Source organism: Mesobacillus sp., assembly GCF_047739415.1.
GTDB lineage: Bacteria > Bacillota > Bacilli > Bacillales > Cytobacillaceae > Mesobacillus.
Window position 1 is genome coordinate 1 of the sequence record NZ_JBIQOE010000311.1, and the last position, 42,620, is coordinate 42,620.

The 42,620-nt window shown below is 44.6% G+C and carries 39 protein-coding genes; 26 read left to right on the forward strand and 13 right to left on the reverse strand.

Going from position 1 to position 42,620, the window contains the following annotated elements; translation table 11 throughout:
- From ACH0QE_RS25365 to ACH0QE_RS25375, 3 genes are all read left to right on the forward strand, one after another.
- Positions 1–559 (forward strand): TetR/AcrR family transcriptional regulator (locus ACH0QE_RS25365; RefSeq protein ID WP_415803146.1); only part of this gene is annotated, 559 nt, incomplete at its 5' end.
- An 86-nt stretch (positions 560–645) separates the two neighbouring features.
- Positions 646–1,836, forward strand: a complete 1,191-nt coding sequence (locus tag ACH0QE_RS25370) for a M14 family metallopeptidase (RefSeq protein ID WP_415803147.1) — start codon at positions 646–648, stop codon at positions 1,834–1,836.
- Between the two features lie 90 nt (positions 1,837–1,926).
- On the forward strand, positions 1,927–2,355 hold the full coding sequence (locus tag ACH0QE_RS25375; RefSeq protein ID WP_415803148.1) for a hypothetical protein: 429 nt from the start codon (positions 1,927–1,929) through the stop codon (positions 2,353–2,355).
- Between the two features lie 40 nt (positions 2,356–2,395).
- Here the strand turns inward: ACH0QE_RS25375 and ACH0QE_RS25380 are convergent, their stop codons facing one another.
- The gene (locus tag ACH0QE_RS25380; protein ID WP_415803149.1) at positions 2,396–4,774 is read right to left on the reverse strand and encodes a M14 family zinc carboxypeptidase; all 2,379 of its coding nucleotides are present in this window, start codon (positions 4,772–4,774) and stop codon (positions 2,396–2,398) included.
- Between the two features lie 215 nt (positions 4,775–4,989).
- The gene (locus ACH0QE_RS25385) at positions 4,990–5,358 is read right to left on the reverse strand and encodes a DUF948 domain-containing protein (RefSeq protein ID WP_415803150.1); all 369 of its coding nucleotides are present in this window, start codon (positions 5,356–5,358) and stop codon (positions 4,990–4,992) included.
- A gap of 252 nt (positions 5,359–5,610) precedes the next feature.
- On the opposite strand from ACH0QE_RS25385, the gene nirB reads away from it, so the two are divergent.
- The 5 genes from nirB (at position 5,611) to ACH0QE_RS25410 (ending at position 11,381) form a co-directional block, all read left to right on the forward strand.
- A complete protein-coding gene (gene nirB, locus ACH0QE_RS25390; RefSeq protein ID WP_415803151.1) occupies positions 5,611–8,037 on the forward strand; it encodes a nitrite reductase large subunit NirB in 2,427 nt (808 codons plus the stop codon).
- A 15-nt stretch (positions 8,038–8,052) separates the two neighbouring features.
- Entirely contained in the window at positions 8,053–8,373 is a 321-nt protein-coding gene (locus tag ACH0QE_RS25395; protein WP_415803181.1) for a nitrite reductase (NAD(P)H) small subunit, read from the forward strand.
- Positions 8,374–8,420: 47 nt separating this feature from the next.
- Positions 8,421–9,881: a uroporphyrinogen-III C-methyltransferase gene (gene cobA / locus ACH0QE_RS25400; protein ID WP_415803152.1), complete on the forward strand. Its 1,461-nt coding sequence runs from the start codon at positions 8,421–8,423 to the stop codon at positions 9,879–9,881.
- A 30-nt stretch (positions 9,882–9,911) separates the two neighbouring features.
- On the forward strand, positions 9,912–10,640 hold the full coding sequence (locus ACH0QE_RS25405; protein ID WP_415803153.1) for a sirohydrochlorin chelatase: 729 nt from the start codon (positions 9,912–9,914) through the stop codon (positions 10,638–10,640).
- 114 nt (positions 10,641–10,754) lie between these two features.
- On the forward strand, positions 10,755–11,381 hold the full coding sequence (locus ACH0QE_RS25410; RefSeq protein ID WP_415803154.1) for an NAD(P)-binding protein: 627 nt from the start codon (positions 10,755–10,757) through the stop codon (positions 11,379–11,381).
- Between the two features lie 140 nt (positions 11,382–11,521).
- On the opposite strand, the gene ACH0QE_RS25415 is transcribed toward ACH0QE_RS25410, so the two are convergent.
- The gene (locus tag ACH0QE_RS25415; protein ID WP_415803155.1) at positions 11,522–13,462 is read right to left on the reverse strand and encodes a hypothetical protein; all 1,941 of its coding nucleotides are present in this window, start codon (positions 13,460–13,462) and stop codon (positions 11,522–11,524) included.
- 19 nt (positions 13,463–13,481) lie between these two features.
- A complete protein-coding gene (locus ACH0QE_RS25420; RefSeq protein ID WP_415803156.1) occupies positions 13,482–14,360 on the reverse strand; it encodes a hypothetical protein in 879 nt (292 codons plus the stop codon).
- Positions 14,361–14,618: 258 nt separating this feature from the next.
- On the opposite strand from ACH0QE_RS25420, the gene ACH0QE_RS25425 reads away from it, so the two are divergent.
- From ACH0QE_RS25425 to ACH0QE_RS25480, 12 genes are all read left to right on the forward strand, one after another.
- Positions 14,619–15,536, forward strand: coding sequence for a DMT family transporter (locus tag ACH0QE_RS25425; protein ID WP_415803157.1), 918 nt, complete (start codon positions 14,619–14,621; stop codon positions 15,534–15,536).
- Between the two features lie 383 nt (positions 15,537–15,919).
- The gene (locus ACH0QE_RS25430) at positions 15,920–16,687 is read left to right on the forward strand and encodes a 3-hydroxyacyl-CoA dehydrogenase (RefSeq protein WP_415803158.1); all 768 of its coding nucleotides are present in this window, start codon (positions 15,920–15,922) and stop codon (positions 16,685–16,687) included.
- Between the two features lie 155 nt (positions 16,688–16,842).
- A complete protein-coding gene (locus ACH0QE_RS25435) occupies positions 16,843–18,891 on the forward strand; it encodes a sigma 54-interacting transcriptional regulator (protein ID WP_415803159.1) in 2,049 nt (682 codons plus the stop codon).
- A gap of 457 nt (positions 18,892–19,348) precedes the next feature.
- Positions 19,349–20,872, forward strand: a complete 1,524-nt coding sequence (locus tag ACH0QE_RS25440; protein WP_415803160.1) for an acyl-CoA synthetase — start codon at positions 19,349–19,351, stop codon at positions 20,870–20,872.
- 29 nt (positions 20,873–20,901) lie between these two features.
- Positions 20,902–22,047 (forward strand): acyl-CoA dehydrogenase family protein, encoded by a 1,146-nt coding sequence (locus ACH0QE_RS25445; RefSeq protein WP_415803161.1) that lies wholly within the window; start codon positions 20,902–20,904, stop codon positions 22,045–22,047.
- Positions 22,048–22,081: 34 nt separating this feature from the next.
- Entirely contained in the window at positions 22,082–23,236 is a 1,155-nt protein-coding gene (locus ACH0QE_RS25450; RefSeq protein WP_415803162.1) for a thiolase family protein, read from the forward strand.
- Between the two features lie 176 nt (positions 23,237–23,412).
- Positions 23,413–24,984, forward strand: a complete 1,572-nt coding sequence (locus ACH0QE_RS25455) for a fatty acid--CoA ligase (RefSeq protein ID WP_415803163.1) — start codon at positions 23,413–23,415, stop codon at positions 24,982–24,984.
- A gap of 18 nt (positions 24,985–25,002) precedes the next feature.
- Positions 25,003–26,088 (forward strand): CaiB/BaiF CoA transferase family protein, encoded by a 1,086-nt coding sequence (locus ACH0QE_RS25460; RefSeq protein ID WP_415803164.1) that lies wholly within the window; start codon positions 25,003–25,005, stop codon positions 26,086–26,088.
- 47 nt (positions 26,089–26,135) lie between these two features.
- Positions 26,136–27,755 carry a long-chain fatty acid--CoA ligase gene (locus tag ACH0QE_RS25465; RefSeq protein WP_415803165.1) on the forward strand — a complete coding sequence of 540 codons (1,620 nt, stop codon included), beginning with the start codon at positions 26,136–26,138 and terminating at the stop codon, positions 27,753–27,755.
- A gap of 471 nt (positions 27,756–28,226) precedes the next feature.
- The gene (locus tag ACH0QE_RS25470) at positions 28,227–29,951 is read left to right on the forward strand and encodes an ABC transporter ATP-binding protein (RefSeq protein WP_415803166.1); all 1,725 of its coding nucleotides are present in this window, start codon (positions 28,227–28,229) and stop codon (positions 29,949–29,951) included.
- Entirely contained in the window at positions 29,945–31,738 is a 1,794-nt protein-coding gene (locus ACH0QE_RS25475) for an ABC transporter ATP-binding protein (RefSeq protein WP_415803167.1), read from the forward strand. Before ACH0QE_RS25470 ends, ACH0QE_RS25475 begins: the two co-directional genes overlap by 7 nt.
- Positions 31,739–31,921: 183 nt before the next feature.
- Positions 31,922–33,262 carry an ATP-binding protein gene (locus ACH0QE_RS25480; RefSeq protein WP_415803168.1) on the forward strand — a complete coding sequence of 447 codons (1,341 nt, stop codon included), beginning with the start codon at positions 31,922–31,924 and terminating at the stop codon, positions 33,260–33,262.
- A 343-nt stretch (positions 33,263–33,605) separates the two neighbouring features.
- On the opposite strand, the gene ACH0QE_RS25485 is transcribed toward ACH0QE_RS25480, so the two are convergent.
- The 4 genes from ACH0QE_RS25485 to ACH0QE_RS25500 all read right to left on the reverse strand — a co-directional run bounded on the left by ACH0QE_RS25485 (position 33,606) and on the right by ACH0QE_RS25500 (position 35,703).
- A complete protein-coding gene (locus tag ACH0QE_RS25485; RefSeq protein ID WP_415803169.1) occupies positions 33,606–33,857 on the reverse strand; it encodes a small, acid-soluble spore protein, alpha/beta type in 252 nt (83 codons plus the stop codon).
- A 495-nt stretch (positions 33,858–34,352) separates the two neighbouring features.
- Positions 34,353–34,538, reverse strand: coding sequence for a YfhD family protein (locus ACH0QE_RS25490; protein ID WP_041967972.1), 186 nt, complete (start codon positions 34,536–34,538; stop codon positions 34,353–34,355).
- Positions 34,539–34,617: 79 nt separating this feature from the next.
- Complete coding sequence (locus tag ACH0QE_RS25495) at positions 34,618–34,737, reverse strand: YfhE family protein (protein WP_023625568.1); 120 nt, start codon at positions 34,735–34,737, stop codon at positions 34,618–34,620.
- Positions 34,738–34,803: 66 nt separating this feature from the next.
- Positions 34,804–35,703, reverse strand: coding sequence for a TIGR01777 family oxidoreductase (locus tag ACH0QE_RS25500; protein WP_415803170.1), 900 nt, complete (start codon positions 35,701–35,703; stop codon positions 34,804–34,806).
- A gap of 101 nt (positions 35,704–35,804) precedes the next feature.
- On the opposite strand from ACH0QE_RS25500, the gene recX reads away from it, so the two are divergent.
- Complete coding sequence (gene recX / locus ACH0QE_RS25505; protein ID WP_415803171.1) at positions 35,805–36,617, forward strand: recombination regulator RecX; 813 nt, start codon at positions 35,805–35,807, stop codon at positions 36,615–36,617.
- Positions 36,618–36,633: 16 nt separating this feature from the next.
- Here the strand turns inward: recX and ACH0QE_RS25510 are convergent, their stop codons facing one another.
- Positions 36,634–37,311, reverse strand: a complete 678-nt coding sequence (locus ACH0QE_RS25510; RefSeq protein WP_415803172.1) for an SDR family NAD(P)-dependent oxidoreductase — start codon at positions 37,309–37,311, stop codon at positions 36,634–36,636.
- A gap of 136 nt (positions 37,312–37,447) precedes the next feature.
- On the opposite strand from ACH0QE_RS25510, the gene ACH0QE_RS25515 reads away from it, so the two are divergent.
- Positions 37,448–37,783, forward strand: a complete 336-nt coding sequence (locus tag ACH0QE_RS25515; protein WP_415803173.1) for a YfhH family protein — start codon at positions 37,448–37,450, stop codon at positions 37,781–37,783.
- Between the two features lie 45 nt (positions 37,784–37,828).
- On the opposite strand, the gene ACH0QE_RS25520 is transcribed toward ACH0QE_RS25515, so the two are convergent.
- On the reverse strand, positions 37,829–38,011 hold the full coding sequence (locus ACH0QE_RS25520; RefSeq protein ID WP_023625563.1) for a small, acid-soluble spore protein K: 183 nt from the start codon (positions 38,009–38,011) through the stop codon (positions 37,829–37,831).
- Between the two features lie 117 nt (positions 38,012–38,128).
- On the opposite strand from ACH0QE_RS25520, the gene ACH0QE_RS25525 reads away from it, so the two are divergent.
- Positions 38,129–38,398 carry a YfhJ family protein gene (locus ACH0QE_RS25525; RefSeq protein ID WP_415803175.1) on the forward strand — a complete coding sequence of 90 codons (270 nt, stop codon included), beginning with the start codon at positions 38,129–38,131 and terminating at the stop codon, positions 38,396–38,398.
- Positions 38,399–38,821: 423 nt separating this feature from the next.
- On the opposite strand, the gene ACH0QE_RS25530 is transcribed toward ACH0QE_RS25525, so the two are convergent.
- Positions 38,822–39,808, reverse strand: a complete 987-nt coding sequence (locus ACH0QE_RS25530; protein ID WP_415803176.1) for a metal-dependent hydrolase — start codon at positions 39,806–39,808, stop codon at positions 38,822–38,824.
- A 147-nt stretch (positions 39,809–39,955) separates the two neighbouring features.
- On the opposite strand from ACH0QE_RS25530, the gene ACH0QE_RS25535 reads away from it, so the two are divergent.
- Complete coding sequence (locus tag ACH0QE_RS25535; protein WP_415803178.1) at positions 39,956–40,252, forward strand: hypothetical protein; 297 nt, start codon at positions 39,956–39,958, stop codon at positions 40,250–40,252.
- Between the two features lie 81 nt (positions 40,253–40,333).
- Positions 40,334–41,407: an A/G-specific adenine glycosylase gene (gene mutY / locus ACH0QE_RS25540; RefSeq protein WP_415803182.1), complete on the forward strand. Its 1,074-nt coding sequence runs from the start codon at positions 40,334–40,336 to the stop codon at positions 41,405–41,407.
- 221 nt (positions 41,408–41,628) lie between these two features.
- On the opposite strand, the gene ACH0QE_RS25545 is transcribed toward mutY, so the two are convergent.
- Both ACH0QE_RS25545 and ACH0QE_RS25550 read right to left on the reverse strand, forming a co-directional pair.
- Entirely contained in the window at positions 41,629–41,853 is a 225-nt protein-coding gene (locus ACH0QE_RS25545; protein WP_041967588.1) for a hypothetical protein, read from the reverse strand.
- Positions 41,854–42,046: 193 nt separating this feature from the next.
- Positions 42,047–42,232, reverse strand: a complete 186-nt coding sequence (locus ACH0QE_RS25550; protein WP_415803179.1) for a hypothetical protein — start codon at positions 42,230–42,232, stop codon at positions 42,047–42,049.
- Positions 42,233–42,315: 83 nt separating this feature from the next.
- Between ACH0QE_RS25550 and ACH0QE_RS25555 the strand changes: the two genes are divergently transcribed.
- On the forward strand, positions 42,316–42,620 hold a 305-nt coding region (locus tag ACH0QE_RS25555; RefSeq protein ID WP_415803180.1), incomplete at its 3' end, for an SDR family NAD(P)-dependent oxidoreductase.

Genomic DNA, 42,620 nt, shown 5'->3' on the forward strand with positions numbered 1-42,620 from the left:
ACCGAAGATTGCGCTTGATAAAAATACGATTGTGTTAGCTGCTGCTGAACTTGCGAATGAGCATGGAAGTGAATATGTAACGCTTGCTTTGCTGGCAAAAAGGCTCAACATCAAACCGCCTTCTTTATACAACCACTTTGACGGCCTGCCGGGAATTAAAAGAGAGCTGGCCATTTTTTCACTTGAAAAACTGTACAACAGTTTGGCGGAGGAAGCGAAAGCCAAGTCACCAGGAGAGGAAGCAGTAATGGCATTAAGCCAGGCTTATTTGACCTTTGTAAGAAAGAATCCCGGACTGTACGATTTCGCCTTATCTGCCCCTGATCCTGCGGATGAGCATGTTCATGACGCCGGCAAAAAAATCGTTGAACTTGTAGTATCTGCGATTCGGCCTTTTGATTTGTCAGAAGTGGAAGCAATCCATGCTGTCCGCGGTTTGAGAAGCCTAATGCATGGGTTTGCATCGCTGGAACAAAGAAGAGGTTTCGGGATGCCGCTTGACTTGGATGAAAGTTACAAGCTTGCAGTCACCGCCTATATCCGCGGCTTGAAAAAATAAAGCTAATTTTCATCTTCTGAAATAGATTCCAAAGCTACTCATATACATATGTATAGATGCAACTTTGAAAGAACAGGAGGAGCACTATGGATATATATGTGAGAAGAGGAGATTCCTTTTGGTATTTCAGCAATATTTTCAACATCCCTCTCCAGTTGATCATAGATTCCAACCGGGATATTGACCCAAATTCACTGGATGTGGGGCAGACGGTGAGGATCCCTGGTTTTGCAGCGGTGGATTATCGAATCCGTGCTGGGGATACTCTTTGGAAGATTTCCCAAAGCAGGAATCTGCAGGTGGATGCTCTGCTGCTGGCCAATAAGAATATTAATCCGAATGGGCTGTACATCGGACAGATGATCAAGGTTCCGCTAAGAATCACCTGGCGAATTGTCCAGGGTAAAAAGAATTATGGATATGCCTCACTGATGAGTGATTTGAGACGGTTGGAAAATGTCTATCCTTTCATGAGGGTGCCCTCGATTGGCAACTCAGTTTTGGGTAAAAGCTTACCTGAAACACTGATTGGGAACGGCAATAAACGAGTACATTACAATGGGTCTTTTCATGCCAATGAATGGATCACCACTCCCATCATCATGACTTTCCTGAATGACTATCTGCTGGCACTGACAAATAAGTCCTCAATACGCGGTCTGTCCATGCAGAACTTCTATGGACAGACGACATTATCGATTGTGCCGATGGTCAATCCTGATGGTGTTGATCTTGTGCTTAATGGACCGCCTGAAGCAGAGCCATGGAATGAAAGAGTTGTAGAATTGAATCGAGGAAGCCTCGATTTCAGCGGTTGGAAGGCGAATATAAGAGGGGTGGACCTGAACGACCAATTCCCGGCAAAATGGGAGCTTGAAAAAGAACGTAACCCAAGTCAGCCGGGGCCGAGGGATTATGTTGGACCAAAGCCATTATCCGAGCCAGAAGCGATTGCGATGGCAGAAATGACAAGAAGACGTGATTTTGCCAGGGTCTTGGCTTTCCATACTCAGGGAGAAGTCATTTATTGGGGCTTTGAAAATCTTGAGCCGCCTGAATCGGAGGCAATGGTCAATGAATTTGCCCGGGTGAGCGGCTACCAGCCGGTAAAAACGATTGAGAGTTATGCAGGCTATAAGGACTGGTTCATCCAGGATTGGCGCCGGCCAGGTTTTACAGTCGAACTTGGTTTCGGGATAAATCCGCTGCCGCTGTCGCAATTCGATGAGATATATGAAGAGGCTCTGGGAATTTTCCTAGCTGGACTGTATCTATGAAAAATGCAGATCACCTGAAAAGGTGGTCTTTTTTCTATATTATTATTTGGATTTAACTGGTAAAATTGGTGTATGCAAGGGGGGAGTTAGTTGACTTATTCAGGAGAAATGTCCAAGAAAATCTTGTATGCGATGCTTTTCATAAGTGCGTTCATCCTGCCTAATTTTAACTGGTTCATCAAGATTCCATTCACTTTTGTCGTGCTGGTGATTATTTTACATCAAGTCCAATTAACGATTACCTCAGACCAGCTTGAATATAAAATTAAACTCTTTAAATTTACGATTTACCGCAAGCTGCTGACACCGGAGAAAATCAAAAAAATAAAGTTCGGCCGGATTGGCTGGGCGACGAAGAATGCCGTGGTGAAGGTAAGAAGAGGCTTCAATTTCGGTGTTGCACACTTTTACAGTGAACAGCTCATCCTGGAGCTTGAAGAATTCGCTTTAGCTAATAATATTGAGATTCAAAAAACGAAGGATTATTTGCTGCTGGAAAAATACTATTCTCATAACTAACAAAAAAGCATCGGGCAAGGGCCCGATGCTTTTATCATTTTTATTTTTCAAAGATGCTGTTGGAAAGAAGTCGGAATAGATAATCGGTATGGTCGCGGAAACCAGCCTCCAGGCCGATCATTGTCACGTCCTTATCCTGTTCTTTCACGATGACTGCCTTGCCCTGTGCTTCACTGTTGTTTTTCCAGTGTCCGGCGACAAAGAAGTCAGAGTTGTCGTCAAATGTTGCTGATACCTTATCGTTATCGGTGTTTTCATACCAGACAGGGCGGTAAACAAAACCAAGGTCGTCCTCGCCATATCCTCCCGTCACACCTTCGCCGCTGTAATCAACCTTTGCAATGCCGTTGCTGCTGTAGCCTGCAACGACAATATCGTCATCAGTTAGTCCCAATGTCTTTGTCGCGAGGGATGCACCAGCACCAACTGCGATATATTTGCCTCCATTATTTAAAAATTCTTCTACATTAGCTTTGAAACTATCAAACTGAGCTGGATTTTGGAACCCGAACTCTTTATTGCCCGCACGTGTCTGTGTTTTGGCGATCAAGCCTTCTGTCCCGCTGTAAACAAAGACGTCAAAGCTGGAAAGACCTTGTTCTGCCACGTCTGCAGGAGTTAATTCAGTAACGGCGAAGCCAAGTCGTTTTAGCGCCAATTTGGTTCCTGAATGAGACTGGGCCTTGTCCATGCCGCCATCCTTCAAAATTGCGACCTTCAAGTCCCCAACCTCAACTGCATCAGCCGGAACCTTTGTTGATTCAATGTGCAGTCCGGATTGCTTTACTGCTGCTGAAATTTCGTTAGCAGCTGCTTCTGTGTAAAAATTGCCTTCAGAATCACGCTTTACAGATACGCCTTGCTGAAGAAGAGTGTTTACAAGATTTACGGCTTTTACAGAACTGTTCGGAATCAAGAATGGCCCGTTGCCGCTAACAGATCCCTGTTCCTGGATTTGGTTCACTTTCGTCGCATTTACATCAAAATCACTTTGGACCGCAATCGCCTCGAATCCCCAGAGTTCCGGAAGGCTCCATGCAGAGATATCATACATGGCATCAACGTCTTCAGTGATGTCCTCGCCATCCCACAGCATCGTATTAGCTAGGCCAGCCTTTGCCTGGTCCATTTTTACTATATATGTGCCTTTTGGGTAAGACTTTCCGTCAGCAGTGAACGCCTTAGATGCCTGGACGATTTCGATGTCGTTTTTCTGCAGATGATTAACTGCCTTATGTGTTACGGTTGGATCTTCGGAATCAACAGGCAGCACATAGGCAGTCGGGAAGAAGCCTTCTTCATGGAATGGGTGATCAAAATTGATGCCGCGCTTGAACATCTCAATCTGGTCCTTGATCATTTCCTGCTTGTTATCCGTAGCATTTTTCAATGCGCCCATGATGGCGTCATACATCCAGCGAACGCCGTCTTCATCATTTGTTGGCGCTTCAAGTGTGTGGCCGTAAGCACCATGGTACATTGCGTACATCGGAGTGAAGATTGGCGGATAATCATCCCAGCCTTCTGCGTCATCACGCTGCGGAATGTAGGTTCCTTCCATTGATTGATAGAGGCTGCCTGAGAAGTTTTCCTTGTCGGACATGATTTCATTTTCCATTGCTTTTGCCTGGTTCATTGCCCATTTTTCATACAAATCATATTCGTAATTTGGATTGTGTGGAACCGTACATGGTTCAATAAGACCCTGTTTGTTCGGTGCATAATTTTTTACATAGCCATGTGTATCAAGGAAGATCATCGGATTCCATTCCTTGATCAGTGCGACGGTTTCCTGGGTTTCTGGCTGTGACTGGGTGATGAAATCACGGTTCAGGTCGATTCCTTCACCGTTGAAACGTGTTGCATCAATCCGGCCATCAGGATTCTGGACAACATTGAAAATCAGGATGTTATTTTCGAGGATTTCCTTTGTTGTATCGTCATTTTCAAGAGCAAAGCGCTCAATCAGCTGCATGACCGCATCACTGCCGATAAACTCGGTACCATGGATGGATCCATTGATCATGATCGGCACTTTGAAGTCTGGGTTATTTTCAATCCAGTCCTGTGCCTTGCCAGGGTTCTTGAACATTTGTTTTCTTAATGCCTGAATTTTGCCAAACTTGCCCTGAGAGTCAGGTGCAGCTATCGTAACGACATAAAGCGGCTGTCCTGTTGATGATTGGCCCTTTACTTCTACCTTCACACGATTGGATTGCTTCTCGATTTGTGCGAGCTTGTCGCCGATTTCCGAGAATTTCATAAAATCATAGTTTTCGCTGTTGAACAAGCTTCCGTCCTTTTCTTCATATGCATTTACATAGTTCCACTTCAAAGACTCAGCGAGCGCCGGAGTCCATGGCGAGGATGCCAGCAAGCTTGCGGCGACTACACCAGAGATAATCTTTTTATGCTTCATTTATGTATTCCTCCAAATTGTATTTTGTATATTTATTCATAATAAGTATTAAAAATTATTTCGGCAATCGTACAATATTCCTAAATTTTAGTGCCGGTATCTTACCCCTTGTTTCTGTTGAATTTTTGACTGGTTGGGAAATAAATCAGAATGAGGATATAGGAAGATAGTCACCAGGCAAAGGCAAATAAAAAAACAGGGCGAGTTGCCCTGTCTTACTGTGGCTGCATGGTTCGGTTGCGACGCTTGCGGTTCCACTGTCTTGCTTTATACTTCTGTTCAAGTTCAGCCACAGGTTTTGCAACAAGTGCATTCTTGAATTCAACCGGTGTCTGCTTTACTGAAAAAACAACAGTATTGACAGCTTTCTTTTTCTTTTCAAAATCAGCCATCAGCTTCTGCTGCTTAAACTTCAGTGAATCGGTCTCTTCTTTGATGGCATTCGTTTTGTTCTGTACCCGGGTCGCAGTCTCTTGAAGACTATCAATCGTAGGCTTGGCATCTTTATATGTTTTATAAACAACATAACCAAGATATCCCAGGGCTGCCACGATAACAGCGATACTTATATAAACAATGATCATGAAGCCTGCCTCCTTTTACATTAATTCCATTACAAGTACAATACCCATTTTAAGCTTTAACATAACTGCAATTACAAAGAAAGGTGGAAATTGTTAATTTTGAAAGATTTGTGAAATGATGCACATACTTAACCTAAAGTGTGACGAACTTCACAAACAGGAGACTGAAATCACAATACAATTTATACATAGAGGAAATATCATTAATGAAAACTCCGGAACAGATGCTTTAACTATGGGAGGACAAACGAGATGAAAAAGAAATTAGTCATGATAGGAAACGGAATGGCAGGAGTAAGGACAATCGAAGAGCTGCTTAAACTCCAGCCAGATGGATTTGAAATCACTATTTTTGGGAATGAACCACATCCTAACTACAATAGAATTATGTTATCCACAGTCCTTCAGGGAGATAAGTCAATCGAAGACATTATCATGAATGATTGGAATTGGTACAAGAGTCATGGAATCAAGCTTTTCGCAGGTGAAGCTGTTGTCGAGATTGACAAGCAAAAGAAGCAAGTTATTTCCGATCAAGGACGCAAGGTAGTTTATGATGAATTGATTATCGCGACAGGTTCGAGCTCGTTTATCCTCCCATTGCCGGGGTCTGATAAAAATGGGGTAGTCGGCTTTCGTGACATCCACGATTGTGAAACGATGATCAAAGATTCTAAGACGTATAAAAAAGCAGCTGTAATCGGAGGAGGCCTTTTAGGACTAGAAGCAGCAAGAGGCTTGCTGAATTTGGGCATGGAAGTCGATGTTGTTCATTTAATGCCGCACCTGATGGAGAGGCAGCTTGATGAAACAGCGTCTGGCATGCTTAAAAAAGAGCTAGAATCTCAGGGCATGAATTTCATGCTTGAAAAGCAGACATCGGAGATTTTAGGAGATGAAAGAGTAACCGGACTCAGATTCTCTGATGGTTCCGAAATCCAGACTGACCTTGTTGTCATGGCTGTCGGCATCCGCCCTAATGTCCAGCTGGCAAAAGACAGCGGCATTTATGTCAACAGAGGGATTGTCGTCAATGATTATATGAAGACGGATATACCAAATATTTATGCCGTTGGCGAATGTGCAGAACATAGAGAAATCGTCTATGGGCTTGTCGCACCACTATATGAGCAGGGAAAAGTTCTTGCAGCGAACCTCGCCGGTATCCCAACGAATCCTTATGAAGGGACGATTTGTGGCACCCAGCTGAAGGTATCTGGCTGCGACCTGTTCTCAGCGGGTGAAATCGGTGATGACGAAGGAACGAAATCAATCAAGGTCCACAATGAGTTTGATGGAATCTACAAGAAAATTGTCATTCGTGACAACCGGATTGCCGGAATTGTGCTTTATGGTGACACAAAGGACAGCAACCGCTTGTTCAGGATGCTGACGAAAAGGGAAGACATCAGCGGAATGACAAGTGTATCGATTCTTGAAGCAAGCGGATGCTGCGGCGGTGGTGGAGAAGCAGGCGATGTAGCGGCGATGGCCGACGACGAGCTTGTCTGCGGCTGCAATGGTGTCACAAAAGGAACGATTGTCGACGCAATCCGCACAAATGAGTTAACTACTGTTGATGAAGTAGGTGGCTGCACGAATGCAGGCCGTTCATGCGGAAGATGCAAATCGCTCATATCCGACATCCTCGCATACACGCTTGGTGACCAGTATGATATTGCAGCGAAAAAGGCAGGGATTTGCGGCTGTACGACTTTAAGCAAAGATGAGATTGTGTCAGAAATCAGGGAAAAAGGTTTGACCAATGTCAGGGAAGTCATGAATGTTCTCGGCTGGTCCCAGGAGGAAGGTTGTTCGAAATGCCGTCCGGCGATCAACTATTATCTTGGAATGGTCAATTATGACGGCTATAAGGATGAACGCGATTCAAGGTTGGTTAATGAAAAGATGCATGCCAATATTCAGAAGGATGGGACATATTCTGTTGTGCCAAGAATGTATGGCGGTGTGACGACTGCTGCAGATTTGAAGAAGATTGCAGAAGTTGCCGAGAAGTATGATGTGCCTTTGGTAAAACTGACGGGCGGACAGAGAATTGGCTTATTCGGTGTCAACAAAGAGGATCTTCCGGCAATGTGGGAAGACCTGGGAATGCCATCAGGTTATGCATACGGGAAGACTCTCCGTACAGTAAAGACCTGCGTTGGGGAAAAGTTTTGCCGGTTTGGCACACAGGATTCAATGGGGCTTGGAATCGAGCTCGAGAAAAAGTTTGAACGCCTCGATACACCACATAAGGTCAAAATGGGAGTTTCTGCTTGCCCAAGAAACTGTGCGGAATCAGGAATCAAGGATATTGGCTTTGTAGGAGTCGATGGCGGCTGGGAGATATATATCGGCGGTAATGGTGGAACCGATCTGCGTGCTGCCGACCTGCTTGAAACCGTTAAAACAAAAGAAGAGGCAATGATAATAACAGGAGCATACCTCCAATACTACCGTGAAACAGCTGCATATCTTGAAAGAACTGCACCTTGGCTTGAAAGAATGGGACTTGAACATGTCAAAGAAGTCCTCGCAGATGAGAATAGGAGAAAGCAGTTAAACGAAAGACTGGATAAGACATTGGAGCGATATAACGAGCCATGGCAGGAAGCAATCTCTGATAACGGAATTAAAGAAAAGTACTATCAAGTCCGCAGCGTGACGGTTGAATAGGGAGGATGGATGAAGATGCAAATGACAAAAGTGAGAATCAAAGTAGCTGATTATGATTCCCTGCCTGAACGGGCAGGGCAGGCAGTCACAGTAAATGGTGAGAACATCGTCTTGTTTCGAATATCCAGCGGAGACGTCAAGGCTGTGGAAAACCGCAGCCCTCACAGAAAAGGCGGAACTCTGGCAGATGCGCTCGTAAGCGGGAATTTTATCTACTGTCCAGTTTACGACCTGAAGATATCGCTGGATGACGGGAAAGTACAGGCGCCGGATACAGGGGAAGTAAAAACGTATCATGCTGAAGTAATCGAAAATGAAGTGTATATAACAATATGACCTAAGAGGGGGAACCTCCCTCTTATAATTGAAAGGGCGGGAACACAATGGAAAAAGGAAGAGCATTTTTAGTCGGAGCCGGGCCTGGAGACGTACAGCTGATAACAGTTAAGGGGATGGAAGCCATTAAAAAGGCACAGGTCATTCTATATGACCGCCTTGCCAATCCGAAACTGCTGGATTATGCTCCTGCAGATTGCGAGCTGATCTACTGCGGTAAGCTTCCGGACCGGCACGTCCTTCGCCAGGAAATGATCAACGACCTTCTGGTTGAAAAAGTGCTTGAAGGAAAAATCGTTGTCCGTCTCAAGGGTGGCGATCCTGGCGTATTTGGGCGCGTAGGCGAGGAAGCAGCTGCTTTGGCCGAAAATGGCCTTTCCTTTGAAATTGTACCGGGAATCACTTCAGGAATATCTGCACCGCTATATGCAGGAATTCCCGTCACACACCGTGAATTTGGCGAATCCTTCGCGGTTGTGACTGCCCATGATAAGTCTGAAAATGGCCAGCCGAAACTGGACTGGAAAGGGCTTGCCAAGGGCATTGACACAATTGCCTTTTATATGGGAATTTCAAATCTTCCCTATATCAGCGAAAATTTGATCAAGCACGGAAAGCCGGCGGACACCCCGGTCATTCTGATCCAATGGGGAACCTTCTCCCGGCAGCAAACTTTGGAGGGAACTCTGTCCAATATTGCCGCAAAGGCGAAGGAAGTTAATTTTACCAACCCTGCGATTACCCTTGTTGGCGATATCGTTTCACTTCGGAATAAGCTGAACTGGTTTGAAAAGAAACCTTTGTTTGGCAAACAAATATTACTTGCCCGAACAGGAACTGATGAGAGTGAACTGGCGAAGGAATTGATGGAGCAGGGAGCAGATGTGATTGAATTCCCGAAATGGAAAAAGATTTCCGTACCATCAGACCAGGCGGTGATCGAAAGAATTCCAGAATACGAAAAAATCCTTTTTACCTCTCCTGAAAGTGTCGGGGAATTCTTCGAAATCTTATTTTCAAAAGGAATCGATATCAGAAAGGTGAAAGCAGACTTTTACGGCTGTTCAACGAAGTCTATTAAAGCATTGAATGAAAGAGGGTTTTTTGCAGAATTGGAAGGGAAGATGCCTCTGGATGGAAAGCTGTTAATCGTAGGTGATAGTGATACAGTCTATAAGTATCCGCATGCAGAAATGTTCGTAACATCCAAAAAAGTCATCGACGAGCAATTCACGCCAATTTTTAAAAGAGTCCTTGAGGAAGCTTCGGTTAATACAATCGTTTTGCCAAGCAGCAGATCTGTAAAAACAATTATTGAAGAAGGGATCCTGAAGGAAATCATTCCTCAGCAGCTCGTGAAAACAGCAAAGGTTGTTTGTATGGGAGTTAGGACAGCAGAAACTGCAGTAGAATACGGTGTATGTCCGAATGAGATTTTGGAAGCACCTGATAAAACCGCCGTGATTGATTGTTTGTCCAGTAAAGAATCTGAACTGGCATTCGTTTAATGGACTTGTTTTTTTAAAGGAGAGAAATAAATGGAAGCAACCGTATTCATCAGCCATGGCAGCAGAAGTGAGCAAGGAAACAAGGTGTTTGTGTCATTCATTGAAAAGGTGATTTCAACAGGGGAGATTACGAATGCTTCCTATGGGTTCCTTGAAAATGCCTGGCCAAACATTTTTGAAGCGGTTGAATCATGCATTTTAAAGGGAGCAACATCGGTAACCATCGTTCCGGTATTGCTGCTTCCAGGAATCCATGCAAATGTGGACATACCAAAGGAGCTGGTAAGGGTCAAACAAAAGTACCCGGAAATAGAGATATTCTATGGCCAGCCGCTTGGTGTGAATGAATCGATACTGGAAATCGTTCTGGACCGTCTGAAGGAAAAAGGCTTTTCAGGTATGAAGTCCGAGACCATCCTGCTCGTCGGGCATGGCAGCAGAGATCCCCTTGCTGCTGAGGAATTTGAGAAAATGGCGGACAGGGTTCAGGAGAAAGTTTTAACTAAAGCTGACACTGGATATATAACAACACAGCCATTCTTTGGAGAAAAGCTATTGGAAAGCGACTCGTCCTCAAAGATTTACATTTTGCCATTTCTCCTGTATACGGGCGGTTTTACTGCTAAAATAGAGGAAACTGTTGAAAATATAATGATTCAATACCCGGCGAAAGAGATTGTCCTGTGCGAACCAGTTGGCTTCGATGACCGTCTTGGCGAGCTGCTTCTGCAAAGAGTTGATGAAGCAAGAGCAAGGTAAACATAAAAATAAGGTCTTCGCTAATAAAATTGTGAACATCGCCAATGAAGTTGTGAAAACCGCCAATAAAATATAATTTGCAATCAACATCGCCAATAAATGGAGAGTGGAAGCATGTTATACCCTATAAATGTAAGGATACGGGATCGGAATGTCGTGGTGATTGGCGGCGGCAAAGTCGCTCAGCGTAAAGTCTTTGGCTTGCTGGATGCTGGAGCAAAAGTGAAGATAGTGAGCCCGGAATTAACAAGCGAATTGCTGCGGCTAACCGAAACAGGCGAGATTTCCTGGCGGCCTGAGCCCTATGCGAAAGAAGATCTTGAAGGGGCGTTGCTCATCATCGCTGCCACAGATGATCGAGAGACGAACATGGCAGTAAAAAAGCATGCAGCCGCGAATCAGCTGGTTAATCTGGCAGATAACCCTGAAGAATCCGATTTTCAAGTTCCATCCGTCATGAAAAGAGGCAAATTGACCATTGCTGTCTCTACATCGGGAGCCAGTCCAGTGCTAGCAAAAAAGATATGTGGCCAGCTGGAGCAAATGTTTGATGAACAATATGAGAGTTATCTAGATTTCCTGGCATCCAGCCGTAAAGAAATCAAAGCGGCTGTCAAAGATGAAACAGTAAAAAGGAAGCTTCTGAGAACATTAGCAGACGAGAGTTTCGTAAAGGAACCCTATCGAGAAGAAAGGTTTGCCAGGCTGCTTGAAGAAGCGATAAGTGAGGAGGGGAGGTAAAGTGCGAATGCGCATCATTACCTCCTTCCTTTTTTTGTTCAAATGCCCAACTTCAGAATAAGGTATTCTAGTTGCCGATTTAGGAATAAAAAAAGGACTTCCAGCAAGTGTGGAAGTCCTCTCCAGGATAATAAATCCTATTATTTTGTTTCTGCTTCACCGATAACTTCTTCAGTCGTCTCTTCAGGTGCTTTTTCAAATACTGCAAGGACAGCAGAAATCAACGCAGCAAATTTCTTCGCAACTTCACTTGCATAAACACTTGCTTTTGACGCCGCTTTATTAGCAGCAGAAGTGTTAACCTTAGCTTCTTCAGCAGCCGTTTCATCAGCAACAACCTCTTCAGTCACTTCTTCAGAGGCAGTTTCATCAGCAACAACTTCTTCAGTCACTTCTACAGCAGCAGTTTCATCAGCAACAACCTCTTCAGTTACTTCTTCAGCAGCAGTTTCATCAGCAACAACCTCTTCAGTCACTTCTTCAGCAGCAGTTTCATCAGCTACAACTTCTTCAGTCACTTCTTCAGAAGCAGTTTCATCAGCTACAACATCTTCAGTCACTTCTTCAGAAGCAGTTTCATCAGTAGTAACTTCTTCAGCTACTTCTACAGAAAGAGCAACAGCTGAGAACTCATTAGCGTTCTTTTTAGCTGTTTCACTTGCATGAAAAGCTTTAGACTTCATTTTGTTAGCAATAGAAGGAGATACTTCTGTTTTTTCTTCAGTTACTTCTTCTTCAGTCACTTCTTCAGCAGCAGTTTCGTCAGCAACAACCTCTTCAGTCACTTCTTCAGAAGCAGTTTCATCAGCAACAACCTCTTCAGTCGCTTCTTCAGAAGCAGTTTCGTCAGCAACAACTTCCTCAGTCTCTTCTTCAGCAGCAGTTTCATCAGCAGCAACTTCCTCAGTAGCAGCTTCTTCAGTCACTTCAACAGACAATGCAACAGCTGAATTTTCGTTAGCGTTCTCTTTAGCAACATCGCTTGCATTGAAAGCACTGGACTTCATTTTGTTGGCAACAGAAGGAGATACTTTTGCTTCTTCTTCAGTAGCGTCTTCTTCAATCACGTCTTCTTCAGTCACGTCTTCTTCAGTAACGTCTTCTTCAGTAACGTCTTCTTCAGTCACGTCTTCTTCAGTAGCTTCTTCTTCAGCAACTTCTTCTTCAGTTACCTCTTCTTCAGTCACTTCTTCCTCAGTAACTTCCTCTTCAGCAACTTCATCTTCAGTCACTTCAACAGACAAAGCAACAGCAGAATTTTCATTAGCTTTCTCTTTAGCAGTTTCACTTGCGTTGAAAGCATTGGAATTGGCTTTGTTAGCAGCAGAAGTGTTCACTTTTTCTTCAGTGTCACCTTCTTCTGCATCTTCTTCTTCATCTTCATCTTCAGTTTTCACTGTTGCATCTGTATCAAGATCGATGTCTTCAGAATCAGAGTCATTTTCTTCATCTTCATCTTCAGTTTTTACAGTTGCATCTGCATCAAGGTCGGTGTCTTCAGAATCTTCATCAGATTCTTCTTCATCTTCCTTTTTCATTTCAGTGTCAGCGTCAAGATCAGCTTCTTCCTCATCTTCTTGCTTTGTTGCTGTATTTTCTTCAAGCTCAGCAGTTTCTTCTGATTCAGCATCTTTTTCAGTGTCATCAGTTACAACTGGTTCTGCTTCAACAACCTCTTCAACAACTGGCTCCTGTGTAACAACTTCTTCAGTTGGAACTTCCTCAGCAGGTGCTTGCTGAACAGTTGAGTGAACTGCTGCGTTTGGTGCTGCGTGCTTTTTAGCAGTTTCACTTGCATGAGTGCTAGCCTGTGATTTCGCTGCTTTTTCTTTAGCTTCCGCTTTTGGTGCTTTTACTTGAGGCTTGGCAGCAGGCTTTGCTGGAACAGCCGGTTTTGCTTTTGCGTCAGCCTTTTTAGCAGACTGAACCTTTGCTGGTTTCACTGCATGAGATTGTTCAACCTTAACTTTTTCAGGTCCTGCTGCTTGAGTGAATTGACCTCCAGTCAGTACCCCGATTGATAATACTCCAGCTAACATAAAAGACTTAACAACTTTTGTTCCATTCATATAGTTATTCATTTTAATAATTCGCTCCTTTTTATTTAACGTTATCCGTGGCTATTACGTCGGTATACGGTAAAAAAGCAGGAGCTTTGAGCGGTGGCGGTGATGGCGGGGCATTGACCCACTGGCTTTGAAAAACAGCAACTCGCGATGTATATGGCTGTTGGAGATTTAAATAAATTGATTCATCCCAAACAAACCACTTATCGTTTAAGAAGGTGCTCGAGTTTCCATAAGTTGTCCTGTCACTTGAAGGCCCCCCTGAAGCCTTAGTGCGTGAAGGAGGGTTAGGAATGTTGTCACCTTTAGGATACCTCTCGTTTTTGGATGAATCCTTTTCATCATTTTTAACTAAAGGCGTTTTTTTGCTTGCCGTCTTTGCTGTAACCTTAACAAATGGCGGGTGCGCTACTGACTCCTTGGATGGCTCAACCTTTTCCTTTAACCCAGGTGATCTACGCTTTGTTTCTTTAACGTTATTCCCCTTATTATGTATGGATTTTAAAGCACCTTTATTGCTAGGTTTATTGCTAGGCTTTGTATTATGTTTTACCTGTTTTGACTTCTCGTTGATCGATTTAGCCTTTTGAGGTAGGTCCGCTTTCTCATTTTTCTTGAATGATGGAGCTTTCCCACTTGAATTCCCTGCATCAGCAGGCTTCTCTTTTGGTTTTGCCTGGGCTGGTTTTTGAACGACAGGCTTCTGCACCGAATTGTTTTCGACAGCAGGTTCTGCTGGAGGTTTTACAGAAGTCTTGGCATTCTCCGCCTTATCTGGCAGAGTAACTTGTTCAGCCGCCACAGACTGTTGTGGCTTTCCGGCATTTGACCCTTTTTCAGCAAAAGCAATGTCAGGTACTAACATAGCTGCACCAGCAATAAAGCCAGTAATGATCAGTTGTCGGAAGTGCATTCTTTCACCTCCTTTCATAGCGGTATTCTATCTTTCCGAAATAGCATTCTGGTTTTTAAACCTCTTTTTGTCGGTTTTTGAAGAATTTTATAACAAACCGTTCTTTTAACCTAGCAGCCTATGATACGATTTACCTTTCTTTTTGGTACTTATTAATTGAGGTGGAAAATTAATGGAATTATTCTTACTTGCCCTTTTATAAAAAAGGAGTAGAATGTTAGTTATGCTTTAACCGTTTAAATGAAAGAAGGAAACATCATGAAAAACCTTAAAATTTATTTGATTCTTACTGGTGTCATGTTTTTGTGGGGATTGAATGTTACTGCCCTTAAGATCATAGTAGGGAATTTCCCGCCAATCACCATCACCTCGCTCCGCGTCTTCACGGCTGGAGTCTCGGTGTTTATCATTCTATTTTTCTTAAAAAAAGTCCGTCTCCCATCCAGGAAAGAGTGGATATATATATTAGGTGGCTCAATTCTGAATGTTACTGGTCATCATTTATTCCTCGGAATTGGATTAAAAGTGACCTCGGCTGTCAACGGAGGCCTGATCCTCGGTATGGGACCATTGCTGACTGCTTTGATGGCGATTTTATTCCTTGGTAAACGGCTGACATTTGTACGGACACTCGGGTTTATCTTCGGAGGAATTGGCGTCTCATTGACTGTGATGGCAGGAAGTGATGGAGTTTCAGGCATGTCGATTGGCGATTTTTATGTATTTCTTTCCATTCTCTCACAGGCGATCAGCTTCATCATTATCTCCAAAGCAGCGAAAACTCTGGATCCACGTCTGCTGACTGGATATATGCTCATCTTTGGTTCAATCCTGTTGTTTTTTATCGGACTATGGAAGGAGCCAGATGGATTAACAAGCTTGGGAAGTGGTTCACTTGGATTGTGGAGCGTATTTTTTGCATCAGCGATTTTCGCCACAGCAGTAGGGCATATGCTCTACAATTACGCGATTGGAAAAGCTGGACCAGCGGAAGCATCCATTTTCCTGAACTTGAATACATTTCTGTCAATCTTGTTCGCTGCCATCTTCCTTGGGGAGCATATTACATCATCCCACCTGCTGGGATTGATTTTCATCGTTTCCGGTGTCATATTCGGATCAGGGGCACTTGAGGAATTGTTGCTGAAAAACAAGATGAAACGGAACGCAGCTTAATATTGAATTTCAATGCAGGGCTTATGCTCTGCATTTTTTTGTCCAGGTTTAATGAAACAAAATTGGTTTTTAAACCGATTTTGAGGGCTAACGGGGAATAAATAAGCTTCAACGGGGATTATATTCGAGTCAACAAGGATTATATTCGAGTCAACGAGGATAAAAACCAATCCAACGGGGATAAAGCATTCAAGCTAGTAAAAAAATTAACTCAAGAAACAGTTTAGCTGGATTGAATTCTCCAAGTGTCCATTTATCCATGAAACTGTCCTGATACTGGACACTTCTCTCTAATAATCTCTTGATTTTCATGATAAACAGATCTGGCACGATTCTTGCTTTATATAAAACTAACAATTTTATAAAAGTGGAGGTCAAACAAAATGAAAATGAATGAAGCTAGAGCGATTGTTACAGGCGGGGCGTCTGGTTTAGGGGAAGCGACTGTCAGGAGAATTGTAGAGCAAGGGGGGAAGGCTGCGATACTTGATTTGGCAGTGGAACGCGGAGATGCACTCGTTAAAGAACTCGGGGAACAAGCAGTTTTTATCAAAACAGATGTAACGAGCGAGGAAGAAGTATCGAATGCTATTAGTAAAGCGATTGAAACATTCGGATCAATTAACACGGTTGTTAACTGCGCTGGGATTGGGGTAGCGGGTAAGCTGTTATCTCGAAAAGGAGTCCATACCCTGGACATGTTTTCGAAGGTTATCTCCATCAACTTGATCGGAACCTTCAATGTCATCCGGCTTGCTTCAGAGCAGATGTCTAAAAACGAAGCGAATGAACTTGGTGAGCGGGGTGTCATCGTTAATACAGCATCTGTTGCTGCGTTTGACGGCCAGATCGGGCAGGCTGCCTACAGTGCTTCGAAAGGCGGGGTTGTCGGTATGACGCTGCCGATTGCAAGGGAGCTTGCTGCTTATGGTATCCGCGTCATGACAATTGCACCGGGACTTTTTCATACGCCGATGTTCGATTCGCTGCCTGAAGAGGCAAGGGACTCGCTTGGTAAAATGGTGCCATTTCCACAGCGGCTCGGATACCCTGAAGAATATGCACAGCTTGCCGAAAGCATCCTCACAAATCCTATGCTCAATGGTGAAACGATCCGTCTGGATGGAGCCATTCGTATGCAGCCGAAATAAGTTTACTAGAATATTGATCAACTATAACGCAACGTAGAGCCTGCTCCTCATTTGGGAGCAGGTTTTTTTACGTCCAAAAGTGTACCTTTACCTGACAATGCTTTATAATTGAAGTTATAATATTCAGAAATCTCTCGTTTGGAGGAGGGAAATGATTGATTGAATTCAAGGATATTGTGACTACTGTCGACTGCGAGGTCACGGATGAAACAACATTACGAGAGGCGCTTGAAATTTTTAAAAAGAAGAAGTGGAATCTGCTGCCAGTGACAGACGCTGAACGGAATTTGCAGGGTGTTTTTACCCGGAGCGGACTTTATCAGATGATTCTCGATGGCAGTCCGCTGGAGACACCAATCCAGCCATACATAAAGAAGCAAGCAAGGTCAATCCGGATTGATACCCCTTACCGGGAAATCGAGCAAATTGTAAAAACGAGCAAGGTTGGCACAGGAGTTGTGCTAGATGAGCGAAACAAGGTCATCGGTTTACTGACCAAGACCGACATGGTGGTCGCCCTGTTAAAATCTGCGAATACACTCAAGGATCAGCTGGAAACAATCCTGCAGCACTCCAATATCGGGGTACTCATGACTGACGGCGGGATGAAGGTAGTATATGCAAATGAAGCCTTTGCCAAAATCAGCGGCCGTTCTGTTGATTCAATAATAGCCAGGGAGCTTGACGAGATTTTTCCCGGCTTGCTGAACGAAGGTCATACGCCTCATCATTATGAAAAATTCAAATCGATTCTTCATATCTCTTCCTATGAAACTGTGAATCATGAAGAGGGGAAAATCCTGTTGTTCCAGGATATTTCCGAATTTGAAAAAATGGCAGAAGAACTAGAGACGGTCAAAAAGTTGAAGCTGACAATCGAGACGACGCTCGAGAATGCGTATGATGGAATCCTGATGACCGACGAAAAGAATATGATCACTATGGTCAGCCCGCCGCTGCTGGAACTGTTCAGCCTGGAAAAAACAGAAGTTTTATCTAAACCTGTTGATCAAGTACTTCCGCAACTGAAGCTTGGCAATGTATTTAGTTCGGAAATGGCGGAAGTCAGCGATTTTCACGAAATGAACGGAATAAGATATATTGTCCACCGAATTCCAATCAAGAAGGATGGCAAGGTAATCGGTGCGATTGGTAAAGTGATGTTCCGCCAACTGAATGAAGTCAGCGAGTTATTCAAAAGGCTTCAGAAAGCCGAGAATAAGGCTAGCTTTTACCATCAGCAGCTTCAGAAATCAGAGTCAGCAAGATTCACTTGGGATCATATTTTCAGCGAAGATCCTTATATGGAAAAATTAAAGAAGAGTGCTGCCAAAGCAGCGAAAGGTAGATCCACAGTATTGGTCAGGGGAGAAAGTGGGACAGGGAAGGAATTGTTCGCGCATGCCATCCATAACAGCAGTGCCCGGAGCGAAGGCAAGTTTGTCGTCGTCAATTGTGCAGCTATCCCAGAGGACCTGCTTGAATCGGAGTTTTTCGGATATGAAGAAGGTGCCTTCACAGGGGCAAAGCAGCGCGGTAAAATCGGCAAGTTTGACCTGGCGAATGGAGGGACGCTTTTCCTCGATGAAATCGGCGATATGTCACTCTCCCTCCAGGCAAAACTGCTGAGAGTTCTGCAGGAGCGAGAGTTTTACAGGGTAGGCGGAAATGTCCGGGTGAAGGTAGATGTCCGTATTATCGCGGCAACAAACCGCAACCTGGAAGAGATGGTGAAGCAAGGGGAGTTCAGGGAGGACCTTTACTATCGCTTGAACGTCATATCGTTGAACATCCCGCCGCTAAGGGAACGCGTGCAGGATGTCGGGTATTTGATCACTGGTTTAATGAAAGAATTGAATTCGATGCTAGGAACGAGCATCACGGGTATCTCGACACAGGCAAAGAGGGCCCTCCTGCGCTATGAATGGCCAGGCAATGTGCGGGAGCTGAGGAATGTCCTTGAGCGCGCAATGACCTTTGCCGAGCATGGAAAAATACAGGCAGAGGACCTGCCGGATTACTTACTCTCGCAACTATCCAGCCCACTCAGTGAACAAATCAGTCTTGTCGAGGACGCCGAACTCGGCGCGATCAAAAAAGCCCTTTCCCAGACGAACGGAAATAAAGCAAAGGCAGCAAGGCTACTGGGCATCAGCCGCTCAGGTCTTTATGAAAAAATAAAGAAATACGAGTTGAGCGTTTAGATACGAACTGGAAAAAACACGTGGTTTTTTCCAGTTCGCCAATAAATCCTGAAAATCGCCAATAAAATCAAATTATGGCCAATAAAGTTGTGGAAATCGCCAATAAAATTAGAATATCGCCAATAAAGTTGTGGAAATCGCCAATGAAAATAGAACACCACCATCAATGTTGTCCATAACACCCAATAAAATTAGAAAATCGTCAATGGAAAACATAACTTTAATCAATAAAGTTACTAACACTATAAAATGGGCCAATTTCCTTTCGCTAGTTCCGCTAAAACGAATAGTCATCAAAGTGTCCAAACAAGATGTCCAATTTTCGTACACTTCGATGGACACCTGATAAAATCCGCTCAAGGTTTAACCTGTATTTATCATTTTTGGAAAACTGGCATAATTATTGCATATAAAAATATGAATGCGTTTTCAAATTTAACCAAGGGGGAAGTTTTGTATGGATATCGGGTCATATTTAGGGCAAAATGCCAGGAAAACACCGGAGAAGCTGGCGATCGAATGTGAAGGAAGGGGCTATACGTACAAGCAGTTTAATGAGGAAGTGAACAAGGTTGCCCACGGATTGCTCACCCTGGGGATTCACAAGGGCGAGAGAATTGCTCTGATGATGAAAAACTCTGATCAATTTGTGTTTGCTTTTTTTGCAGCTGCTAAAATTGGTGCGGTAATCGTGCCTGTGAATTTCCGTCTGACAGCATCCGAGGTCCATTACATACTTGAACAGTCCGGCACTGTGTTGGTGATTTGCGATGATGAGTTCGAGGATATCATTACTTCAGCACGTGAAGGAACAAATACAGCGAATGTCATCACGACTGGTACCCCTAAAGCAGTTGGACATCAATCATTCAATAATGTCCTTTCCGAAAATGTTACCGATCCACAAATCGAAGTCAGCGATGATGATGACCTAGAAATCTTGTATACCTCCGGGACGACTGGCAGGCCAAAGGGGGCCTTATTTGACCATAAACGAGTGTTCAATGTCGGCCTGACAATGATGATCAGTATGGGCATCAACCAGGAGGAAAGAATCCTCCATATCGCCCCGCTGTTCCATTCGGCACAGCTTAATCTATTCCTGGTTTCGGGTGTCGTCCTTGGGGCCACCCATATCATCCATAGGGACTTTCATCCGGTTACAACGCTTCAAGCGATCCAGCAACATAAAATCACCCACTTTTTTGGAGTGCCGGCGATGTACAACTTTATGCTGCAGGTGCCGAATGCTTCTGATTACGACCTTACTTCAATCAAAAGATGCGGATATGGCGCTGCACCAATGGCACCAGAACTCGTCCGTAAGAGCATGGAGCTTTTCAGCACAGACCAGTTTTACAATCTATGCGGCCTGACCGAAGCTGGTCCTGGCGGCATCCTGCTCGGTCCGGAAGGGCACAGGCACCAGCTTGGAAAGGGAGGGAAAGCCGCATTCCTGACTGAAGCCAGAGTGGTGGACGAGGAAGGTAAGGATATCAAGCCAGGTGCGGTCGGCGAGTTCGTCCTCAAAGGTGAGTCCATCATGAAGGAATACTATAAGAAGCCGGAAGAAACGGCAAAAACGATAAAAGACGGATGGCTGTATACAGGTGACCTGGCAACGATTGATGAGGAAGGATATATCACACTCGTAGACCGGAAAAAAGACATGATCATTTCGGGCGGGGAAAATGTGTATTCCATTGAAGTAGAAGAGGTTCTTTATGAACACCCTGCAGTAATGGAGGCAGCGATCATCGGACTGCCTGATGAAGTCTGGGGAGAAGCAGTATGCGCAGTCATCGTGCCGAAACAGGATGTAATCGTTGATGAGCAGGAACTTAAGAGCTTTTGCCGCCAAAAACTTGCAGGCTATAAGGTTCCGAGAAAGATTTTTATCGAAGAGGCATTGCCAAGGAATGCTTCAGGTAAAATCCTGAAATACCAGCTTCGCCAGAAACTGAATGAAGTGAAGCTTTAATAGTTTGAGAGAAAAGGGGAGATACAAAAATGAAACACCCTTATTTAACAGATGACCATGAAATTTTTCGCAGGTCACTAAGGAAGTTTTTAGAGAAGGAAGCATATCCTTTCTACGACAAGTGGGAGGAAGAGCGAATGATACCGAGATCCTTCTGGGAGAAAATGGGCGAGCAGGGCTATCTTTGCCCTGATATCGATGAGGAATACGGCGGCAGTGAAGTTGACTGGGGATTTGCCGTCGTCATTAATGAGGAACTCGAACGGGTGGGTTCAGGACTTGTTGGTGTAGGACTGCATAACGACATTGTGGTCCCATATATTACTGCCTACGGGACAGAGGAACAGAAAAAACGCTGGCTGCCAAAATGTGCGACAGGTGAAATCATTACTGCAATTGCGATGACAGAGCCTGGGACGGGTTCGGATCTGGCGAACATACAGACAACGGCAATCCTTGATGGTGACCACTATATTTTAAATGGACAAAAAACATTCATCACAAATGGAATCCAATCTGATTTGATTGTCGTAGCCTGCAAAACCGACCCAAAAGCGAACCCGAAGCATAAAGGTGTCAGCTTGCTTGTCGTTGAGCGGGATGCACCAGGTTTTTCACGTGGAAGGAAGTTGAATAAGGTAGGGCTGCATTGCCAGGATACGGCTGAACTAATCTTCGAAGATTGCCGTGTACCTAAAGAGAATTTGCTTGGAGAAGAAGGTAAGGGATTCCTTTATTTAATGGAAAAGCTCCAGCAGGAACGCCTGCTTGTCGCGATTGCCGCACAGACAGCATCCGAAGTCATGCTTAAGCAAACGATCGATTATGTAAAAAGCCGTGAAGCATTTGGCAAGCTGGTCAGCAAGTTTCAGAATACGCAGTTCAAGATTGTCGAGATGGCGACAGAAATCGAAATGGGAAGAGCATTCCTTGACCAGTTGATTGCCGAGCATATCGAAGGCAAGGATGTTGTCACAAAAGTATCGATGGCAAAGTGGAAGCTCACAGACAGCGCGAAGAGAATCGCCGGGGAATGTATGCAGCTACATGGAGGTTATGGATATATGGAAGAATACGAGATTGCGAGAAGATTCCGCGATATCCCGGTTGCCAGCATCTATGCAGGAACGAACGAAATCATGAAAACCATCATTGCTAAAAACTTGGGATTGTAGACATAAATTTGATTAACAGAAAGGAAGATGAAGCATGCGTGAAGTTGTAATCGTCGAAGCCGTCAGGACTCCTGTTGGCAGAAGAAAAGGTTTATTAAAAGATATCAGACCGGATGAGCTGGCTGCAGGAGTTTTGAGAGAGGTTGTTAAGCGGGCTGGAATCGATGCAGGGCTTGTTGAAGATGTCATCCTCGGCTGTGTGACACAGTCAGGTGAACAGGCCGGGGATATTGCCAGGGTAGCGGCTTTGACTGCAGGTTTCCCGATTGAAGTACCAGGAACAACGATTGACCGTCAATGCGGATCAAGCCAGCAGGCAGTCCATTTTGCAGCCCAGGCAATCCTTGCAGGGGACATGGATGTCGTCATTGCCGGCGGAGTTGAGAATATGACACGTGTTCCAATGGGTTCTAATTACCAGGAAGCTAACCCGTTCAGCCCTAAATTAAGAGAACAATACGAGATGATCCATCAGGGACTATCCGCGGAACGGATTGCCGAGAAATACGGTTTTACCCGCCAGGAGCTTGATGAATTCTCCGCCGAAAGCCATCGCCGTGCTCTGAAGGCACAGGCAGAAGGTTATTTCAAAAAAGAAATCATGCCGCTGGAGGTCACCCTTGAAAATGGCGAAACAACTTTGATGACCGAGGATTCAGGACCTCGTGAAGGGACGACGCCTGAGGTTCTGGCAGGATTGAAAACGGTCTTCAAAGAGGATGGTGTCATCCATGCCGGCAACGCGAGCCAGATCAGTGACGGTGCCGGAGTCCTGCTTCTGATGAGTCGTGAAAAAGCCGAGGAGTTGGGTTTGAAACCGCGATTCAAGGTCCACACCAGGGTTGTGGTAGGTTCGGATCCGACGCTGATGCTGACAGGACCAATTCCCGCCACAGAAAAGGTCCTCAAAAAAGCCGGCCTAAAGCTGGAGGATATCGATGTTTTCGAGGTGAACGAAGCATTCGCACCTGTACCAATGGCTTGGCTCAAGGAAACTGGTGCGGATCCTGCAAAACTTAATCCGAATGGCGGGGCAATCGCGCTTGGCCACCCTCTTGGAGCGAGCGGCGCCCGCCTGATGATTTCGATGATGAGTGAACTGGAGCGAACCGGCGGCCGCTATGGCCTTCAGACGATGTGCGAAGGGCACGGAATGGCAAACGCCACCATCATTGAACGCCTGGATTAAAAGGTTCCTAACACTCATTGGCGCCCGAAAACAGCAGAAGTGAGAAAAAGAGGTTACCAATAAGGGCTATTGGCGCCCAAAAACAGCAGAAAAGAGAAAAACAGGTCACCAATGGAACTGCTATATATAGCTACTCTGTAAAGCATAAAACCGACATTTTATTAGGAGGAATGCAAATGAGCACGACGATCGGCAAGATTTTTGACCTGACGGTAATGAAGTTCCCGAATAAGGAAGCCCTTTATGATGTGCGTAAAAATGTCCGCTTTACTTATATTGAATGGAATGATGAAGTGAACAGGCTTGCCAACGCGCTCCTTGCTGAAGGAGTGAAGAAAGGCGACAGAGTTTCTACGTTCACGTTCAATACCGAGGAGTTGGGTACTGCGTTTTTCGCTTGTGCGAAAATCGGAGCGGTTTTCAATCCAATCAACTTCCGGCTGATGGGAGAGGAGGTCGCTTTTATCCTCAGCGACGCCGAGCCGAAGGTTGTTCTTTTTGAAAAGGCGGTAGAGCCTGTTATCACGGCCATTGAAAAGCGATACCCGCATATCGCTTTCTGGTACATCGATGCAGATACACCAGAATACGCTCAAAGCTACCATGAAAAAGTAGAAGCTGCGGAAACGAAGCCTGTTGAGATTGAGGTAGACGAAAACGATCTGTATGCCATTATGTACACAAGCGGGACAACCGGCAGGCCCAAAGGTGTTATGCACAAGCACCGCAATATGGTCGAGCAGAGCCTGATCGTTGTAGGTGCAACTAAACTTGGTGCAAACGATAAAGGTTTGGTGACTGCGCCTATGTTCCACTGTGCCGAGCTCCATTGCGCGTTCCTTCCGAGGATCCATGTGGGCGGCAGCAATGTCATCCTTCACCAATTTGCGCCAAAGAAAGTGCTTGAGCTGATAGATTCGGAGAAAATCACTAAGTTCTTCGCGGCACCAACGATGTGGAATATGCTTTTGCAGGAGAATCTATCAGATTATAATATCGAAAGCTTGAAACTGGGACTGTACGGAGCTGCTCCGATGGCGCCTTCACTTGTCCGCGCCTGTCACGACAAACTTGGCATCAAGCTAGTCCAGGCATATGGAATGACGGAAATGGGTCCTGCTATCACCTTCCTTTCTGAGGATGACCAGCTATCAAAAGCTGGTGCGGCCGGCCAGGCTTGCCTTAACCATGAGATCAGGATAGTCAGGCCGAACGAGGATGGCCCTTCAAATCCTGACGATGTCCTTCCACCAGGCGAAAGCGGTGAAATCATTGTCCAGGGTCCATGCATGATGTCCGGCTACTTCAATCGTGAAGAGGCTTCTGAAAAAGCGATGTATAAGGGCTGGTATCATTCAGGAGATATCGGCTACCTGGATGAAGAGGGATATCTATGGGTCAAAGACAGGGTGGATGACATGATCATCAGCGGCGGTGAAAATATTTATCCACGTGAGGTAGAAGATGTTCTTCATGCTCATGAAGGTGTGCTTGATGTCGCAATCGTCGGCCAGCCGGATGACCGCTGGGGTGAATCGGTGACGGCTTTTGTCGTGAAAAAAGATCCACAGGTAACCGAAGAGGAATTGGATGAATGGTGCAAAACCAGCGACAGCCTGGCAAACTACAAACGCCCGCGTAAATACCTGTTTGTGGATGCACTCCCTAGGAATGCGAGTGGCAAGATCCAGAAATTCATGCTCAGAAAGCAAATGGAAGAATTGTTTTCAAAAGGGCAGCCGACGTAATGGAAAGGGTTTTTTACCATGTTAGACGGTATTAAGATAGTAGACTTTACCAATTATATCCCGGGACCTTTTGCGACCCTGAGGCTGGCTGAACTAGGGGCTGAGGTTGTCAAAATCGAAGCGCCAGAGGGGGACCCGGCAAGGAACACAGGGGAAGGATATGTATTCAACGCCCATAACCGCGGCAAGAAGAGTATCGTTATCAACCTCAAGCAGGCAGAAGGAAAGCTTCTGGCACTTGACTTACTCGCCAGGGCGGATGTAGTTGTTGAGAGCTTCAGGCCAGGAGTGATGGAAAAGCTGGGCCTGGGTTATGAAGCTGTAAAAAAGGTCAATCCTGGAATCGTCTATTGTTCGGTGACGGGATACGGCAGGAATGGGGATATGAGCAACCTGGGCAGCCATGACCTGAATTACATGAGCTTGAGTGGTGCTTTGGCCCAGATGAAGGACAGCGAAGGCAAGCCTATTCATCCAACCCATACGTTTTCTGACTATATCGGGGGCATGGCGGCTAGTGAGCGAATCCTTGCCGCACTGGTAGCCCGGGGGAAAACAGGGGAGGGCAGCTATCACTGCATTTCCATCGCTGACAGTATGGCTTCATTGATGGCAAATCATGTCTTGATCGAAAAAGAAACAGGCTATCCTAATGGTGTTTCCGTTCTGAACGGCACCGTCATTGGATACGGTCTGTACGAAACGAAGGACGGCCGCTATGTCAGCCTTGGGGCACTCGAGCCAAAGTTCTGGTGCAACTTTTGCCAGGCTGTCGGCCGGGAGGATTGGCTATCCGCGCATTATTCCAAACCGAAAAGCTCAAATCCTGTTTACCTTGAGCTTGTTGAGCTGTTTAAAAGTAAGCCACTCTCAGAGTGGGCTGATTTTGGCATGAAGGTCGACTGCTGTCTCACACCTGTTCTTGAGGCGGGAGAACTGGCCCACTACCCATACTGGAGAGAAAAGGAATTTATAATGCCAGAAGGCCAAATCAAAATACACGGAGATTTGCCAGCACAAGAGGGATCAGCTCCGCCGAAAAAAGGAGAACAGACAGAAGAGATTTTAAGAGATTGGATTAGTTTAAAAAGCAGCAAATACTAGAATGACAGGTAAGACCTATTTTAAAAAGCGGAAGGGGAAATGTCGGTATGATGAATGTTCCATTGACAGTAGGATCACTATTGGAGAGAGCAGAAAAGTTTTTCCCGAAAAAACAAGTGGTGTCACGGACACTATCAGGTATTCACCGATTCACATACAAGGAGATTGGCGAGAGAACCCGCAGACTTGCCAGTGCGCTTGAAAAGCTCGGTGTGGAAAAAGGCGACAGAGTTGGCACGTTTGCCTGGAATCACCATCGCCATCTTGAAGTCTACTTCGCCGCTCCGGGGATGGGGGCTGTCCTTCACACAATCAATATCCGACTGTCTCCTGAACACGTCTCTTACATTATCAATCATGCAGAAGACAAGGTGCTGCTCGTCGATGAAGACCTGGTGCCGCTGATTGAGCGAAGCAAGGACCAATTTAAAACAGTAGAGGCATACATCATCATGACCGACAAAGGCGAGCTGCCGGAAACAACATTGGAGCCTGTCTATTCTTATGAGGAACTTCTTCGGGAGGGTAGTCCGGAGTTTGAATTCGTGAAAGATATTGATGAAAATGATCCAGCGGGGATGTGCTACACGTCTGCAACCACTGGCAATCCTAAGGGAGTTGTTTATTCCCACAGAGGCATCGTCCTCCATAGCTACGCTTTCGGGCTGGCGGATACGGCAGCACTTTCTGAAACTGATGTCGTATTGCCTGTGGTCCCGATGTTCCATGCCAATGCCTGGGGCATGCCATTCGCTGCGACATGGTTCGGCTCGACCCAGGTACTGCCTGGACCTCTATTCACTCCAAAGCTGCTTGCTGATCTAATTGAACAAGAAAAAGTCACCTTCACCGCAGGGGTGCCGACAATTTGGCTTGGCTTGCTGAATGAGCTTGAAAAAGGAAGCTATGATACATCTTCACTAAGATCGATTGTATGTGGCGGTTCTGCAGCGCCGCGTGGCATGATCAAAGCATTCGAAACAAAATATAAGATTCCATTCCTGCACGCATACGGCATGACCGAGACCACTCCGCTGGCAACTGTATCACGTTTGAAGAGCTACCAGGTCGGCTTGGACGAAGATGAAATTTTAGACATCCGCTCCAAGCAAGGTCTCCTTGTCCCTGGCCTAGAAATGAAGGTCATCGGCGGAAATGGCGAAGTCAAGTGGGATGGCGAGGAAATGGGAGAATTATTGTTGCGTGGACCTTGGATTGCGGACGAATATTACAAGGATGAGCGTTCGGCAGATGCTTTCCGCGATGGCTGGCTGCACACTGGCGATGTGGCGACTGTTGACGAAGAAGGCGTCATCAAGCTGGTCGACCGTACGAAGGATCTGATCAAGAGCGGCGGCGAATGGATTTCATCAGTCGATCTTGAGAATGCCCTTATGGCTCACGAGGCTGTCTTTGAAGCAAGTGTCGTCGCTGTCCCGCACGAGCAGTGGCAAGAACGCCCGGTTGCATGTGTCGTACTGAAGGAACAATATAGAGGCAAGGTTGATAAGCAGGAAATACTGGAATTTATCGCCCCACAGTTCGCCAAGTGGTGGCTGCCGGATGATGTTATATTTATGGAGGAAATTCCGAAGACCTCGGTCGGCAAATTCCTGAAACGCGCACTAAGAGACCAGTTGAAAGATCATCTGGTGCAGAACTCTTAATAGAAAAGAGAAAAAATATATTTCGAGCAGCATCGTCTTGATAAACGATGCTGCTTTTTTAGTTGTAGACTGTTTTAAAGCTTATTGTTGTTATTAAGTCCTGTTGATTGGAGTGTAAGGCGGGCAGACTCCTCCGAAAATGCTAACGCATTTCCATCGTGCGTGGGCAGGTTCGAGGAAGCTCAATCAATGTCCTGCGGGATCAGCTGGACAGGTGAGACCCAACAGGAGCTTGCTCCGAGGAGGCTCAGCGCCAGCCCTGCGGAAAGCGAAGCGCCTGGAACGGAAATCAACAGTCAAATTTAACACAGCATAGGATGTATAAAGACGCCAATAACAAAATTTAATCATCCAAAGGCAAAATAAATTATTCTCTTTCAATTCAAAAAATTCACCAAAAGAGGTATGATAGTAGATATAAAATTCGTAAGCCGAAATAATCAAGATCGTTTCAACGGGGGTCTCATCTTCATGAGTATATTTTCATTTGTAAAACCATATCGCATCCCGATTGCGGCTGCGCTGAGCTTGATGCTCGTCGAACTCGCGGTTGAACTTGTGCAGCCGCTGCTGATGGCTAAGATCATCGATGAAGGAATTGTAGCCAGGGACCTGGATACTGTCATCAAATTAGGCGGAATAATGCTCGTTATTTCATTCCTTGCATTTGCATCCGGAATCACGAATTCGTTTATCGCTGCCCATGCAGGCCAAAGTTTTGGCTATGATTTGCGCGAGAAGCTGTTCGCCAAGGTCCAGGCCTTTTCATTCACGAACTTCAGTAGCTTTCCATCATCTTCATTGATTACCAGGATCACCAATGATGTGACACAGCTGCAAAATACATTCTTTATGAGCCTGAGGATTGCGATGCGTGCTCCACTGTTGGTCATCGGGGGAATCATTATGGCCATGCTCGTCAATGTGAAATTGTCGCTCGCATTTGTCATCATTATTCCGCCTCTTCTGATTTTCCTGATATGGATCATGACAAAAGCGGCAGGCTTATTTAAAAGTGTCCAAAAACGACTCGACAAAGTGAACGGAGTCATGAGGGAAAATCTTGTCGGCATGAGGCTGATCAAGGCTTTTGCCAGAGGTGGCTATGAAGGTACAAGATTTGAAAATGCGAACAATAACCTTAAGGATAAAACGGTGTTCGCTTTAAGGGTTACTGAGGTAACGATACCAGTCCTGCTGTTATTCATGAACCTGAGTGTGATCGCTGTTCTTTGGTTTGGGAAAATAGAAGTCCAGACTGGAAGCGTATCCGTCGGTGAAGTGGTTGCGATTGTCAATTATGCGGCCAGGATCACCAGTGCTTTTTCAATGTTTTCCTGGATTATCATGGTGTTATCCCGTGCCCGGGCGTCTGCTGAGCGTGTGACCGATGTCCTGAATGAGCAAATCGACCTGGAAGATACACTAGAAAGCAATAAGGAGTATGGGATTACCAAAGGGGAAATTGAATTTGACAAGGTTTCATTCCAATTTCCGAACACCAATATCCCAATACTCCAGAATCTATCCTTCTCCATTGCTGCCGGTGAAACAGTGGCTGTATTGGGGGCTACTGGTGCCGGGAAGACATCGATGTTCCAGCTTATCCCCCGGTTATATGATGTAACAAGTGGGGAAATCCGAATCGATGGCCGGAAGATTAGAGATTTTAAACTTAAAAGTCTTAGAGAGGGAATTGGCTACGTTCCTCAGGAGGCTATGCTGTTCACTGGTTCCATCAAGGAAAACCTGGCCTGGGGTAAAAAGAATGCCACCGATGAGGAAATGGTTAAAGCGGCTTCGGATGCCCAAATCCATGACACGATTGAAAAACTTCCTGATCGATATGATACTCTTCTCGGGCAAAAAGGCGTCAATCTGTCGGGCGGACAGAAGCAGCGACTATCCATTGCACGGGCTTTAATCAAAAATCCGAGAATCCTGTTGCTTGATGACAGCACAAGTGCGCTTGACCTGAAAACGGAAGCAAAGCTGCTTAATTCGATAAGCCAATACAAATGCACAACAGTCATCATCACCCAAAAGATAAGCACAGCTAAAGAAGCTGACAAAATCCTTTTGCTTGAAGATGGCTCCTTAATCGGATCCGGGGACCATGAGTATCTGCTGAAGCATTCTTCCCTTTATCAGGCTATTTACGAGTCCCAATTCGGGGAGGTGAAGGCAGAGTGTTAAAAAAGCAGAGCAAAACTGAGCAAAAGACTAATTCCGCAAAGGGAATTGCGCCAACGGTTAAAAGGATTTGGGCATACCTTGCAGACCAGCGGAGCCTGCTGATCCTTGTCTTATTAATGGTTGTGGCCAGTTCGGTCCTGGGTCTTTTGGGACCATTCCTGATAGGATGGGGAATTGATGAGTATTTTGCGACAGAGTCCACTGACGGATTCATTTGGCTGTTAGTCGGTCTTGGCGTTGTGTATGGGCTGCACTCTTTAACCTTATGGTTCCAGAGCTACTGGATGATCGGGATTGCCCAGAAGACTGTTTATACAATGAGGAAACAGCTTTTCACACACTTCCATAAGCTTTCGATTGATTTCTTCAACAAACGTCAGCATGGCGAATTGATGAGCAGGGTAACCAATGATATTGAGAATGTCAGCGCAACCCTGAATTCTTCAGTCATCCAGATTTTTTCAAGCGTGCTTACGCTGGTGGGAACCCTTGCTGTCATGATTTGGCTGAGCCCGTTGCTCACGCTTGTCACGATGATCATTGTGCCGCTAATGTTCATGGGGATGAAGTGGATTACGAGCAGGACAGGGAGGCTATACAAAGAACAGCAACGCCGGCTTGGTGAAATGAATGGATATATTGAAGAAACGATTTCTGGCCAGAAAATCATTAAATCCTTCTCACAGGAACCGAAAGTAATTGAAGAATTTCGCATTAAAAATAAGAAGTTAAAAGAGTCCGGTTATTGGGCTCAGACCTTTACGGGGTTTATTCCGAAATTGATGAATATGCTCAATAACCTGAGCTTCACCATTGTGGCGGCAGTTGGCGGCTACTTTGCGCTTCAAGGGTACGTATCGATTGGGACAATCGTCATTTTTACTGAGTACTCCAGGCAGTTCACAAGACCTCTGAATGACCTGTCCAACCAGTTTAATACATTACTTTCTGCGGTCGCAGGAGCTGACAGGGTTTTTGATATTATCGATACAGAAGAAGAGACGATCGATCAGAAAGGAGCTGCCCCCCTTCAGAATATCAATGGAAAGGTCGAGTTCAAAGATGTATCTTTTTCATATGAAAAAGGCGGAGATACCGTATCTAATTTGAATTTCAATGCTGAACCAGGCCAAAGTGTTGCCTTGGTTGGACCAACAGGAGCCGGCAAGTCCACGATCATCAACTTAATTTCACGCTTTTATGAACCGGATAAAGGTAAGATTTTAATTGATGGATATGACAGCAAAAAAATCACCCGTGAAAGCTTGCGGACACAAATGGGATTTGTCCTCCAGGATTCATTCCTTTTCCAGGGCAGCATAAGGGAAAACATCCGCTACGGCAGGCTGGACGCAACAGATAAGGAAGTAGAGCAGGCTGCAAAGGCAGCGAATGCCCATTCCTTTATCCAACGGTTGCCAGAAGGCTATGACACCGTGTTGAGCCAGGATGATGCTGGCATCAGCCAGGGACAAAAGCAACTCTTGTCCATCGCAAGGGCAATCCTGGCTGATCCTTCAATTTTGATTCTCGATGAAGCAACGAGCAGTATTGATACGATCACAGAACTTAAAATCCAGGAAGCCCTCCAGCATCTGCTGAAGGGAAGAACAAGCTTCATCATCGCCCACAGGTTGAATACGATTAAAAGCGCAGACCAGATTATCGTAATCGAAAATGGGCAGATCATTGAAAAAGGCAGCCATGACGAATTGCTGGCCCAAAAAGGGTTTTACCATAGTCTATATACGAGCCAGCTGGAAAAGAAAATGTTAATGAATTATTAGGAAGCCTCCGGGTTTCCTTTTTTACTTCCTATAGCCCTTCGTAACACGATGTGGTTAGGCGGGGCAACGCTTGTCGGGGCTGACCAAAGCGCTTGCGCTTTTCTTATAAAATATGACAAATTTCCCGGGCAATAGAGGATTCGTGAAAAGTTTGTCGTATTCCTAATATGAGAAGGAATCCATATGGCTTTATGCAAAAACCAAACCTCTTCGAATGGAGAAGATGAAATGCTTGCTGAGAAACTTCTTTTAAACGTCCTTATTATACTTCTGCCAATCTTTATTCATAGTGTTCTTTTTGATAATAAAAGTGTTGGAAAGTCCCCTTACTTGTGTGGGGTACTTCAAAGTCTCGCGGTGTTTCTCTCTCTTGCGTTTTCATTTGAGGAAGGTGGTTTGTACTGGGATCTTCGTTACGTACCAATGGTACTGGCCTTTTTATATGGAGGCCCGATTGCTGGTGCTATGGTCTTGGTCTCCTACCTGGCCACAAGGACATTTATGGGCGGGGACCTTCTGCTCGGATATGCGAGCGGTTTCCTGGCAGCTCTTATTCCATTCATGTTCATGAAGAAATTTTGGACATTCGATGCAAAGAAGAGAATTAGGACAACTGTCCTTGTAGGGTTATGGCCCTCACTTTCAATGCTGCTGATTCTTGTGGCCAATATTTTTCTTAATGACGCAACAGCTGAAGACACAAATCAAATCATGATGAATGTAGGGATTTTTGGCGCAATACAGGTTTTTGCCGTTTGGGTAGCAGCGATTCTGAATGAGTCCTTGATCGAGAAGGATTTAATGAGAAAAGAGATCCTGCGCGCTGAAAAACTGAATACACTGGGTGAACTAGCTGCATCAATCGCGCATGAAATCCGGAATCCATTAACAGTGGTAAAAGGTTTTTTGCAGATGATGCATAAGCAAGAAAAAGGGGATAATTATTACTATTTGAGCCTGGTCCTGACTGAACTCGGCAGGGCGGAATCCATCATAAATGATTATCTGAATTTCGCCAAGCCTCAATTCGAAAAAAAGGAAGATGCCGAGCTGGCAGAAATCATTACTGAAGTCACGTTGCTTTTAGAGGCATTCGCTGCAAAGGAAGGAGTCCAGGTGAATGTCCAGCTGGAGTGGGGGGTCTATGTAAAAACCGACAGGAACCAGTTGAAACAAGCTCTAGTGAATATTATAAAGAACGGGATCGAGGCTACGGATGAGGGCGGGGAAGTCAACATCAGCCAGGTTTCGGCCGGTAATGAATCATATGTAGTGATTTCGGATACGGGAAAGGGAATGGATAGTGCGCAAATAGCCAGACTTGGTACATTATTTTATACAACCAAAGATAAAGGCACAGGACTTGGAACTTCGGTTTCAATCAAGATCATTGAGGCTATGGGAGGTACGATTTCGTACAAGAGCGAAAGGGGAGTCGGGACAGAAGTAACGATAATCCTGCCGACATACAAGCAGAAACCATCTGATCATACTGAACAGACCCAAATGAATAATGCAATCTAAATTGTTTGTGCATTAGAAAAAGCGAACCAGATTCCGGTTCGCTTTTAAGTAACTTGCTACTCCACAAGATGTATAAAAAATCATCCATTATAAACTTTGCCGCGGTACAATTTCCACTTGACCATTTTTAAACCTAAACGACACAAGCCCTACCTCTCTTGTATCCTTACGGCTCCGAAGCCGATCCAGTGTGAATAAGTTGATACCTAAAAATAAAAGCAGAACGCCATTAATTGTTTACATAATTATAGTTGTGATTCAAGTTACTTCTTTTTGGCGAAGCTTTATCATTATATGATATTTTCCAGCAGCTGTCAATCGTTTTTACAAATAGTTGAAATCCTTACTGTTTACGCAGATTTTCCTGAGCCATTTTAACGAGCTCGCGAACCATATTTCCGCCCAGTCTGCCTCCAACTCGACCTGCTTCTCGCGTTGAAAGATTTCCGTTATACCCCTTGTTCAATGGGACACCAATCTCCCTGGCTGTTTCGTATTTAGCGTCCTCCGATTTCATTGTTCCCGCTACCTGCGCCTTTAGATCATCCAATGCCACTCTAGCTTCAGGTACAAGTATTTTATTCCTTCTTGCCATGGGAATCCCTCCGTATTGTTAAAAAATTAGCTCCAATTAGGAATAGTATTTGATTTATTTATGTAAATTATTTAAGCCTTCATTAATGAATAATGGTTTGCAGCGTTTAATATTAGGGTAATATTAATGGCGATTATTTATCACCACACTTATCAACAGGTAAAATCATTGTTTTTCGAGTACTCCACAGACTTATACACACTATCCACAAAAAAACTTAAAAAAAATTGCATGATTAAAAATTCAATAATAGTAAGTGATTTGCAGAGTTGTTCACACTATCCACATTAATGTTGATAACTGCAGAAAATAATTATTTTGAACAATTGGTGAAAGCCATTGTGTAACTTGGAGAGAGAGCGTATAGTAAAGATATCAAAGTTAGTGAAAACATTCACAATATAAATCCCGATGCTAACTGTTGATTTATTCCCCCTTCCCCTTAAAAGAGAAAGCAGAATCCTGGATGGATTCTGCTTTCTCTTTTATTATGGGTTATTTTCGGTGTTTTTTTGCACGTCCATCCGCAGCCCTCGATCGAGCCAGCGCTTCGAGATCAGCCTGATCGGCAAGCTCTCGGTTGAATTCCACATCAATTCCATCAGATTTCATATTCTTTGGAACCTGAGGAAGCGAAGCTTTATTTCGGTCACGTGTTTTATGTCCATGAGAACGACCCATTCGAAAAAACCCCTTTCAGGATAAAAGTACGGAAAAAGAAGCATTTTATTTTCTGCAAGAAAGAGGTGCTTAATGCTTATTATCTCTTTCCATTTGTATAGCCGGCTGCTCTGTCTGCCTTCTTGAATTCATGGCTGTATGTAACTTCCTGCATGCTTGATAAAGTGCTTTTGGTTTTATCACGTTTCTTTTTGTCCATTGGTTGCCACCCTTTCAAATTGATTTACTTTACCAGTATTTCCTTGTTGAAAGGTATTAAACAGCATTATTTGTCGAAAATTTCTTTCAGTGCATCTTCCAGTTCTGGATACCTGAATGTAAAACCTGTGTTGAGCAATTTTTCTGGAATAGCACGCTGTCCTTCCAGTACAAGAATGCTCATTTCTCCCAGAAGTATTTTTAGCGCAACTGAAGGCACAGGCATCCAATGAGGGCGATTAATAACTCTGGATAAGGTTTCTCCGAACTGCTCCATTTTAACCGGGGAAGGCGCTGTGAAATTAACAGGACCATACACTTTAGTATTCTCGATGACGAACATAATCCCGCGTGTGACATCCTCTATATGGATCCATGAAAGCCATTGCTTGCCCGAGCCAATCTTTCCTCCAGCAAAAAGTTTATAAGGGAGAACCATTCGCGGTAAAGCACCGGCGTTTTTATCAAGGATGACACCAAAACGGCAAAGTACATGTCGAACTCCCATGTGTTGAACCTCGGAGGCTGAAGCTTCCCATTGACCAACTGTGTCTGCAAGGAAGTCATTTCCTTCATTTGATTGTTCTGTAAATTCCTTGCTTAATGAGGTGCCATAATAACCTACTGCACTGGCATTGACTAAAATAGAAGGCTTTGAGGGAAGTTCTTCAATAAATCTTTTTACCTCAGATGTTGCCTGCAGTCGGCTATCAATGATTTTCTTTTTATACTCATCCGTCCATTTGCTATTGATTGTCGCGCCAGCAAGATTGACTATAGCATCAATGCCCTCAAGCTCCTTTTCAGGTCTGTCTCCGGGGTTGAGCCATTGAACATATTTTGAGTTGATGCTTTGTGATTCACTTGAATTCCGAGTTAATATAGACACTTGGTGGCCCGCCTGTATTAAATGACTGCTTAACGCTTGGCCGACAAGTCCAGTGCCTCCGGTAATCGCAATTTTCATCAAGATCCTCCTCAAATAAATTCTCTTGTTACTATAGTACTTCTTTTAATATGATAAACCTCCTTTGAATGTGTTAAAGTTTCATTAGAGGTGAAAATCACATGCCAGTGATTACAAAGATTTCTGTACAAAAACATAATAAGGAACGATACAGCATTTTTACCGACAGCGGCAGAGGGGAAGAGTATGCCTTCAGCGTTGATGAAGATGTGTTGATTAAGCACAACCTGAAAAAAGGGATGGAGCTCGATGACTTTTCCGTAACAGAGATGCTTTTCCAGGATGATATCCGCAAAGCCTATAATACGGCAATCAATTACTTAGCTCACCGCATGAGGTCTGAAGCTGAAGTGCGTGACTACCTGTTGAAAAAGGAAATCGCTGATCCCGTCATAAAAGAAGCAATCCATAAATTATATGAATACAAATTCCTGAATGACGAGGAGTTTGCCAATGCATTTGTCCGCACCCAGCTTAATACAACGGACAAGGGAGCCGAGGTCATTAAAATGGAATTAAAGAATAAAGGGATATCTCCAGATTTGATCTCTAAGGTAGTAGAAGAGGTTTCGTTCGATGAGCAGTTGGAAAAAGCGATTAAGCTTAGTGACAAATATGCACAGAAGAATAAGAAAGATTCTTCAAAAATCCTTAAACAGAAAATAGAGCAGATGCTTCAGCGTAAAGGATACTCCTTCGCGATTATCCGGGCTGCCCTGGATGAAACAAAAGTGGAGAAAGAAGAAGACGATGAGATGGATGCATTAAGGATCCAGGGGGAGAAGCTGCACAACAAATACAGTAAACTGCCAGAACGTGAATACAGGCAGAAGCTGAAAATGGCATTGTACCGTAAAGGGTTCCCAATGGAAATGATTGATGAATTCATTACTGAAAAAGAAAATGAGGAATAAAAAAATCATGACAATGTCATGATTTTTTGGATTCTATAACAATTTCGTCTTTTTCTAGATTTTGAATGATGATTTCCGCCACTTCAGCAGGAGAGCGAAGTCTTGATGGGTCAGCAACGTGGTCGCTTTCTTCCCAGAACGGAGTATTCATGCCCCCCATGTAAGCAGCGACAAAGCGGATTCCCGTTCCTTCATATTCCTTTTGCAAACTCTCAGTGAACCCTCTTACGGCGAACTTGCTGGAGCAGTAGACTGCTTCATTCTTTTTCCCGCGAAGTCCCGCGGTCGAAACGATGTTGAGAACCAGTCCATCATTATTCAATTCCAGGTAAGGGAGGATGGTTTTCGTCATCTGGATAGTCCCGAATACATTAGTCTGGAACATCTCTTCGATTTCTTTATCTGAGATCTCTGAGAATGGACCGAAATAACCAAGCCCGGCATTGTTGACCAGTCCGTAAATCTCATATTTTTTACTAATCATTAAGGCTTTTTCCTTGATGTCTTCCAGATTGCGGAGATCAAGTACAAGGTCTGTTGCACTCCCTCCTGATTCTTCGATCTGGGTTTGTACGTTTTTCAGCTTATCTTCGGTTCTTCCTGTTAGGATCAAATGGTAACCTTGTTTGGCCAAAAGAAGCGCTAGCTCCTTCCCAAGGCCGGTACCGGCACCAGTCACAATGATTGCTTTCATGATAGCCTCCTTAAGATAACATGCTATAATTTAGTTATAACTTAAATGCTTGAATGATAATAGTAGGTTGCTTCAAGATGGCTATAACAAGTGATGGAAGGAACCTAAAACGAAAATGATCCAGGAGTGAATATACATGGGCAGAGAAAAAAGATACAGCGAGTTATCTGAATATGAATTAAATCAGGAAATTGCCAGTCTCCGTGACAAGGCTAGAAAAGCAGAGCAGATGGGGATGGTTAGTGAGCTTGCCGTATATGAACGGAAAATTGCCATGGCCAAATCATATATGCTGAACCCGGATGATTTCAAGCCGGGAGAAATCTATGGTATCGATGGGGACCCAGGAACCTATTTCAAAATTGATTATATGAATGGAGTATTTGCCTGGGGTGCTCGTCTAAATGGTGACGGAAGAGAAGAGGCACTGCCAATTTCCCTTTTGTTAAAATTGGAGCAAAACCAGATTTAAGTATCTGGCTTTGCCCGTAGTCCAGCTGTTAAACGAAACTTCTTTTTAATGGTCTTTTATGACCGCTGAAGTGTCATCTTCACGGTGAGATGATGCGTACATGCGCTCCTGCGGATGAGTATTGATGGTACCATCAGCTCTTCTCGAAGCATATTCTGCTTTTGCCCGGGGTTCGCCCTCGAGCTTATTGTTGTTCTGGTTTGGGAAGTTAGTTACTTTATTTCGCATATTGCCCTCCGTGACGGGTAAAATTACGTGTATGCCAAAAAAGCTGCACGCATTTATAGTATTGGATAAATACAATCATTCATAACTACATTAAAAATTGGCAAAGGGTGAACACGATTGCAAGAAAATCTTGAGAAGCTAGCAAGCCTGCTGCAGGAAAAAAACAATGGCATCTCTTATGAGCAGGCTTTGACATGGGTGGAGCTTTTGTGGGGAGACTTCGAGTCAACCTACGCAAAAGCAGGACATAAATATATGGGCAGCGAAATGACCGAAAAAGTGGTCCGTCAATGGATCGAAAATTACGGCGGACAGCTTCATGAATTTGTTGCCAGGAACCCGAAGTATAAGCATTTATTAGGTCAGGACTCAGGTCAAACCCATTAATGTATAAATCCCCGCATTGGCGGGGATTTTTTTATGAAGCTTCGGCCAAAGAATGTGTTAGTCGCTAAAAGAGTAGAAATGTGCCCGGTTAGAAGGAGAAGCCGGAAAACCGGTAGCATAATTGGCAGAAAAGTGCCCGGTTAGAGGGAGAGTTCATAAAACCGGTAACATAATCAGTGGAAAAGTGCCCGGTTAGAGGGAGAGTTCATAAAACCGGTAACATAATCAGCGGAAAAGTGCCCGGTTAGAAGGAGAGTTCATAAAACCGGTAACATAATCAGCGGAAAAGTGCCCGGTTAGAAGGAGAGTTCATAAAACCGGTAAGATAAACCATTCTTTTTTAGAAAGCAAATTACCCGAATCCAACTCTCCACACTTCTGCTAAAAATTTACATAAAAAAACCGGGTGATAAATACCCGGTCCTATCCTTCTCCAGGAAGGAATTCCAATTTCTTTCGCAGTTTTTCTTCACTGTATATCCAGCCCGTGTAGGAGCTGAGTATTTCCAGATCCTTGCTGAGATTCACGACAGCGACGAAAGGATAATGTCCGTTGCTGCGATAGCGCAGGTCAATGAACCTGACTTCGTAATAGTCATCATATTCATCGCATTCCCAGCGGTAGACTGGTGAGAAAGACAGGAACGCTGACAGGTTCTTGTCTTTTTTTGCTGCTTCCAATACTGGAGTTTCCGGGACGGGTACACGATTGAATTGGTCAAGGATCCTTACATGGTGCTTGTGTCCGCGGCCGACAAAGAACTGGTGCTTATTCATCACAGCTACTCGCCAATGATTGAATTTCATTGTTGGGGCGATGATGATATCGGTCGCATCCGGAACAATATTTTCAACCGCCCGTCTGATGCGATGCTTCATGATAAAGCGGTAAATATAATAGAACACCAGGATTGCATAGATCGTTAAAAATGTATATCCAGGGTGATATCCAAATGCCCAGAGGAACAACCCGACGACATGAAGCGCAAAAATAATCGGGTCAAATGTATTGATTACCCCCAGCGCGACCCATTTCGACGAAAAAGGACGCAATGCCTGTGTCCCATAGGCGTTGAAAATGTCGACAAAAACATGAAGGAATACAGCAATAAATGTCCAAATCCATAAATGCAGCAAATTTGCTTCTGGATAGAAAAAGTAGATTGTCCCAGAAATAAGCAGCGGCCACAGGAGGACTGCTGGAATCGAATGGGTAATGCCGCGGTGATTTCGTATATAGACGGCATTATTCCTCAACTTTAAAACAGTATCGATATCAGGGATTTGCGAGCCAACAAGTGTAGCAATCAGAACGCTTGAGGCAGTGGCGGTGCTTTCGCTGACAGAAGGGTCAAGAGTAGCTAACCCGCCAAGAGCGAATCCCATCACAACATGGGTTCCAGTATCCATGGAAACAGCCTCCTTTTTTAAAAATTTCTTTTACGTAAAACCAGGGTTTGGCAGGTAAAAGTCCTTGTCACAATACGAATAATAGTTTACTTTTAAAGGGCTGTATCAATCAGTCCCTTCACGAAACACATAAAGGAGCTGAATAAATTGATTCAGATGATCGTCCAGTATGAAGTAAAACAAAATCTGCTCAGCCAATACCGTGAAACAATCGATAAAATCTCAGTAATGCTTCCTGATTTTGAAGCTGATATGTTTTCATATAGCCAATCGGAAGAGCGTAATTTTTTCGTTGAATCATTCTATGTCCCGACCGAAGCCCATTACCATGCATTGAAAAAAATGCGGCTATCCCGGAACCATTCCGTCTTCGGTATCCTCGAGGACTTTGTCCCGGGCGGGTTGGAACGGATGGGCTTCATGGCGATTAAGCAGAAGCGTTAATATTATATTCCCAAATATCCGGAAAGTTTAACACCTGGAGGAACGAAAGTGGCAACTGACATCAAGAAATGTATAGATAAAATGGATATAAAATCCTTTCAGGATGACTTGATAGGATGGTTTGTAAGTGAGCAGAGAGAACTGCCATGGAGAAAGGACCAAGATCCTTACAAAGTGTGGGTATCAGAAATCATGCTCCAACAAACTAGAGTAGATACTGTCATCCCTTATTTTAATCGATTTTTGGAAAACTTTCCAACGATAGAGGCGCTAGCCGCCGCTGATGAAGAAAAAGTCCTTAAAGCATGGGAAGGACTCGGTTATTATTCCCGAGTCCGTAATTTACAATCCGCAGTTAAAGAAGTAAAGGAAAGATACGGCGGCAGAGTCCCGGATTCCCCGGAAGAGATTTCAGCTTTAAAAGGTGTTGGCCCGTACACTGCCGGAGCCATCCTGAGTATTGCCTATGGAAAACCTGAGCCTGCGGTCGATGGGAATGTCATGAGGGTATTATCTCGTATTTTGTTGATCTGGGAGGACATAGCCAGGCCAGCGTCCCGTAAAATTTTTGAAGCGGGGGTCAGGGAGCTAATATCTCATGAGAACCCCTCCTATTTCAATCAGGCGTTAATGGAGCTTGGAGCTCTTATTTGCACCCCGACCTCTCCTTCCTGCCTGCTTTGCCCGGTCAGGGAACACTGCGAGGCATACCATGAGGGAGTTCAAAATGAATTGCCGGTAAAAACCAAGAAGAAAAAACAGAAAAACGTACAGCTTGCGGCTGGGGTTTTCAGAGATGGTGAAGGAAGGATCCTAATTCGGAAAAGACCTGGAACCGGCTTGCTGGCTAACCTGTGGGAGTTCCCGACTGTTGAGCTGAGCCTCGACTTCCAGAGACAAAGAGACCAACTGGCGGAGCATTTTGAAGAGAACTATGGCTTATCACCAAAGATAGGTGATTCCATAGGCGAAATCGACCATGTATTTTCGCATTTGGTATGGAACATACAGGTATTCAGCGGACAATTTACCGGCGAAATCTCCGAGACGCCACAGCTAAAATTGGTTACCGAAAAGGAAATCCAGGAGTTTGCCTTTCCGGTACCATACCAAAAAATGCTCAAGCAGTATCTTGAATATAAAAAGGCTGACTAACCATCGGGATTAGCAGTCTTATTTACTTAAAATGAAATATAAGCTCCTAGTATTAAGATTAGTGTTTAGCTTCAACGCCTAGCCCCTCGAGTCGCTTGTCTTGCTGCGGCTCCTAACTCCTCGAGACGTTTCGGTCCTGCCAGTGAAGTCAAAGAGCGACTTCACTGTCAGGACCTCCAGCGCTTGTCGGGGCTGATCAAGGCGCTCTCGCTTTTCGAATATCAGTCGTAGCTTACTTTCGTTCCATGCGTATAATCGGCTTCGCCGCGGTTCAAACCGCCACGGCTTTCGATTTCTTCAACGATTTCCCTGTGGATCGTCTGGCCTTCGGCATTCAGGTAAGGGACCATTTGCTGGAGAGAATGATGGAAAAAAGCAAGCTCGCTATCCTTCCAATCGGTTTTGGACATCATCGATAATTCAGTCATATCGCGGCCTACATACATCAGGAATCATCCTTTCGTAAGATTATCAACCTAAAGAATAGTGTTTTCAATATCAGGGGTTTTTATCACAGATTTCATGGACAAGGAACATATCCTTATTGTCTTATATACCTGAACAGGCTAAAATGAAACAAAATTAAGGTTCTGCTTAGATTTAAATGAAAGTTTAAACTTTCAGCACTTAGATTAGTGTCTAGCTCCAGCGCCTAGCCCCTCGAGTCGCTTGTCTAGTTTCGACTCCTAGAAACTCCGAAACTTCAACTCCGCCGGCAGAAGCAAACAGCGCTTCTTTGTCGGAGTCTCCAGTTTCTGCGTTTCTAGACAGTCGGCTATACATTTCGATTTCGGTCCGCCCAATGAAGTCAAAGAACGACTTCACCGGTCGGCCCTCCAGCGCTTTTCGGGGCTGACCAAGGCGCTTGCGCTTTTCTTAGCAAGAACTGGATAGAAAGGGATTTTCACATGACACAAAAAGTTGCACTTATTACCGGAAGCAGCCGGGGAATCGGAAAAGCTGCTGCCCTCAAGCTCGCAAAAGAAGGGTATGACATCGTTGTCAATTATGCCCGCAGCAAAAAGGCAGCTCAGGAAACAGCAGAGGAAATCGAAGCCATTGGCCGGAAGGTCCTTGTCGTTAAGGCGAATGTCGGGGATGTCAGCAAAATCAAAGCAATGTTCGAACAAATCGAAGCGGAATTCGGACGGCTCGATATCTTCGTTAACAATGCAGCTTCAGGCGTGCTGCGACCGGCGATGGAGCTTGAGGA

What these genes read in the sequence shown, in the direction of transcription:
- ACH0QE_RS25370 (WP_415803147.1), top strand. Translation starts at nt 646, where the DNA reads ATGGATATATATGTGAGAAGAGGAGATTCCTTTTGGTATTTCAGCAAT.
- ACH0QE_RS25380 (WP_415803149.1), bottom strand. Translation starts at nt 4,774, where the DNA reads ATGAAGCATAAAAAGATTATCTCTGGTGTAGTCGCCGCAAGCTTGCTG.
- ACH0QE_RS25385 (WP_415803150.1), bottom strand. Translation starts at nt 5,358, where the DNA reads ATGATCATTGTTTATATAAGTATCGCTGTTATCGTGGCAGCCCTGGGA.
- nirB (WP_415803151.1), top strand. Translation starts at nt 5,611, where the DNA reads ATGAAAAAGAAATTAGTCATGATAGGAAACGGAATGGCAGGAGTAAGG.
- ACH0QE_RS25395 (WP_415803181.1), top strand. Translation starts at nt 8,053, where the DNA reads ATGCAAATGACAAAAGTGAGAATCAAAGTAGCTGATTATGATTCCCTG.
- cobA (WP_415803152.1), top strand. Translation starts at nt 8,421, where the DNA reads ATGGAAAAAGGAAGAGCATTTTTAGTCGGAGCCGGGCCTGGAGACGTA.
- ACH0QE_RS25405 (WP_415803153.1), top strand. Translation starts at nt 9,912, where the DNA reads ATGGAAGCAACCGTATTCATCAGCCATGGCAGCAGAAGTGAGCAAGGA.
- ACH0QE_RS25410 (WP_415803154.1), top strand. Translation starts at nt 10,755, where the DNA reads ATGTTATACCCTATAAATGTAAGGATACGGGATCGGAATGTCGTGGTG.
- ACH0QE_RS25415 (WP_415803155.1), bottom strand. Translation starts at nt 13,462, where the DNA reads ATGAATAACTATATGAATGGAACAAAAGTTGTTAAGTCTTTTATGTTA.
- ACH0QE_RS25420 (WP_415803156.1), bottom strand. Translation starts at nt 14,360, where the DNA reads ATGCACTTCCGACAACTGATCATTACTGGCTTTATTGCTGGTGCAGCT.
- ACH0QE_RS25425 (WP_415803157.1), top strand. Translation starts at nt 14,619, where the DNA reads ATGAAAAACCTTAAAATTTATTTGATTCTTACTGGTGTCATGTTTTTG.
- ACH0QE_RS25430 (WP_415803158.1), top strand. Translation starts at nt 15,920, where the DNA reads ATGAAAATGAATGAAGCTAGAGCGATTGTTACAGGCGGGGCGTCTGGT.
- ACH0QE_RS25440 (WP_415803160.1), top strand. Translation starts at nt 19,349, where the DNA reads ATGGATATCGGGTCATATTTAGGGCAAAATGCCAGGAAAACACCGGAG.
- ACH0QE_RS25445 (WP_415803161.1), top strand. Translation starts at nt 20,902, where the DNA reads ATGAAACACCCTTATTTAACAGATGACCATGAAATTTTTCGCAGGTCA.
- ACH0QE_RS25450 (WP_415803162.1), top strand. Translation starts at nt 22,082, where the DNA reads ATGCGTGAAGTTGTAATCGTCGAAGCCGTCAGGACTCCTGTTGGCAGA.
- ACH0QE_RS25455 (WP_415803163.1), top strand. Translation starts at nt 23,413, where the DNA reads ATGAGCACGACGATCGGCAAGATTTTTGACCTGACGGTAATGAAGTTC.
- ACH0QE_RS25460 (WP_415803164.1), top strand. Translation starts at nt 25,003, where the DNA reads ATGTTAGACGGTATTAAGATAGTAGACTTTACCAATTATATCCCGGGA.
- ACH0QE_RS25465 (WP_415803165.1), top strand. Translation starts at nt 26,136, where the DNA reads ATGATGAATGTTCCATTGACAGTAGGATCACTATTGGAGAGAGCAGAA.
- ACH0QE_RS25470 (WP_415803166.1), top strand. Translation starts at nt 28,227, where the DNA reads ATGAGTATATTTTCATTTGTAAAACCATATCGCATCCCGATTGCGGCT.
- ACH0QE_RS25480 (WP_415803168.1), top strand. Translation starts at nt 31,922, where the DNA reads ATGGCTTTATGCAAAAACCAAACCTCTTCGAATGGAGAAGATGAAATG.
- ACH0QE_RS25485 (WP_415803169.1), bottom strand. Translation starts at nt 33,857, where the DNA reads ATGGCAAGAAGGAATAAAATACTTGTACCTGAAGCTAGAGTGGCATTG.
- ACH0QE_RS25490 (WP_041967972.1), bottom strand. Translation starts at nt 34,538, where the DNA reads ATGGGTCGTTCTCATGGACATAAAACACGTGACCGAAATAAAGCTTCG.
- ACH0QE_RS25495 (WP_023625568.1), bottom strand. Translation starts at nt 34,737, where the DNA reads ATGGACAAAAAGAAACGTGATAAAACCAAAAGCACTTTATCAAGCATG.
- ACH0QE_RS25500 (WP_415803170.1), bottom strand. Translation starts at nt 35,703, where the DNA reads ATGAAAATTGCGATTACCGGAGGCACTGGACTTGTCGGCCAAGCGTTA.
- recX (WP_415803171.1), top strand. Translation starts at nt 35,805, where the DNA reads ATGCCAGTGATTACAAAGATTTCTGTACAAAAACATAATAAGGAACGA.
- ACH0QE_RS25510 (WP_415803172.1), bottom strand. Translation starts at nt 37,311, where the DNA reads ATGAAAGCAATCATTGTGACTGGTGCCGGTACCGGCCTTGGGAAGGAG.
- ACH0QE_RS25515 (WP_415803173.1), top strand. Translation starts at nt 37,448, where the DNA reads ATGGGCAGAGAAAAAAGATACAGCGAGTTATCTGAATATGAATTAAAT.
- ACH0QE_RS25520 (WP_023625563.1), bottom strand. Translation starts at nt 38,011, where the DNA reads ATGCGAAATAAAGTAACTAACTTCCCAAACCAGAACAACAATAAGCTC.
- ACH0QE_RS25530 (WP_415803176.1), bottom strand. Translation starts at nt 39,808, where the DNA reads ATGGATACTGGAACCCATGTTGTGATGGGATTCGCTCTTGGCGGGTTA.
- mutY (WP_415803182.1), top strand. Translation starts at nt 40,334, where the DNA reads ATGGATATAAAATCCTTTCAGGATGACTTGATAGGATGGTTTGTAAGT.
- ACH0QE_RS25545 (WP_041967588.1), bottom strand. Translation starts at nt 41,853, where the DNA reads ATGTATGTAGGCCGCGATATGACTGAATTATCGATGATGTCCAAAACC.